Genomic DNA, 56784 nt, shown 5'->3' with positions numbered 1-56784 from the left:
TGCCGTCCGATGTGGATGGTGTCCTGGACGCCGCCGTGCTCGGCGCCCAGGTGATGCCCGCGGTAAGAGACGGGGGCCGGTTCGTGGCGCTCGTGTACGGCGGGGCGCCGCAACCAGCGCGGGGTATCGCCGTCACTCTGATGTGGACCCGCGCGGACGGGGCTCGACTCGCGTCGCTGGTCGACGCCGTCGACGCGGCCGCGCTGACGCCGCGTGTCGCCGGCATCTACACCTTCGACGCGGTGGCCCGGGCCCACGAGCGGTTTGCCCAAGGAAGGCTTCGTGGTCACCTCGTCCTGGTGCCGTAGGCACCGCCCGGGATCAGGCATGCTTCGCGTCAGCCGGTCCGAGCAGTGTCAATTGATGAGGAGTGCCAGTTGTCCAGCAGCGCTACGAAAACTCAGCGTTGGCTCAGTGCGGCCGCCGCGGGTATCGTCCTCGCTTTCGGGCCCGCGACCAGCGTGCGGGCCGACGTGCGTCCGCCCGCGGGCGGCGAAGGCGCCGTTCCTCTCGCAACAGCGATCGTCTTCACCGGCGGATCCGGCGTGCCTATGGCTGGACGGATGGAAGTACTGCGCGAGGGCATATTCGCGGGTGCGGTGATCACTCAGACCTCTGGAGACAGCGACGGCGACCCTCTGTACTCGCTGAGGTGGGGTCGGTTGCCGCAAAGCTACACCGGTCCGAACGCTCACAGATATCACCAGTACCGCCACCTCTTTACCGGTGGATGCCTCGCCCACTCCGGCACGCTCCTGCTAGTCAAGAGCTGCCAATGGTATGACGACAGCCAGTGGTGGGCAGTTGTCCGCGAGCCGTCGGCTTTCCCTGCGTCCGCCAACCGGCACGTGCTGATTCCGTGGGATGCCCCGCTCATGGCCGCTACCGCGATGTATGGCGCGGTGCAGCTGACCGCCCACACCGGCCAGCAGGCCTCGCAATGGGTGTTCGTCGGTTCGACCCCGTAGCGTGCCGGTCGTCGCTGACTCCGGGGCGGTCCGGTGACTACCGGGGGTGTCTGGTTGCGCGGACCCGTAGTGAGTCCATGTCCAGGACGCTGGTGGACAGCCGGCCGGTGCGGATCCAGCCCTCGCGGCGCAACGCGGCCAGTGCTCGGGTGACGGCCTCTCGGGAGGAGCCGACCCAGTCGGCGAGGTCGTCCTGGGACAGTGGCAGGGTGATCCGGATGGCGCCGGCCTCGTCGTCGGTGCCGAACCGTTCGGCCAGCTCCACCAGCCGGGCCGCCACCCGGGCGGTGGAGTCGTATGCGGTGAACTCCAGCCGTTTGCGGTCGGCGTCGCGTAGCCGGTCGGCGAGGGTGCGCATCACCAATGCGCGCACGCGCGGGTGCTGTTCGAGGTAGGACTCGAAAACCGGTGAGGTCATGACCAGCGCATCGGTCTGCTCCAGGGCGTGCACGCTGGCAGATCGAGGGTTGTCGTTGACGACCGCCATCTCACCGAGCAGCGCGCCCGGTCCGCAGATGGCCAGCAGCGCATGCGCACCGGAGCGGTCCTGCGAAGAGATCTTCACACGTCCGCTGAGCAGTACCGCCACCCACAGCGACGCGTCCGCCTCGCGGATCAGTAACTCACCGCGCCGCCACCAGCGAAAGATGCTGCGTTCACGGAAGGCGGCACGTTCAGCCTCCGACAAGCAGGACCAAAACTCGCTCATAACGGCGTCCCAAGTTGTACCAGCGGCAGAGCACAATAAGCTCGTCGCGACTCCCGCGACCGCGTTCCATGCTCGTCGGCGGCGACCCACCGTCACATCGGTGAGATCACCCAACTCAGGGCAGCCGGATCGTCCCGTCCACCACGGAGATCGCCTTCGGCGGCAGTGGTTTTCTGGCCGGGCCGCTCGCGACGCTGCCGTCGGTCACGCGAAACGTGCTGCCGTGGCACGGGCAGTTGATCGTTCCACCGGACACGTTCTCGACGGCGCATCCGGCGTGCGTGCACACCGTGGAGAAGGCTTTGAACGTGCCGGCCGCCGGTTGCGTGACGACCACCTTCTCGTCGGCGAAGATCTTGCCGCCACCGACCGGGATGTCGGCCGCCTGGCCGATTTCCTTGCCGCCCTTGGCCTGCGGGGTGCTACCCGCGCCGGTCGGAGGTGTCTCGGCGGCGGGCTCCGGTGCGGATTCGGCCTCGCCGCCGTATACCGTGCATCCGGCGCTCAGCGTAAGCCCGGCTGCTCCGGCGCCGGCGAGGAAGGCTCTGCGGGTTCGGTCGGCGTGCATCGGAACTTCCCTCCTCAGAACTCGACGCCGGTCGTCGAGAAGAACCAGAACGACGATGTGAGCCACAGGCCGGTCAGGGCGGTGAAGACAAGGCCGCCGACGACCGGCAGTAGCCAGCCGGGCAGGTTGCGTTTGGGCAGGACGAGCATCTTGACGGTGAAGGCGCCGCAGAAGAAGCAGCCCAGGATCGAGTGCGTGGCCGTCCGCAGGTCGTAGGTGGAAAAGCCCACCGTGTAGAGGCAGTGCACGATGACGGGTAGGGCGAGCAGGAACGCCAGCCGGCCGGACCAGCGATGCACGGGCGCCGCCCACGACGGCGAACGTGTCCACATCAGGCGAGCGGTCACCAGCTGCACCACGGCGAACACGGCCGAAAGCGTGGCGGTCCACACCTTCGCGGTGAGCAGGCTGGAAAAGCCGGCGACGGCGACGGCGACTCCGGTGCCGGTGTGCAGCTTGCCGTACACGCCGAGCGCCACGCTCACGCCCGCGCCAATGGCGAGTGGGATGAGCCAGGCCGCGGGGCGGGAGGGTTTGGCCTGCGTGTCCTTGGCCGCCTGGCTCATCGCTGACCGCCTTGGAGGTAGTCGGCGGTCAGCGGCACGCCGTCGATGGTCACCGCGCCGGTCGCCGGGTCGATCGCCGCGGCGGGCTGCGGCACGCCGTCGCGGGTGACCAGGCCGACCTGGGAACCGTCCGGCAGCACGATCCAGCCGCCCACCACCTTCGCGTTGCGGACCGTGGCCGTGGCGCGGTAGAGCCCGGACGGCTTCTTCACCGCCGGTGCCGTGAACGTGTACGTGGTCTTGTCCTGGCTGACCGTTCCCTTGGCCTTGCCGCCGCCGAAGGTGCCGGTCAACGTGGTGCCATTCGCGCCGGACAGAGTGATCTTGCCGTCGATCGCGGTGCCCTCCAGCCACATCTCACGCTTGCCGTCGCAGACGTACGCGATCGCGACGCCTTCCTTGACGGAGATCGCGACGGACGCCGCGCCGCCGTCGGTGCGCCCGGCCCAGACCGCGGTTACCTTCTCGGCGGCGGCCGTCGGGGATGCGGCGACCACTGGCGGCGCGGTGTCGACCACCGGCGGCGCCGGCGCCGTCGTCGGCGACTGCACAGGCGGAGCCGCCTGCTGAGCCGGCGGCTCGGGCTGCGAATTGTTGGCGTAGGCGCTGGAGATGAACACGCCGGCGGCGACGGCAGCGCCGACGACCAACGTGATCAGCGGAGTATTCCGTTTCACACGGGCAGCACAGCATCGAGAGCATCGACTGTCTGTGTCTTTCTACCTACTGTCCGGGTGACGACCGTCTAATGTCATGAGCCAGGCCGGCGCGGCGGGCGGGTTGTGACCTCGCCTACCCGGCTTGTGGGTACAACGACATACATTCGTCGGGCTTCGTGCCTCACGGTCCTTGGCATGAAATTCCCTGTCAAGCGCACCCCGGCCACGGTCGTGCTACTGCTTGCGACATGGAGCGGACTGGCGCTGGGGTCAGCCCCCGCGTATGCCGATGTCGACGTGGCCAACCGGGTGGTGACCTCGTTCGCCGACGGCACCGTGTTGCAACCGCGAGCCAACGCCAATGGCGCGGAACTCGTTTTCGTGCCCCGCATCGGCAAAGACAACGCCACACCGGACACCCAAACGTTCACTCAACGCCGCGATCCGACCCGGACGGGCTTCAGCCTGGTGTTCACACCGAGCCTGCCCGGCCGCGACCTGTGTGTCGATGTCACCGGCGACTCCCAGCAGCCGCGGGCGCAGCTGATCCTGCGTTTCTGCGATGGCAGCCTGAGCCAGACCTGGTTTCCGGTCGGCGGGACCACCGGACCGCAGTTCTATCGCAACAGCAACAGTGGCCTCCAGTTTGGTCAGCTGAACGGCAAGGCCGTCCAGAACGCCTTCCCCGACCGCGCCGCGTTGCCGCGTGCCGAGTTCCGGGCGCAGACCAACGCTCTGCTCTCCGCTATTTCGCCGCGCTCATTTGGGCAAGGGAGCTGATGATGACGTCTCTTGCCCGTCGGCTGACCACAGCTGCCGTGATCGCCGCCGCGCTCGCGCTGGGCGCGTGCTCCTCACCGGACACGTCCACCAGCCAACCCACGCCCACCGACGCCGCGGACATCGACCTGCCACCGCCCGGCGTGGCGTCAACAGCCAAGGCAACCGTGCAACCCCAGCAGATCACCCTTGCCCTCGCTCAGACGAAGCTCGGGCTGACTCTCACCACCGGTGGCCTCACCGTCTACCGGTTGGAGGCAGACGGCCACGATCCGGCCAGGTCGATCTGCGAGAACGACTGCCCGGTCAACTGGCCGCCGCTGCTGACCGACGGCAGCGCGATCCAGCTCCCACCAGAAATCGACCCGAAGCTCGTCGGAACGGTGCAGCGCAACGACGGCACCACACAGGTGACCCTCGCCGGCTGGCCGTTGTACCGGTTCGTCGGCGACAAGAAGCCCGGCGATGTCACCGGCGAGAACATCGGCGGCAACTGGTCCGCCGTCGGCAAGGACGGCAAGCCGCTGGTGAAGAAGTAGCGCCGGCGAACTGAGCGAGCGCCTGCGCCGCGGTCAGATCGACTCCGGCGCAGGCGCTTGCGTGCTCAGTCGACGCGGCCGCGGCAGTAGTTGTTCCACTCTCTGATTTCATGGACGACGTTGCCGTAGTCGACTTTCATGGTGAAGTGCTGGACGTTGGGCTCCGTAATCCAGAACCTGAGGTCGGTGCTGTCGCCGGTCCGCATGGCCGCGACCAAGCGGTGTTCGACGCCCTGGTTGCTGGTGCCGGTGTAGGCGGGCCAGGCGGCGACGTCGAACTCGCCGCCGGTCGGGCCGCCGGTGCTCGCCACGGTGACGTCCAATTTCCACCATTGGATGCCGTCGCCGTAGTTGACGGGATCGGGCAGCAGGTCGCAGTGGGCCACAAGCTCTGGTGCCAAGCCCGGTATCTGAGGATCGGCGGACGCTGGCGCGGCCGCGAGCAGGAGTGCGGATGCCGCCGCAGCCGCGGCCAGTCGTGGGAAAAGGCTCATGTGGGCATCGTCGAGGGCACCATGCTCGTCCACTGTGTCGTTTGGCGCAGTACCGGTGCGAGATGCGGCATACGGCTTGTGGGAGTATGCGTGTTCGTGGTCTACGAATGCTGGTCATGACGGCATATCGCGAATCGTCGACGAGCTACGAAGCCGCCGACGGCGGTGAATTGCCCCTGCGGGTCTTCGAGCCAGCCGACGGCACCCGACTCGCGGCCGGCATCGTCTTGTTCCACGGCGGCGCTCTGCGCACCGGATCGGCCGACGATCTGGCCCCGCACTGCCGTCGACTGGCGTCGCGCGGGATCCTCGCGGTGTCTGCCGGGTATCGGCTGCTCGGTCGGGGTGCTGTGCGCATCGACGACTGCGTCGCCGACGTCCGGCGGGCGGTCGAGCACTTCACGGGGCTGGCCGCGTTACACGGGCTCCAGAGGTCCCGCCTGTTCTCGGGCGGCAGCTCGGCCGGTGCGCATCTCGCTCTGGTCGCCGCGATGATCGCCCCTGACAGGCCGGTTCCGGCGCCCACGCCCGGCGTCGCCGGCGTCGTGGCCTTCAACCCGGCGGGCCTGGATCTGCTCGCCTTTTCGCCGCGGCTTCAGCGCTCTACCGAGCAGCGGGCCGGCATCGCCGAGGGACGTGCGATCGAGTACTCGCTCATCGAGTTCGTGCGGCCCGGAAACCCTCCGATGCTGATTCACCACGGCACCGACGACGAGGTAGAGCCGATCGACCACGTGCGGCGGTTTCGGGACGCGATGGTGCGGGCCGGCAACGAGTGCATACTGCGCGAGTACGAAAACGCCGCGCACGCGTTCCACTACCCCGGCCGTAGCCGCCACTTCGACGACGTCATCGACGCCACGGCCTCGTTCCTCTTCGATCGGATCGCAGCGACCTGAGCGTTTATGCGTTAGCCCGGCGGAGGCGTTCGGCCGCCTGCGCCCGCAGCGCATCGCCGCCCGCCGGGCTGCCACCGCACAGTGCCATCTCCCGCGCGTTGTACGCGGCCATCCACAAGCTGGCCGCCCACGCGACCTCCAGCTCCACGGCCGTGAACACGCGTCCTCGAACATCTTGATAAGCCACCAGGAACGCCTCGGAGCTTTCGATCGGCGCCAGCGTGGGCGGCCCGGCGCTGGCGAACGACCCGCCCGCCGCTCCCACCAGCGCCGCCTCCGGCTGCCACGCCAGGCTGTCCCAGTCGTGCACCGCCCACACCTGCCGACCCCGCCACCGCAGGTTCTGCGCCTCGAAGTCGGCGTGGCCGAGCGCGCACGGCAGGCCGGCCGCAAGCAGCCGCCGCCGGGCACGCTCAGCCGTCTGGACAATGTGCTCGGACACGACACCCTGGTCCCGGCCCTCGAGAAAGTCGATCGCCGGCCACAACCCAGAATCGGTGTGGTCCCAACGCACCCAGGGCGGATTCGGCAGCGGCGGCGCCACAGTCACGCCGGTAAGTTCGGCCATCAGCCGGGCGAACGCCTCCGCGCAGCGCACGGCTATGTCCGGCGAGTCCCCGTGCAGCACCTCGCCACCGGGCCGGAACTCCTCGGCGTGCACGGCCAGCGCACCGACACCGACCACCGGCGTGAGCGGCCGGGGACACGCAAACCCGCGCTCGGCCAGCCAGGACTGCGCCGCGAGACACGACGCGGCCCGGCCGTCGTCGGCGCGTGCCTTGACCACGACGTTTCTGCCATCGGCCAACCGCAGACCGAACACCACCGAGACCTGTCGCGACTGGAACAGCACGCCCGCGGGCTCGCCGCCCAGATGGTCAAGACACCAAGCCGGCAACCAGTCCGGCATCTCGTCCAACGGCACCTCAAGACTGTGCCATAGACACCGAACGCACCGGCGGCGAGACGTCTGGCTGGATGGACCATTCCCGCCGGGCGGAAGCTCAGCAAGGATAAACGGTCACGTGGCGTGCTACGCCGCTGACTCAAGGGGAGGCCCAATATGCGTAACGTCAAGCGACTCGTCATCGTCGTAGCCGCCGCTACGGCTACGTTGCTGGCCTGGCAAGCGGCTGCCTCGGCCGCGTCGATGGTCGAGTACGCGCTGCTCTGATCCCGCCGGAGCGCGGCTCGCGGTTGCCACGCCAGGGCACGAAGCCAGGCGTTGGTGTGGCGTACGGGACCGCGGGACGGCCGGCGCGCCGGCATGATGCCAGCCATGACAAAGCGGGTGCCGGGGCGTAGGTGGTATGTGGTGGCGGGCGCCGTCGCCACGGTCGGTGTCGTGGTCGCGCTGGTGGTGCTGGCGACGGGTTTCCGGTCGTGGCTGGACGGATTCCCCGACCTGGGCAGCCGTTTCCGGGACGGTGAGTCGGTGCGGGTCGACCTGACGGCCGGGCAGCCGATGGTGCTCTACGTCAGCCCGGACAGCGCCACCACCGACTATCTGTGTACGGGCGAGGTCGCCGGAGTGCCGATCGTGGTCACCGAGGTGACCTACACGTTCACATTCTTCGTTCGCGGGTTTGAGACCTGGGCCGCCCGGTACGAGGTGGAGTCCGCGCGCACCGGGAGCGGGCAGCTCACCTGTTCGCCGGTCAGGGGGCGCGGGGCGGAGCTGCTGGCGATCGGGGAACAGCCCGACAACGGCCGGCTGCTGCGCATCATGGCGACCACGTTCGGACTCGCCGGTGTGGCGGCCGTCGCCGGTATCGGCGCCGGCGGGGTGATCACTCTCGTGACCTGGCGGCGGCGCAAGGCACACCGCGGCGGAGTCGGTGTCCGGAGTGAAGGCGGCCTGCCTCCGAATTCCTATTAGGACGCGGCCTCACCCTTCGCGGCTGGTCGCGGTTACCCCTTCGGGGGCCTCGGCGGCGGCTACCTCGAGCGCGGTGCGCACGAACGCCGCGACCGTGCGGGACCGGGTGCCGGCGCGCCACGCGACCATCACGGTGTACGGGCTGGCGTCGGCGACCGGCCGGTAGACGATGTCGACGCGGTCGTTGGCGGTGGCCAGCGAGCGGGGAATCAGCGCGACCGCCTTGCCGAGCGCGACGACTTCGAGCAGCTGCGCGGGTTCGGCGACCATCGGGGCGTCCGGGCGGCCGCGCAGGGCGGCGCCGGGGATCTGGTCGAGGCCGGCCCAGTAGGCCCGCTCCCGGTCGTTGGCCTCGGGCCACCGCGGCACCGGCCACGGCCACAGGTCGGCGCAGCGCAGCTCGGCACGCCGGGCCAGCTCGTGGCCGCTGGGGAGGGCGGCGACGCGCGGTTCGGTGGTGAGCGGTTCGAGCTCGAGCCCGTGCTCGGCGCAGGGTGAGCTGAGCAGCGCGACGTCGGCCCGGCCGTCGCGGACCATGTCGGCCTGCTCGCGGTAGCCGCTGACCACGATGTCCAGCGGCGGCAGGCCGGGCTGCCGGGCGTACGCCCCGGCGATCCGTTGGAGCAGCCCGGTAGCGAGCCCGGGTTTGGCGGTGGCGGCGAGTGTCGGCTCCGGCACCCCGGCTCGGCGGGTGCGTACGGTCAGCGCGTTCAAGGCGGTGAGCAGCGCGCCCGCCTCCTCACGCAGCGCCTCCGCGGCCAAGGTGGGCTCCACCCGGTGGGTGTCGCGGGCGAACAGCCGCACGCCGAGCTTGCGCTCCAGCCCGGCGATGGCACGGGACAGCGGCGGCTGGGCGATGCCGAGCCGCCGCGCGGCGCGGGAGAAGTTGAGCTCTTCGACGACAGCCATGAAGTAGCGAAGCTCGCGCACCTCGACGTCGCTCATACCCGCTGAGTATAACGAGCCACCCGATCGATCTTTCCGGCCGCGACGCCGGCGCGGATTAATCGAGGGACCACCGACAGCTCCGGACCCGGAAGCTCCTGGCACGCACCGACAGCCACACCGATGTGGAAGGAAACCCTTGTGAACCAAGAGAAAATCCAACGGCGCTCAGTGCTGGGCGGCGCCGCCGCGGTCGGCGCCACCGCCGGACTCGCCACCCTCCCCGGCGTGACGGCGGCGGCCCCGGCACCACCGGCCGCGTCCGGCGGCGGCAAGGTCGTGCTCATCACCGGCACCAGCAGCGGCTTCGGCAACCTGACCGCGCTCACCCTCGCCCGGGCCGGACATCGGGTGTACGCGTCCATGCGCGACACCGCCGGCGCGAACGCGGCGCCCGCCCGTGCGCTGCGCGAGGTCGCGCGCCGTGAGCGGCTCGCCCTCGACGTGGTCGAGATCGACGTGCGCGACGACAGGTCCGTCGAGGAGGGTGTGCGCCGGGTACGCCAGCGGGCCGGCCGCATCGACGTGCTGGTCAACAACGCCGGCTCCTTCCACCCAGCTGTGCTGGAGACCCAGACGATCGCCGACGTGCGGAACGTCTTCGACACCAACCTCTACGGACACCTGCGGATGAACCGCGCCGTCCTGCCCATCATGCGGGCCCAGCGGGACGGCCTGGTCGTCCAGGTCACCACCGCGCTGGGGCGGTTCGTGTTCCCCTTTCTCGGCGCGTACTGCGGCGCCAAATGGGCACTGGAGGCGATGACCGAGACCACCCGGTACGAGGTTTCCCAACTCGGTATCGACGTGGTCATCGTCGAACCAGGTGCTTACTCGACCGACTTCGTCGACCCGAACGGCATCGCGTACTACCGGCAGTACCTTCGGCATCTCAGCCGCGACGACACGCGCCGCCGTACCGGCTATGGCGCGCTCGCCGAGCGGGCCGAATCGCACCTGGTCGAGGACTCCACCGCCGACCCGCAGGAGATCGCCGACACCATCGCCACCGTCTTGCGAACCCCGCGTGGCCAGCGCCCCGTCCGGGTACTCGGACCCGGCGTGCACGACTTCATCGGCGAGCTACACGAGGCGGCCACCCGCGTCCAAGCCGGCATCATGGCCGCCTCCGGCTTCGGCGACCTGACCACCGTAAAGCCGGCTTAGGCGACGTGAGCAATTCCAAACACAAGCGGTAGTGGGTCGATAAGCGGAAGGTAATTGCGTCGACCGGTATTGCCCGGAATTGCACTCCAAGTGGGCGGGCTGCGCCGATGCGCCTTTCTTCGGATGTATTCGCCAGCGCTACCGATTCGGAAACATCAGCTGCTTTCCGCTTATTGACGGACAAGATAAAGAATCCTAAAGTCCTGCCTCACACGGCCGATGACCGTTCCCCTCACCGTTCATCGAGAGGCTCCTCCTGTGGTAAATCGCGTCAAAGCCACGGCGCTCGCATTGTTGGGTGGCGCCACGTTGGCTGGCGGGCTCGCTCTCGCCGCCCCCGCGTTCGCCGCCACCGACTACTACGTCAGCCCGACCGGACGGGACGGCAACACGGGCACCTCCGCGGCGGCCCCGTTCGCGACCATCCAGAAGGCGCTCGACACGGCGCCCTCCGGCGCGACCATCCACCTGGCTTCCGGCTCATACCGCCAGGACGCGGTGACGACCCGTACCGGCGTCACCGTGACCGGTCCGGCCACCGCCGTGGTGCTGGGCGCCGGTGGCTCTCGCGTGTTCCAGGTGCGGCACGACGCCGTCACGCTGTCCGGGTTCACAGTGGACGGCCGGCACGCGAGCGGCGACAGCGCGTCCAGCTACCGCGACAAGCTCGTCTACGTGATGAGCACGTCCGCGGGCGACGGCGTAGACAGGTTGCGCATCCTCGGCATGACGATCCGCAACGCCGGTGGCGAGTGCGTTCGGCTGCGATACCTGGTGACCAACGCCGAAGTGGCGAACAGCCGGATCGGTCCCTGCGGCGCCTACGACTTCCAGTTCGCCGGTGGCGGCAAGAACGGCGAGGGCGTCTACATCGGAACCGCGCCGGAGCAGCAGGGCCAGAACGGTGCCCCGGACGGCCGGGCGGACGTCAGCCGGGACAACCGGGTTCACCACAACACCTTCGACACGCGCGGCAACGAGTGCGTCGACATCAAGGAGAACTCGACCGCCAACGTGGTGGAGCAGAACACCTGCACCGGTCAGCTGGACCCGGAGTCGGCCGGCTTCGACGCGCGGGGCAGCGGCAACACGTTCCGGTACAACACATCCAGCGGCAACAAGGGTGCCGGCATCCGGTTCGGCGGCGACCGCGCCACGGATGGGCGCGCCAACAACGCCTACGGCAACGTGATCGAGGCGAACGCCGCCGGCGGCATCAAGTTCCAGGCCGCGCCGCAAGGCACGGTTTGCGGAAACACGATGTCCGGCAACACCAAGGGCGACTCGGTGGGCACCTACGGCGGCCAGTTCCGTCCCACCCAGACATGCCCGGCCGGCACCGTGCCAACGCCGTCCCCCACCCCGACCGCGACCGTGAGCCCCACGGTCCAGCCGACCACCAGCCCGACGGCGCCACCGACCGCGCCCGGCGACTGCGCGATCAGCGCCAGCGGCGACGACGGCAACGCGCCGGCCAACACCCGTGACGGCAGCCTCGCCACCCGCTGGTCGGACGAGGGCTACGGCGCCTGGATCCGCTTCGACCTGTGCGCCACGCGGTCCGTCGACGACATCGCGATCGCGTGGCACCGGGGCGACCAACGCACGGCCGAGTTCACCGTACAGGCATCGGTCGACGGCACATCCTGGCGCACCATCGTGCCGCGCCGTCACTCCTCCGGCGACACCGTCGCCCCGGAGACCTACGAGGCGGCCGACGGGCCGGCCCGCTGGATACGCGTCGTCGGCTATGGCAACGCCGAAAACAACTGGACCTCCATCACCGAGGTCTCCTGGCGTTCCTGATCAGCCTGTCGCCGGTTCAGGCGGGGCTGACGTGCGCCGCGACGAGCCGCCAGCCGTGGTCATCGGTGTGCACCCAGGTCCGCGTGTAGCGGACCCGGGCGGCGAACTGCTCGCCTTCGAAGACACCGGCCAGGGAGCCGAGAAACCAGGTGACCCCTGTCGTACCGAGCACCAGGACCCGAAGGTCTTCTTCGTCGACCTTGCTGAGCCGCTGCCGACCGGTGCGCTGGACGGCCAGATCGTCCTGTTTGGAGTACAGCCGCCCGTCGGGACCGGTGAAGATCAACTGGTCGTCCATCAGCTGGTCGAGCGCGTGCGCGTCCGCGGCCAGCTGGGCCGCCTGAAGCCGTCGTTCCGCGGCGATCAGGTCTTCGGTCAGGTTGGTCATCTCAGGATTCTCCCAGCGGTCAATAGCCGCCGTTGTAGCTCCAGCAGTGGTTGTCGCTCTCGAATCCGTACTCGTCGACCGAGTACCCGGAGTCGAGCATGACGCTGGCCAGTCCGTACGTCGCCACCTGTGGGGTGACCCAGAACTCCCGCGTGACGACCTGCCCCTTCACCATCCTGGGCTGCCAGTACTCGGTCGATGATTCCGGGCCACCAGTCGCCGTCCACACCCAATGAACGCCGACCTTGAACGCGCCCGGGGTAGCGACGAGGCCGTTGTTGGTGTAGGTGAAACGGAACTTCCACCAGTCGATGCCGTCGCCGTAGTCGACGGGATCGTCGAAGACGCCGCACGACAGCACCTTCAGGTTCGGCTTGGCGTACGGCGGATCGGCGGCCGCCGGCTGGGCCGACGCCATCGCCACCGTCGTCGTCACGGATAGCGCGAGCCCCGCCACGGCGACGCGGCGACCCTGGCCGCGGAAATTGGCAAGAATCTTCATGAGCGGATTGTGCGGCGATTTCAACTCGGCATCCTGGTCATCCGTCACACTGCGAGCGTCACCGGCCTCACAGTTCTCACCTACCGCGGCCGGCGGCGGGATGACCGGTGCCACATCCGCCGTACGTACTTTGACCTGGAGGACCGGGCTGAGCCGATCACACGATCTGGCATGCGATCTTTTCTGATACGCGCCGTCGCGATCGTCGCGACCCGTTCGGCGCGGCGTGCACATATGCGAAGGGCACACCGGGTGTGGGCGGCGGCGTTGGCCGTGGTGGTCTTGGTGGCCGGGATGGGACAGGCCGCGACCGCCGCACCGCCAGAGGGCGATATCCGCGACGCCGGGGGCCCGACTGCCATCGAGGGTCAGTACATCGTGGTGCTGAAAGACACCACGGCGGGCGCGAACGAGGTGGATGGCGCCGCACGCGCGCTGGCCGCACGCTATGAGGCCGGCGTGGACCGGATTTACACCAGGGCGCTGCGCGGGTTTTCGATGACCGCGACCGAGCGGCAGGCCCGCCGGCTGGCGGCGGACCCGGCCGTCGACTTCGTGTCACAAGACCAAGAGGTGCAGGCGAACGGGAACACCGTGACCCCGTCTTGGGGGTTGGATCGCATCGACGAGCGTAGCCGGACCTTCAACAGCAGGTATGAATACCACGAATCGACAAACCCGGTGACCGTGTACGTGATCGACAGCGGTATCCGCATCTCGCACTCACAGTTCTTCACCAATGGGGTCAGCCGCGCGGTCTACGGGCGGGACACGGTGAACAACGACGCCAACGCCGAAGACTGCAACGGCCACGGCACGCATGTCGCGGGCACCATCGGCGGCAACACCTACGGCGTGAACCCATCCGCCAGGCTGGTCGCGGTCCGCGTGTACCGTTGCGACGGAACAGGAAGCGTGAGCCAGGTCATCGACGGCGTCAACTGGGTGCTGGAGGACTCGCTGGTCCGACCCGAGCCTACGCTGGCAAACGCGAGCCTCGGCAACGCGGCGAGCAGTGCTATGGACCACGCGGTCCGCAATGCCATCCGGCTCGGCGTCACCTTCACCGTCTCCGCCGGCAACAACAACACGAACGCCTGCAACCAATCTCCAGCGCGGGTCGCTGAGGCGATCACGGTCGGTGCGAGCAACACCAGCGACGCACGTGCGTGGTTCTCCAACCACGGCTCGTGCGTGGACATCTTCGCCCCTGGGGAGGGCATCACGTCGGCGTGGCACACCAGCAGTACCGCCGCCGTCGCATTGACCGGCACGTCGATGGCCGCACCCCACGTCGCCGGCGCGGCATCGCTCTATCTGCAACGGTGGCCGAGCGCGTCACCGGCTCAGGTCCACGCGGCCATCGTCAACAACGGCACCGCGGGGGTCTTGAGCGACGTCGGCGCGGGTTCGCCCAACATGCTGCTCTACTCGATCTACACGCCCACGCCGCGCTCGACCCCGGCCGACTACGACGGTGACCGGGCCAGTGAGATCGCGGTGTGGCGGCCGTCGACCGGAGACTGGCACATCCGCGGGTTCGGCGTCGTCCAGTGGGGCGGGCACGGAGACGTCCCCGTGCCGGGAGACTACACCGGTGACGGCCGCGCGGAGATCGCGGTGTGGCGACCATCCACAGGGGACTGGCACATCCGAGGCGTCGGCGTCGTCCAATGGGGACACAAGACCGACCTGCCGGTCCCCGCGGACTACAACGGCGACGGCCGCGTAGACATCGCGGTGTGGCGACCGCCGACCGGAGAGTGGCACATCCGAAGCGTCGGCGTCGTCAAATGGGGTCTGCCGACTGACATTCCCGTGCCGATGTATAGGATTCCGGCCCCCGTCGTCCTTTGGCGTGCGGCGATCGCCGTGTGGCGACCATCCACCGGGCAATGGCATACCTGGTTCACCCACGGTGCCACCAGCTCCGTGACGTGGGGCCTACCCACCGACATTCCGGTCCCCGGCCGGTACCACAGCACGTCGCAGCGGCCGATCGACATCGCGGTGTACCGGCCAACCCATTTTCAATGGCACATCGAGTCCAAAGGCTCGTTCCAGTGGCCGTCCGGGCCGGACGGGGGCATCAACGACATCCCCGTCCCGGCCAACTTCCTCGACGACGGTGACAGCCACGAGTTTGCCGTGTGGCGGCCGACCACCGGGGAGTGGCGGATCGAGGGCCTCAGCTCGCCCATCCAGTGGGGCCACATCGCGGACATACCAATAACGGCTTAGCCCGTCACAAGGCCGGCGGCGGCCGTCCAACAAGGACGGCCGCCGTTGGGCCCCGATGCCTACGGCAATGGCCGCCTATTTGTGCAGGCGGTCGTTGATCTGCGCGACGGCGTCCGGGGGCAGCGCGCCGTCGATCAGTGTGAAGCCGAACCTGTCCGCGATGGTGCTCTGGTGAATGTCGACCATGGCTTCGACCAGGGCGATATAGCTCGTGACGGCGCGGCGAGCGGTGACGATGGCCAGCGCCCACGTGACCGTGGCGATCAGGGCGGCGGGCCACCACACGGGTATCAGCACGAGATATAGAGCGCCCCATCCCGTTTGGAGCGCGGCCTCCCAGACGCGTTCGCGTGCGGCGGCCACGGTGTTGCGCTCCTCGTCGCCGATCAGGAGCCACAGACGCGGCCATAGCAGGGTGATGCGCAGACCGTGGTATTGGGCTTGGACGCGCCGGTCGAGTGCTGCCGTGCGGCGGCTCAGCCAGGCCGTGCGCGAGGATGGGCGGGCGGTCCACGCCGCCTCGACGATACGGGCCACGCCGTGTGCGGCAAGACCGGCCAGCAGCGCTCCCGTGAGCGCGGCCACGGCCGTGACTATCAGGTCGGCCGTTGAGCGGGTGGCTCGGTCGGCAAGGTCGTGCCAGGCGGATGCGACGGCATCGAGATCGAACGGCCGCGCATGGCCCAGCCGGGTCACCGTCCAGGCGACCGCCACGAAAATCAGTCCGGGTAGCAATAGCACGGACAGCCACCGCTCGATGTGGCGGCGGCCGACCTCGGCCAGGATTCCGTCCACCGGCGCCCTACCGCTCACGGAAGCGCATGGGCGCCTGATGGAGGTGGCACCAGGGGGGCCGGCCCCGCACGTCACGGCCTGTCCGGCGCGGGCACCAATCGCGCGGGCATCCATAGTCGCCGTTCAGCTGGGTCGGGACGGACCCGAGCAACAGATGCGGGTCGGCGTCGTGACGGCCACGGCCTTCGCTGACGTCGTCCGGTGGCGCGCCGAGCAGTGCGGTGACTGTGTCCAGCGCCGAGCCGTCACCCTTGACGACGTCGACCAACGCGGCATCGAGCCGCGGCCGCCACCCGCCCGCGATCGCCGTCGACCGCAACGCCTCGGCGTTCTGGCACAGCCACCCGCGGGCCCGTTGTTCGTCCATTGTGTCCTGGCTCTCCGTGTCACTGATCCGGCGGATTCCGCTCGATTGGGCGACGCCTATTGTGGCCGATGAACGCTACGATCCGCGACGACACGGTGGACATAGCGTTGGGAGCCTGCGTGGAGACGCCGAGTGCACGCGAGCGCGCCATTGAGCTACTCGATGAGCATGATCGGACGCCGGGTGGAAACGCTTCCTTGCTGGACGAGGTCGTCGGTGTGCTCACCCAGGAGCTGGGGCGCGGTGATCTGACACCGGCCGACCGCGCATGTGTCCTGCATGACCTCGGTCGCGCGTTTCGCCGGCGGTTCATGGTGCGACAGTCGGGTGACGACCTCGACCAATCTATTTCCCATCACCTGGCGTCGGTGTCGGCCACGCCGGAGGGGCATGAGCACGTCGTGCCGCATACCACCGAGCTGGCGTACGCGTTGACCGCTCGGGCCGTGCGTGCCGCCGACCGTGCCGAGCTGCGGAAAGCTGGAGCGGTCGCGCGAGAGGCCGCCCAGATCGCCGACAGCACCGGGAGGTTCGTCGGGCTGGCGCGCACCGCCTTTGGCCACTGCCTCAACCAGGAAGTCGCGGCATTCGGCGACGAAAAGCTGGCTGCGGAGGCGATCAAGGCGTGCGATGCGGCACTTCAGGCACCCGATCTCGACCAGGGCGACCGCGCCACCATGCTCTCGGCGTTGGCCCACCTACACAGCCTGGGCGGCCGCCCGGAAAGCGCGGCTACGGCCGAAAGGTACCTGCGAGAGGCCCTTGCCATCACGGACGGCGACGCGTTACGCAGTGTGCGGGTCCAGCTGGCCGGGGCGCTCACGCACCAACCGTCGGGCGACCTCGACGAGGCCGCCGACCTCGCCCGTGGCGCGATGGCCGGCCTCCCGGCCGATCACTGGGTCTCCGTGATCGCGGCGCTTGCCCTCGCGGCAGCGTTGCAGAAGCGCTTTGAGCGCGACGGGCGCCTGTCTGATCTGGACGAGGCGGTGAGCGTGGCGCAGACGGCGTGGAAGGGACTGCCGGCCGATCAGCCGAAACGCGAGGTATTCGCCGAGCTGACCCGGCAACTGCTTTGGCAGCGGGCGCAGCACCGGCCGGACCGCACGCACTTCGACGAGGCGATCCACTTTCAGCGCTCGTACGAGCCGGACGCCACGGCGGAGGCCATCGGTCTCGGGCTGCGCGGCGTGCTTGCCGGCGACCACGCCAGCCGCGAGGAGGCCGAAGCCGCGCTCCGTGCGGTCCTTGCCCGCGGCGAGCTGGACGCCGACCAGGCGCACCACGTGCAAGCGTTGCTTGCCGCGATCATGACCATGGGTCCGTCCGCGGCCGACGTCGCCAACTCCGTGGCCACGCTCGAACGGCTCATGGAAAGCCTGCCCGAAGACAGCCCGGTACGGGCGCGGCTGCTACCGATGTACCTCGCCGCGTTGGGCGCTCACACGAGCCTGATCGGCGATCCCGCGATACTTGACCGCGCGGTGACGCTGGCCCGCGACGCGCTGGCGCGCGATGTGATGGACGACGACGTGCGGGACAGCGTGCAGGCGGTCCTGGCCGGCACCCTGCTGTCGCGATTTCAGCTGCTTGGCCGGACCGAGGACCTCGAAGCGGCCATCGTCGGCCTCCGTGCGGCGGAGGATCGAGCCGCGGAGGCTGACCCTCAGCGAGGCAACCGACTCGCCCTGCTGGCCAAGGCGTGGCTTCTGCGGTATCGGCGCACCGGCGAACGGGCGGCGCTGGCGGAAGCCGTCGAGGCGGCGGAGGCGGGCGCGCGGGTGGCCTACGACGGGCAGCGCGCGATGTGCCTGGCCCAGCTCGCTGAGGCGCTCTGGGCGCGCCACGAGGCGAGCGGCGACGAGGCCGACGCGCGGCGAGCAAGTGCACTGGAGGCACAGATCCGGGGCGCGTCGGCGATCGCGTCAATGTCCGGGATGGCCCCGGCCATGTTCCAGCAGACGGCCGCGCAGCAGCACCTGGCCCGCTACGAGCGCACGGGCGATGTCCGCGACGTCGAGCGGGCCGTCGGCCGGCTGCGCTCGCTGCTGGATTCGGGCCGGCTGCCGCAGTCGCAACGCCGCAACACCGTCGGCCAGCTCGCGGTGAGCCTGCGGATGCGACACGAGCGCAAACGGGTACTGGCTGATATCGAAGAATCAGTAGCATTGCTGCGCCAATGCGTTGCGGACGAGCCGTCGGAGATCGCGCGGGCCGGGTGGCTGTCCGCACTGGGCGAGTCGCTGCGGGCCCGATTTGCCACGACCGGCGATCGGTCCGATATCGACACGGCGGTGGAGCACCACCGCGAGTCGCTGGACATCCTCGACCGGCACCGCTTTCCGAGCCCGCTCGCGCGATGCGCCCTCGTCTCGGCTTTGCTGGACCGGGCCGAGCTGGCCGGCGATCCGGAGGACCTGCATGCGGCGGTCGACGTGGCCCAGGAGATCACCCGTCGGCAGGACATCGACGCGGCCGATCGGGCGGCCGCCGACATCGTTCTCGCCACGGCGCTGTGGAGCCGATACAAGTACCTCGGCGAGCGCGACGACCTCGACCGCTCGGTGGAGATGTGGCAACATGCCCGCGACGCCCTGCCCGCCGGGCACCGGCGGCAGGTCCTGGTGCTGCACAACCTCGCCGGCGTCCTGCGGCTGCGCTATGAGACGCTGGGGCACGCCGCCGATCTGGACGCCGCCATCGCCACCAACCGCGCCGCGCTCGCGGCGATCCCGGCCGACCACCCGGACCGGCCGGCGATCCAATCGGGCCTGGCGATCCTGCTTCAGAACCAGTTTGTCGACCGGCGCGACGCCGGCGCGCTCGACGAATCCGTTGCGCAAGGCATTAGCGGCACCCTCGGCAGCCGGATCGCCGACCGGGCTGGGCAATTGCACGTGTACGCCCAGAGCCTGTATCTGCGCTACCTGGAGCACGGCAGGGCAAGAGATCTGCGCCGCGCGACCCGGCTCCTGCGCGCCAGCGTGGCCGGCAGCGACGAGCACAACCCGAAGTTTGCCACCCGGCTAAGCTCCCTGGGCCTGGCCCTGCAAGGCCGTTACGAGCGTACGGGAAGGCGCCGCTACCGCGCCGAGGCGCTAGCCGCGCTGGACCGGGCGGCGGGTCTGGCGACCGCGCCCGCCGAGGCCCGCCTGCACGCCGCGCACCTGGCGGGTCAGCTACACGCCCATCACGGCGACGTAGACGCGGCGGCCGCGGCTTACCGGCTCGCCATCCAAGAGGTGCTGCCCCAAGTCGTCTGGCGGGGCCTCGGCGTCGTCTCCCACCAGAGCCGCCTGCGCGACTTCCCGCGTCTGGCTAGCGACGCGGCCGCGCTGGCCATCGAGGCCGGCGACCCGGTGGGCGCCCTGCGCCTGCTGGAACAGGGCCGCACACTGCTATGGGCACAGTCCCTGGACGCGAGGTCCGATCGCTCCCTGCTGCGTGCCGAGCATCCCGAGCTGCATGCCCGCCTCGACCACGTCATCACCCAGCTCGCCGGGGCGACCGCGTCAGGGCCGCGGCCCGATCGGCTCGACACCACGGATTACCGGGACGGCGTGGCCTATCGTTGGCGGCTGCATCAGGAGTACACCCGGCTGCTGGCCGAGATCCGGGCGCTGCCCGACCAGCGCTTCGCCGGTTTCCTCGCCCCGCCGGATGTGTCATCCCTTCGAGCCGCCGCCCAGGACGGTCCGATCGTCGTGGTGAACGTCAGCACATACCGGTGTGATGCCCTCGTGGTGGCTCCCGACCGACCCACCGTCGAGGTCGTGCGGCTGCCCCACCTGACCGCCGAGGACGTGGCGGCCCGGGCCCGCGTGTTCGCCGCCGCGATCCAGACATTGGCGCCCGGCACCGATTTGGCCGAACAGGTCAACGGCAACCAAAGCGCGCTGTCCACGTTGGAATGGCTATGGCGCGCGGTTACCCAGCCGGTGCTCGCACACCTGCGGCTCACCCCGCCGGCCGGTGGGGCCTCGCCGCCGCGGCTTTGGTGGTGTCCGACGGGTCAGCTGTCCCTACTGCCGCTGCACGCGGCCGGGTCAGCCGACGATTGGGTCGGCGCGTACGTCGTGTCGTCCTATACGCCAACGCTGCGTTCCCTGCTGCACCATCGCGGGCAAACCCCCGCGAGGCCTTCCGGCAACGGCGCTCTCATCGTCGCACTACCCAGCACGCCGCCGATCGACGGCATCGCGTTCACCGACCTGGCCGCCGTTCCCGCCGAGGTCGCCGCGGTCCGCGAGCGCCTGCCCGGCGACCACACCGTCATGTCGGACGGCAACGCCCGCAAGGCGGACATCCTCGCCGCGTTGGAGCACCACAGGGTCCTGCACTTCTCCTGCCACGGCGTGCAAGACCCGCGTGACCCCGCGGCGAGCTACCTTGCCGTCGCCGATGGACCTCTGCGCGTGCGCCACCTTGCCCGCCGTGTCACCCACGCGACCCTGGCATTCCTGTCCGCCTGCGAAACCGCCCGGGGCGACACGGAGCTGGCCGACGAGGCGCTGCACCTGGTCGCCGCGTTCAACTTCGCCGGCGCTAGGCACGTCATCGGCACCCTATGGTCCATTGGGGACACCACCGCGGCGGTGATCGCGGAGGACGTGTACACGCACATCGCTGCCGGCGGTCATGAGGACGCGGTCACCGCGACCGCACTGCACCGCGCGGTGACGCGGCTACGCGAGTCCTTGCGCGGCAACGCACCGTTGCGATGGGCCGCGTATGTCCACCACGGCCCATAGCCACGGCGCCGTGCTAGGGCTTCGGCGGTGTCAGTGCGGCGGCGACGGCGGCGGCCACCGTCGCGGCGACCGCCGCGAAGACGAAACCGTTGGTGAATCCGGAAAGTGTGTCACCGACCAGGCTCGCCGCCGCCACGCTGGAGACGACGGCGGCTCCGCTGGCGGCGCCGAACTCGTGGAAGGTGCTGACGATGCCGGAAGCGATGCCGGCCTCGTGCGGGGCCACCTGACCGAGCGCGGTCGCCGAGGCGACGACGAACAGGGCGCCGGTCCCGGCAGCGGCGACGGACACGCCGACAACGACCGTCGCCGGGTGGATCGTGAACGCGGGCACCGCCATCCCGGCCGCGGCGACCACCAGGCCAGCCACGGCGAGCGGGCGCGCGCCCAGCCGGCCGATGACCCGGCCGGTGAGGTTGGCGCCGGCCATCGTGGCCAACGCGACCGGCAGAAACAGCAGACCGGTCCGCAGCGCGCCGTAACCGCGCGCGTGCTGGAAGTAGAACGTGCCCAGGAAGAACACCGCGATCATCAGCGCCGTCGCCAGCAGGATCAGGAAGGTGCCGGTCGCCACCGGCCGCCGGGCCAGCAGCCGAACGTCCATCAGCGGTGACCGGGCTCGCCGCTGCCAGGCCACGAACGCCACGTAGCCGACCGCCGCCAGCAGCACCAGCAGACCGGTGCCGCCGGACAGCCAGCCGCGGTCGCCCGCGGTGATGAACGCGTAGATCAGGCTGCCCGACGACGCGGTGACGAGGAGCGCGCCGAGGACGTCGAGCCGGCCACCGGCCACCGCCGGGCTCTGGCGCGGCAGCATCCATGCCAGCGCGGCGGCGATGACAAGGCCGATCGGCACGTTGACGAAGAACACCCACGGCCAACCGGGGCCGGCGGTGAGGACCCCACCCAGCAGGACGCCGAGCGCCGCGCCACCACCGCCCAACGCCGACCAGATGCCGAGCGCCTTGTTTCGCTCGTCGCCGTCGAAGAGTGTCACGACCAGCGACAGCGCCGATGGCGACAGCAGCGCCGCGCCGACGCCCTGGGCGACCCGCCCGCCGATCAGCGTGCCGGAGGATCCGGCGAGCCCGGTCACCAGCGAGGCGACCGTGAACACCAACAGCCCGGCCAACACCACTCGCTTGGCCCCCACCAGATCGGCGAGCCGCCCGCCCAACAGCATCAGACCGCCGAACGCCAGCGCGTACGCGCTCACCGTCCAGGTCAGCGCCTCCCGGCTGGCGCCCAGGTCGGTCTCGATGTGCGGCAGCGCGATCGCCACCACCGTGACGTCGAGGATCAACATCAGCTGCGCCACACCGAGAAACCCGAGGATGCGCCAGCGCAGCGGATGCGGCGCCTGTTCGGCCACTGCTTCGTACGTCATGAGTCGGCCCTCCACCGTAACTCGTATGTTCGGATACGAGTTACAGCGAGCGGGCTAGCTCGTATATTCCCGTACGAGTTAGAGTGGTGGCATGCCCACGGCACCAGCAGGTCCACGCCGGCGCGCCGACGCTCAACGCAGCATCGACCGCATCGTCGCGGCCGCCCGGACCTGCCTCGGCCGCGACCCCGACGCGACCACCGACGACATCGCCAAAGCCGCCGGCGTCGGACGGATGACCCTCTACGGCCACTTCCCCAACCGCGCCGAGCTGATCGAGGCCGCACTCGCCGACGCCATGCGGGCCGGCGACCAGACCCTGTCCGCGGTCGACCTCGGCGGAGACGCACGAGACGCGCTGACCCGCCTGCTCGCATCCAGCTGGGCCCTGGTCGCCGAATCGGCCGCACTGCTCGAAGCGGCCGAAGGCGTCCTACCCGCCGGCCGGCTACGCGAACTGCACGCCGTCCCCGCCGAACGCGTCGAACGCCTCATCCGCCGCGGCCAACACGACGGTGTCTTCCGCACAGACCTGCCCACCACCTGGCTGGTCAACGCCGTGCACTACCTCCTCAAGGGCGCGGCACACGAGCAACGAGCCGGCCGCCTGAAGCCCGGCGAGGCCGCCCACATCGTGACGACGTCCGTCCAGTCGCTTCTGGCAGGCCCCGACCACGCCGGGCACGCCACATGAGCCAGCCGGTTACGAACAGCGCCGTCTGCATGAGGCCCAGGACGAAGACCAGCGGCGCCGCCGGCCGATCACGTGTGGCTCCTCGAACAGCTCGGCACTGCTCGGGCCGGTCACATCCAGTGCGCCCATGCCGCCAGCACGGTGACGACATGAACGGGTTTCATTGCGAAAGCCTCCACCCGGGAGGTATCCGTCGGCTCGCGCCGGTCCGTACGATGCTCGGATGGCCGACGTCGCAGCGCCGTTCGACTGGGGCGCTGTCGAGCGTGAACTGGCCGCGGCGCTTGTCCGCACTGTCGAGTCGGTCGTCGTCGACGCGCCGGGCGAACGGATCACCGCTGCCGTGCTCGACCGCGTCTACCGGGAGACCGACGCGGTCATCAGGCTGCCCAGCCTCGGTGTGCACGGCGACGATGAGCTGACCGGAGAGTCCGGCGGATACCTCGCCGACCTACGCTTCGGTGCCGACGAGTTCGAGCGCCAGTACTTCGACGACGAATGGCTGGGCGACGAGCGCGCCAAAGAGCTGGAACTGGCGCTGACCGCCGAGGCGTGCCGGGGCACCCAGCAGGATTGGGAAGCCGCGTTCGACCGGTACCTGTCGGTGCTCGTCGCCGTGTGCCGGACGGCGACGGCCGAACTGCGCGCCGCCGGTACCGTCGGCTCGGACTTCGTCGCCGTGCTGTTCGACGACGAGCGGTACGAGCCGCTGCTGCGCGCCTGCCTCACCGGCGAGGAGTTCGATCGGCTGTTCCCCGAATTGGCCGCACTCGCGGCGGAACGCGCCCGGGTCGCGGCGCTGCCCGTGGAAGAGCGGGTCACCTACTACGTGTCCAGGTTGGAAGGTCGGCCGGGCATCATCAGCAGCGAGGAAGCGGAGCGTGCGCTGCGCGACATCGGCGTGCCGGCCTTTCCCGCGCTGATCGAGCTGCTTGCCGCAAAGGGCAAGGCGTGGCAGGCGGCGAAGCTGCTCGCCGACATCGGCCAGTCCGACCCGGACGTGGTGGCGGCGCTGAGCGCGGCGCTGCACCGGCTGCGCGGGCCGGACCGGCTGTGGACCGCCCGCGCGTTGGCCCGGCTGGGTCGCCTCGACCTGGTCCTCGACGACATCGAGCGGCTGTCCGAGGAGGTCGTCGTGGCGGCCGTCACCGCGCCGTACAGCAGCTTCCGCTTGCGAGACGGCGGTGCCGCCGCCGTGCCGCTGGACTACCGCCCGTTCGAGGACTTCCTTGACCGGTACCCGGCGTACCTGCCGGCCGTCGCCGAGGAACTCGCGCCGGGCGGTGGATACTGCGTGATCAACGCCGACGAGGTGGACGAGGCCATCCGCGGGCTGTCCTCACCACACGCTCTCGTGCGCCGGCATGCGATCAACGTGCTCGGCGAGCGCCGCCTCGGCTCCGGCGTCGCCGCTCGGGTAGTGCCGCTGCTGGCAAACGCCATGACAAGCGACCCGGACGCGGGCAACCGACGGCTGGCGATCCTGTCACTGCGGTATTGGCGGAAGGACGCGCTCGGGTACGTCGACGCGGCGTGGGCCGCCCTCGCCGACCCGGACCCGGCGGTGCGCGGCGCGGCCGCCGACTGGTTCCAGGAGCAGGGCCTAGCCTGGCGGTGAACCCGGCCGCGTGGTGACGGCCTCGGTCATGATGATTGGCGTGAAGCCGCCGCCGCGCGATGAGCCCCCGGACGATGCCATCGTCTGGCAGGCCAACGGTGATGCACTGACCTGGCAGGCCAGTTGGGGCATCATCATCACCCTGTCGCTGCTCACCCTGGGCACAACGGCCTACCTCATCTGCGAAGGGCAGGTCGCCCCGTTCGTCGTGACCGCGACCCCGCTCGCCCTGCTCGTCGGCCACGCCTGGCGGTGCGAACTGCTGTCTGCCGCGGAGATCCGGCTCACTCCGGCCGACCGGCCGGTACAGGTCACCGTGCGCCAGCGCAACGGAACGACGACCACCTTCCCGATCAGCGACGTGTCCCGGCTCGTGTACACGTGGATTCACAGTGCGAACGAAACCGAACCAGTGGGAGCGGCCGTCCGGCTGAAGCTCGAGCGGCGGACCGTCGTTACCCGGGACGCCTACCCAGGCCCACCCGCCGGATGGCTGAAGGCGTTCGCCGCCGCGGGCGTGCCGATCACCCACCGACACAAGTACCTCCCCGAGGCGGATCAGGCCGTCGGCCCCTGATCCTGCTCGACGGCCTGCGCGCCTACTTTCGGCACGGGTCCGCCGCCGAGGCCGCGGCCGCTCTCGGGCTCCACCCGCAGACGATGCGCCACCGGCTGCAGCGGTGCGGCGAGCTGAGCGGACGCCACCTCGACGACTCCTCGGGACCGCCTGGTGCTGGACTTCACCCGCGGCTCACTGCTCACCCACCAGTGATTACGGAAACTCACCAGATCTGGTCATTCACACAGAGACACGCAGGTTATGCCCATTTTCCGTAACAGGAAGCACGCGAGCCGAAGTCAACCTCTGTGGAGGGCGCAAGACCGCGACCTATGGACACGAGAGCTGACTGGAACGCCATCTGACGAATCACCTAACTTCGTACCACGCCTTGGCCACGTGGCACGCATGGGAGTCACCGTAGGCTATGGACATCGGGTGTGGATATGTCGACGACTCGCGATAGACCCATGGCCCGTAGATCGTTTTGGTGTATGGCCAATGCCCGGAATTGCATTCGGCCCGTACCCGGTAAGATCCGACTCCCGCAGTACAGTAAGCGACACCGTTGTTCGGGTGACCGAAATTGACCTCGGCATAGCAGTTCCACACGTCGGCAAGAGCGGGAGTGGCGCTTAGACCAAGAGCGGCCGACGACGTCATAATGGCCGCTGTCGCGCCTACTGCCAGTCTCTGTACCAGTTTCATCTGTATCCTCTCTCAGGCTACTTCTGCGGGCTTTGCGGATCGGCGCTCACGCGGGTCGCGGGTGGCCCATATCAACGCGCTTGGTCACACCGCACAATAGGGCAGGTAGGGTGAGGGGACTCCCGGCAGTACACACTCCTGGATCGTGTACCCATTTTTCCACGTGATACTTCCATCCCCACCATGAGGGATGCCGAAGGCGATGAGTGCTCCGGTCTCCCGCACGTCCTCGGCGTAGTACGACTCGCCCATCCAGGTCGCCCGGAAGTCGGAAGGCACCGACCCCCTGGCCGGGACGAGCTTTTCGCAGGTATTGACACTGCTGGAGGCTGAGACTGGTCCCACCCCGATGGAGAGGCCGACGGTTCCGCAGGGGTTGAGCTGAGCGGTGGATTTCGGGCTCCAATCATTCCAGACCCATGTGCTACCGGAACCGTAGGGCTCGGTCGAAACGTAACACTCGGAGATCTGTTGAAAAATGGAGCTACCCGCGCGCGCCCCGCACGACGCGTAGGTGCGGACGGCTAGGTTTCGTCGCGTCGCCCCCTGGTAGTCCATATTGCCCCACTGAAGGCAGGTTTGCATAAACCCGGCACCTTCCGGGTCAGTCAATTCCCTGCACTGCGGTTCCTGCCATTTTGTGTCCTGCTGAATGGTTACGCCCCCATCCACCGACTTCGCAGGAGGCACGGCAATGGTCGTGGTCGTGGTCGTGGTCATCGAAGTGCCAGCGGACCGGGCACCCGCCTGAGTTGTTACGGAAGAAGCGTCCTTGGGCTGGATGACGCATCCAGCGTCGCCCGACCGCACCTCGTAGTCATGAGCCTTGATGCCAAGCTTCCATTTGCTGTTGACACGCTCGACGAAATTGCGGATGGCGTTGCCCATGTCGCCGACGATGTCGCACGCCGATGGCGACGCGCGGTAGCTCGTAGCCGATTCAGCAGGGGTTGGTAGTGCGACAAAAGTCGCGGCAGTAGCGGCAACCGCTACTAAAATGGAGAGCGATCTCCTCATTTGGGATCCATTCGATATTGCGGACGTCTGGCGCGCCGACACGAACGACGACGATTCGTGCATGATCAAGCCCGTGAGCCTCGACTCAGATGCGGACGGGGTTATTCACGCAGTACAACGACAGCCGTCGGACCGCCGATTCTCCGGCGACGGTGGCAACGCGTCACTCAAACCTTCGAGGTACAGACCGACCACTCCCCTTCCTCGTTCTGCTGATGCTCATCTGTCAATGCCGCCGGACACCCGGGTGGTCGATAGCACACACATCCTGACACCACCCCCTCACGCCATGCTTTCGCCTGACTGACGCGGGCAGCTGGCTGTTCCCCGGCGCCCGACAGGTGTTCCGGCTGCGCCGTGACACCGGCGGCCTCGACGGCGTACACACCAACAAGGAAATCGTCTACGGCATCACCAGCAGGCCCGCCAACCTGGCCGGCCCCCAATCCACCTCAACCGCCACACCCGACAGCATTGCTGCGTGGAAAGCCGTCGCCATTTGGGTGAGGGACGTGACGTTCCGCGAAGACTCATCGCAACTCAGGACCGGCACCGCGCCCCGCTCCATGGCCACCTTCCGCAACCTGGCAGTCAGCACAATCTGGGCCGGCCCTTCGGTGCGGGCGACGTACGCGACGCTTACGCCGGCGCACCGGCCGTCGTCCGCGCCTCGGCCGCCGCCGACCTCGGCGCGATCAGCCCACAAGCGGCCGCCGAGGCCGCGGTGCCGCTGACCGAGGACCTCGACAGCGGCACGCTGAAGACCCAGATCGCTGCCGCCCGCAGCCTGAGCCGCCTTGACGAAGCATCGCGCGCCCGTGCGATCGACCACCTCGACAGCCTGACGACCTCACGGCCGACCACTCCGACACGTAGCCTCAGGTGGATCCACCACGTCCGCTGGGGCATCAACCGCCTCACCGAACCCGAGCCCGACTGAGAGAAACCACCTTCGCGAGACGAGGACGGGGCAGGACATGGAGCGAGGCACCCGCGAGGAGTTGGTCGGCCGCCTGGCCGCGGCGGTCGGGTCCGTCACGGTCGCACATCCGACGCGGGTTGCCATCGACGGGCCGCCCGCCGCGGGCAAGACCACCCTCGCCGACGAGCTGGCCGGCGTCCTGCGCGAAGAGGGCCGCGATGTCGTCCGGGCGACGATCGACGACTTTCTGTTTCCCCGGGCACGGCGCTATCCGCGCGGCGAGTACTCGGCCGAAGGCTGCTACTTCGACACCCACGACTACGACGCGCTGATCCGGGTTCTGCTCGATCCGCTCGGTCCAGGTGGAGATCGGCGCTTCCAGCCCGCGGTCTACGACCGCACCGCGGATACCGTGTTGTCCCCGCCGGTCACGACTGCCCCAGCCGACGCCGTGCTGATCTTCGACGGTGTCTTTCTCCTGCGCCCGGAGCTGGTCGATCGGTGGGATCTGCGGGTCTTCGTGTCGACCGCGCTCGAAAAGACCGTCGACCGTGCCGTGGTCCGGGAGCGCCGGGTGTCCTCCCGGGAACAGGTCGAACGGCGCTGGCGCGAGCGTTACATCCCCTCCCAGCAGCTCTACTTCGCTACGGTCCGCCCGATCGATCAGGCCGACATCATCGTGCACAACGACGAGCCGCAGCAGCCGGCCTGGCAGACCCGGACACACTGACCACACTCGACGGATACGCGGGACGCCTGCGGCGTCGCCACGCCTCCCGGCTACTCGACCGAGGTATGCGCAACAAGCCATCGCCCATCCGCACGTCACCGCTGCTGTCCGAAGAGGACCGGCAGTTCCTCGCCGGGCATCTCACCGCGGACACCTTCCTCGAAAGCGCGCGGCGGCGGGCCGCCGTCCAGACGGTCCCGATCACCGTCAGCACCAGCCCCACAAAGGCGATCGCACCGATCGCCAGGCAGCGCCCGCGCACGCCCATCTCCCGACTCGCGCCCATCCACGAGTCCACCCACGACATGAAACCACGATAGTCAACGCGGCCAATGCGACCATCGAGCACGGCGACGCCGGGGGCATGGGTCAGCGCCTCCGATGCGCCCTTGTCGGTCGGCCGACCAAATGCTAGCGTGGCTTAGTCGGTCGATCGATCAATCACCCTGGCGCCATCGGGACACCGGAGGTAGACAAATTGATGATGCGACGTGGATACCGCTTGCTGGCGTGTGTTGCCGGGGCGGTGTTCTCACTTCTGACGGTCGCCGCGGCTCCGGCCGCGGCCACGAACGACAGGTGGCCCCCGACGGCGCCGTCGGGTCTGCGGGTGACCGAGTTCTCCTTCACCTGGGCGCGGTTCGCGTGGAACCCGTCGACCGATAACACCGGCGTGCACCACTACCTGTTCGAGATTTCGGATACCACCTGGAAGCAGGCGGTGACCGAAACCTCGACCAGCCGGCTCGGCGGCCTGGAGCCGGGCCGCGGCTACAAGGCGACCGTCCGGGCTGTCGACCGGGCGGGCAACCAGTCACCGCGGACGACGATCGAATTCACCACGCTCCGCCGCACCGGGCCCGCTCCCACGACACCGACGAACCTGCGCGCGGTGTTCGTCGACGGCAAAGCCGCCAGCATCGCCTGGGACCCGTCCCGGCACGACGGTTTCGTCTACTACGAGGTCTACTCCGGCGGTGTCTCCGTCGCCACGACGGCGTCGACCAGCATCTCGATCGACGAAATGCTGGTGACCATGGGCACCATCGAGATCGGTCCCAACTTCTTCACCGTCCGGGCGTGGGGCGAGCACGAGTACGGCTCGGAACTCAGTAACGGGCTAATGGTGACGGTGCAGTAGCCGTCGAATCGTGGTGGCTCCGGCTCTTCCGCCGGAGCCATTGCCCTTTCCATAGTGCCGCGCCCTCAGGCGATGCCGTACGCACCGCGTCGAAAAGGCCTTCGGACGTGCGGCCCCATTCATGTCTCATGCCGCCGGAAGTGGGCGGATCAACGGTTCCAGGAGCTTCTTGGCCTCGGCGAAGGTGATCACATCGGACTCGTCCACCGGCAGGATCGTGGTTATGTCGGGGTGGTCGTAGACCCGTTCGCCGATCATCCGGCAGCCTTCGTCGTACGGCCAACGCATCGTGACCCACTGCCGTTTCACGTACCAGGCGGAGCCGTCGAGGCCGATCGCCGCAGCCGGCAGGTAGAAGTTGAACCAGGATTCGAACCAGTAGCCCGTGTCGGTCACGGCGTGCGTCGTGTCCTCGCAGGCGAAGACGACGCCCTCCAGCTCGCCGTAGAAGTCGCGTACCGCGGCCCGGCCGCGAAGGGTCCGGCTCGTGCCATCCAGATCGATGTAGTAGACCGGGTCCTCCACCGTCATGTCGGGAGCGAGGATCTCGTCCGGTCGTCCGGTCAACTCCAGCAGGTAGTGTCGCCGCACGTTCTCGAGAATCCGGCGATGTCGGCCGCTCTTCGACGAGCGGATCAGCTGGTCCAGCTCCCTCGGGACGTTCGTGATGTCCAACTTCGACATACGGGCCACCTTCCGTTCGCGGAAGATACAAACGTGTCGGTCGGTCGACCGATCGCCGCCTAAAGTAGCACCCGATCGCCAGGCCAGCCACCAGATGTCGGATGCAAGACGGTCACCCTTGTCGGGAATCTCGGGGCTTGTTACGCTCCCGGTCGGTCGGCTGACCGACGCTCCTACAGCGGAGCGCCGGCATCCGACATCGAGACGAAGGAGCTGCGAATGAAGACCCGACGTGGTTGGTCAGTGTGGTCGGCGGTGGTCGCTCTGGCGGTGTTCGCGGTCGCCGCCGTCTCCTCCGCACCGGGCCCCGCCGCGGCCGCGCCGTCCGTGCCCCGGCTGCTGGTCATACAGGTGACCTGGGAGGCGGGAAACAACTCTCCGGCGGCCCCAGTGGATCGATCGATCACCGAAGTAGCCAGTGCGGTGCACCGCCACCGGGACTGGTACACGGCGGTGTCGCATGGCAAGCACACGGGCTGGCAGACCAGCAGCACCGGGCCGATCAGCATCACGCCGCCGCGCATGACGGTGCCTGGAAAATGCGACGGCCCGTTCCTCGATGACGTTGCCGACAACGCCGATCAGGCCGTACAGGAGCAGGCGCCGGTGCCGGACCTGAGTGTGTACAGCATGGTGGTCTACTACTTCGCGCGCATGCCGTCATGCGCGGCCGGATGGGGAGGCGGCGGGCGGGCCTGGCTCAACGGTGGATTCGGCCTGAGCCTGCTCGTCGTGGTCCAGGAGTTGGCCCACGCCTCGTTCGGCCTCTCGCACGCGAACGGGTTGGAGTGCATGGACCCCAATGGCCAACGGGTGACGCTGAGCACCTCGTGTGCCTCCCTCGAGTACGCCGATCCATTCAGTGCCATGGGCAACAACGCGGCGGGCAGCTTCACCGCACCGCATCAGTTCCAGCTCGGCTGGCTGTCCGGGCGGATGCTGGACGTGCCAGCGGGCGGTGGGGCGTATGCGCTCCAGCCGCTGGAGAACAACGGAGCGGGCCTCCAGGTGGTGCGTTTTAAGGACGGCGGCGTCACCCTGTGGATTGAGTACCGGCAGCCGATCGGCGTCGACGCGACGTTTCCTCCCAACTCGCTGGGAGTGTTTGTCCACGCGGAGTTGCCGGGCTTTCCGAGCAGGTCGCAGTTGCTCGACATGGCGCCGCAGAACGGCTTCTTCGACTCGAAGCTGTCGGTCGGTGTTCCCTGGGCCAACCCGCTCGGAAACATGAAGATAACCGTCAAACAGCAAACCGCGGCCAGCGCGAACGTCTACGTCGAGTGGAAGCATCCGAGGGTGCCCAATGTCGTCGGAAGCACGCTGGCGCAGGCGGATGCGGCACTCGCCGCGGCCGGCTTCGTTCGGGGGACGGTGTCGTTTCCCGTCGACGACACGTGCAACAACATCGGGCGGGTGATGAACCAAAACCCGGCCGCGGGCGCGATGGTCCTGCCAGGCACGGCCGTACATCTCTCCATCGGCAACCGGCCGTCCCACCCGTGCCCCTGAAGACGGAGAGCGCGTCGGCTCAGCGGCTGACCAGCACCCGCACGTCCCACGCCCCCAAGTCGAGGTCGCCGCCGACCTGGTCGCCGGTGAGCAGGTCGACGGCCTCGAACGGGACGGGCGCCCTTACCCCGGTCGCGGACCAGTTGTGGACGAACCAGGCGCGGCGCCCGTCAGCCAGTCGTGCGCTGGTGGTGTGGACGGGCTTGGCGGCGGGAAGCCCGGACACCGGCGCCGGGGTGGCCCATCGGGCGAGCGCCTCGGCGAGGCTCGGCGACGGCACCGTGCCGACGCAGGTGATCCGGCCGGCGCCGTACGCCGCGGTCGTCACCGCCGGCCAGCGCCCGTAGTGCGGGTCGTCGTAGACGGCCAGCGGGGTAGCGCCGGCGCTGCGTAGCCCGTCGACCCAGGCTGTACCGCGGGCGTCCGGCGGGAGCGCGAGCGGCGACCCGGCGGTCGCGCGCACGGGCAGTGCGGAGACGTTGGCGTACTCGGTGTAGCTCACGCCCGCCGCGGAGGCGAAGCCCGGTGGTGCCAGCGCGCTCCGGACCCGGCCGTCGGCGTCGGCGTACCCGGTGCGCGGGCCGAGCACGAGGTGGCCGCCCGCCTCGGCGTACGCGCGCAGCAGCTCCAGCGTGGCGTCGTCGGCGACGTAGAGGCCGGCGGCCACCACCACCGGATACCGGCTGAGCTCTCCACCGTGTACGAAGCGGACCTGTGCACCAGCCGTCCACCACCCCCGGTAGAACGCCGAGGTGATCCGCTCGTACGCGGCATGATCCGGTCCTCCGTGCGCCTGGGACAGTGGAGGCGCGAACTCGAAGGCCCATTTGGACGGTAGCGAGTGGACGAACGCCACGTCCGCGTCCGGCCGCAGGCCGTCGAGCGCGTCGCCGGCGGCACGCAGATCGCCGCCGAGCGCGGCCACCTGCTCGTACACCCGGTCCGGCACGAGGCTGTGCGGCAGGATCCCGCCCCAGTAGGCCTCCGGACCGTGGTGCAGGGTGTGCCAGTGCCAGTACTGCACGGAGCGGGCGCCCCGGGAGACCAGCGCCCAGCCGACCTGGCGCCACTGTCCGTCGTACCCGGGCTGGTTGAGCCAGGCCGGCCCGACCGAGGTCGCGTTGGTCTCGGTCACCAGGTACGGCGCCTGCTTTGTCGACCACGCGCGGTCGGCGTTGTAGTACAACGACCAGGCGCCCGAGGGTGGCCAGTCGAGACTCCCCTCGGTGCTCGCGGCGAGCCCGTCCCGGGCCGCGTAGTAGATGTTGGCCGAGGCGAGGTCCAGACCGGCGGCGACCGCCACGTCGTCGACCGCTGGTCGGGCGTAGTCGACGCACGTGGTAAGAAACTGGTCCGGCCGTGCGTACTCCCGCACGATCCCCGCCTGCCAGTCGACGAACTCGGTGGTCAGCTCCGCCTGGAAGCGCCGCCAGGCCAGATCGTACTGGGGAACGAGGTTGCCGTCTGGCGGCCACAGTTCGTCCCACTCCGCCAACCGGTGGGACCAGTGGGTCAGGCCCCAGCGGTCGTTGAGCGTGTCCACGTCGCCGTACGCCGCGCGCAGCCGGGCGACGAAGCGGGCGAAGACCTGTGCGTTGTGCAGCACATGCAGCCCCGGCTCGTTGTCCAGCTGGTACCCGATGACAGCCGGATGTGGCGCGTAGCGGGCGAGGACGCGGCGGATGACCCGCTCGGCGTGGAAAAGGTACGCCGGGTGGGTGATGTCGATCTCCTGGCGGGCGCCCCATGCCACCCGGCGTCCGGTGCCGATCTCGGCGGCGATCTCCGGCACCTTGTGTTGCAGCCAAGGCGGCACGGCGTATGTGGGTGTGCCGAGCACCACGCCGATGCCGCGCGTGTGCGCTCCGTCGAGCACCGGTGCGAGCCAGTCCACATCGAACTGTCCGTCCCGGGGCTCCCAGGTCGACCAGACCGACTCGCCGACCCGGATCACCGTGAAACCCGCGTCACGCATGAGGTCCAGGTCGATCTGGAGCCGATCGACCGGCATGTACTCGGTGTAGTACGCGGCACCGAAGTGGAGCATCGTGGGTCTTATCCCTTCAGCGCGCCGGACAGCAGGGCCTGCTCCATGCGGCGGCGCAGCAGCAGGTACGCGGCGTACACCGGCAGCAGGGTGATGACCGTGCCGGCGGTGAGCAAGCCGTACTGGGCCGAGACGTTGGTGACGAGCGTGGGCAGCGCCACCTGCGCGGTCCGGATGTCGGCGGACGGGCCGGCGACGACCAGCGCGATGAGGTATTCGTTCCACACGTTGATGAAGTTGAGCAGCAGCACGGTGGAGACGGCGGGCATGGCCAGCGGCAGGTAGATGCGGGCCAACGCCTGTAGCGGGCCGGCGCCGTCCAGCCGCGCGCTGTCGTCGAGCTCGCGCGGGATCGCCCGCATGTACTGGGTCAGCAGCACCACCGCGAGCGGGATCGACGTGCCGACGTAGTACAGGATCAGGAATGTGCGGGTCTGGTAGAGGCCGAGCGAGATGGCCAGCAGCACGGTCGGCACGAGCGCGGCGAAGCCGGGGATGAGAAAGCCCAACGCCATCGACCGCTCGATCAGCCGGCCGGCCCAGCCCTCGTCGCGGGCCAGCGCGTACGCGGCGGGTACGACGACCGCGACCATGAGGACCTCGGCGGCGCCGGTGACGAGCGCGGAGTTGAGCAGTGCCGGCCCCAGCGAGACGAACTCCCACGCGTCCCGGTAGTTTTGCCAGAGCCACTGCTTCGGGAGGCTGAACGCGCTGGAGAAGATCTCCGTGTTGTCCTTCAGCGACGAGACCAGCAGGTAGTAGAGGGGCAGTGCGAGTACCGCCGCGTAGGCCCATACGAGAACGTGGCTCACGACCATGCCCGGTCCGGTCTTGCGGCGGCGTACGCTCATGTCCTGCTCCGGAGGCCGATTCTGATGAGGACGGCGCCGGCCAGGCCGAGGGCGAACAGCAGCACCCCGACCGCCTGGCTGTACCCGATGTCGGATTGCTGGAACGCCTTGCTCCACACCAGAAACGACAGGGTGAACGAGCTGGTGCCCGGGCCGCCGCGGGTCAGCAGCAGCACGGTCGTGGCGGATAGGAAGAGGGTCCACAGGTACTGGAGCATCGCGACCACGCCGACGAACCCTTGCACCATCCCGAACGCGACGTGCCACATGGTGCGCCAGTGACCGCAACCGTCCAGCTTGGACGCGTCGATGACCTCGGCGGGTAGCGCGGTCAGTTGGGCGCTGAAGAGCACGGCGAGGAAGCCGACGCCGGCCCACAGGTCGGTGGCCATGATGACCGGTAGCACGGTGTCCGGGTTGGCGAGCCAGTTGTTGCGCAGCCCGTCCAGGCCGAGCCCGCTCAGGCCCTGGTTGACGAGTCCGTCCGGGGCGAGTACCGCGTAGAAGATCATCGCCTTGGTGGCGACCGACAGCAGCGCCGAGGTGAAGAACAGAATGCGCAGCAGCCCGGCGAGCGGTGGGCGGAGGAACAGGTAGTAGCCGAGCATGAACCCGAGCACCACCATCACCGGCACGACGACGCCGACCTGGATCGCGGTGTTCTTCGCCGACGTCCAGAACACGTCGTCGGTCAGCACGGCGCGGAAGTTGTCCAGCCCGACCACGTGCCACGGCGCGATCAATGTGGACGCGTCGGTGAGGCTGAAGAAGAAGACGCTGACCAGCGGACCGACGAGAAAGACCAGATACCAGACGAAGGCCGGGACGGCGAGCAGGGAGGTCGCCCCGCGCCGCCGTGCCCGCCGCGGCGGTGCCGGCGGGAGCGGCCCGGTCGCCCGGCCGCCCCGCCGCACCAGCTGCGCTATTCCGGTCACCGGTTAGCCCTTGTACGTCTTGTCGAACGTGCCGCAGATGTCGGTCGGAGACTTGCCGCTGGTGAACGCGACCGCCGCGTCCCGGATGACGCTCTGGCTGAGGTTGCCTGGCACGTACCGGTCGGGCAGCACGGCATAGTCCACTGTGGTCGGCAGATCACCTTGTGCCGCCTTCAGCAGTGGCTGGTCGGCTGGAAGGCTGGCCGCGTCGGCCTTCAGCGCCATGATCATGGAGGCGTCCTTGACGAACGTGGCGACGGTCTGCGGCCGGTACATGTACTCGATGAACTTGCGCACGGCGTCGAGCTTCTTGGCGCCGTTCTGGCTGACCCAAAACCCGTTGGAGGTGCCCTCGTACGCGGTCGGCTTGGTGAACGTGGCGCCGGTTGGCAGCGGCATGCCGCCGAGCACGATGTCGCCGACCATCTCCTTGGGCACCTGGGCGAACTCCCACGTGCCGGCCGGCATCATCGCCGCCTTCTTGCCGTAGAAGTCGGCCACCATGCTCTGCGCGGTGAAGCCCTCGGCGTTGTCGCCGAAGACCTTGGCGTCGCGTAGCGAGGTGAACAGCTCGATGCCCTTCATCAGCGTCGGGTTTGCGCACCAGCCGCCCTTGGCGAACGCCTCCTTGGCCGCGTCGGCGCTCAGGTACGACTGGATGATCTGGAAGAAGAGCTTTTGCCCGGTCCAGTCGTTGCCACCGACGGCCATCGGCTGGATCCCGGCCGCGCGGAGCTTGGTGGCGGCGCCGAAAAGCTGGTCCACTGTGGTGGGTACCTCGGTGACGCCGGCCTTGGTGAGCAGTGCCTTGTTGTACCAGATGGGCCACTGGTAGCCCTCGAACGGGAAGCCCTGCATCTTGCCGTCGGGCCTGGTCCACTCGTCGACGGCGCCGCCGGTGAGGCGGTCGCGCAGGCCCCACTCGTCCATATAGGACTGCACAGGGACGACGACACCGTTGTCGATCCAGGTGAGCGGTTTGTCGACCGGGTTGATGTGCACGAGGTCGGCCTGCCGCCCGGCGGCGACGGAGGTCTCGAAAACGGTCGGCAGATCCTCGCCCGCGGTGTCGATCCGCACCTGGATGCCGGTCTCCTTGGTGAAGCCGTCGATGACCGACCGCAGCACCTGGCCGCCGGCGGACCCGGCCGCGGCCGGGGTGAGCAGGGACAGCGAGTTCGTGTCGCCGCTTTCGTCGTCGCCGCCGCAGGCGGTCGCGGTGGTGGCCAGCAACAACGGTATGAGGAGGGCGCCGAGGCGCCGCGACGCGAGCTTCATGGGTCAACTCCGATGTTCTTCGGTGGTGGTCGCGTCGCCGTGGCGGACGATCGCGCCCTGTTCGCGTAGCTGGTCGCGCAGGCGGGCGACATCCACCTTGCGGACGTCGCCGTGCGCGACCGCGGACGCCGCGGCCAGTCCGGCCGCGTGCCCCATCGCCATGCACTGCGCCATGGAGCGCACTGAGGCGTGCGCGTCGTGGGTCGCGGAGAAACAGCGCCCTGCCACCAGCACGTTGGTGGCGTCCCTCGGCACGAGCGTGCGGTACGGGATGCCGACGACCCCACCGTCCGGGATGTACTCCCAGGCGGTGTCGGTGCCCTCCCGGTGGTCCTCGATGGGCGCCCCGCACAGCCCGATCTGGTCCTCGAACGCCGCCGCCCCGAGCACGTCCTGCCGGTCCAGCCGGTAGTCCCCGTGCACGCGGCGGGTCTCCCGCACCCCGATCTGGCTGCTGAACGAGGCCAGGCTCGCCGATTCGTAGCCGGGCACCCGGTCACGCAGGAAGCGCACGTACTCCAGGGCCTGCTCACGTCCCTCGACCTCGCGGGCGCTGAGCAGGAGCGGGTCGGTGGCGTTGACCACAGTGGACCCACGGGTCTCGTAAGACGGCAGCCGGGTCATGATCGTCGCGGTCATGCCGTCCACCGGGGTGATGTGGTCGCTGCCCTCCAGCCGCGGCAGCCGGTACGCACCGGAGGCGGCGGCCTCGCGCATCAGCCGCTTGATCTCGGCGCGGGGCGTCGCGAGTCGGCGGGCCAGGTCGACGTTGACCATCTTGAACGTGGTGGTGAGCGTCTGCGCCGGCGCCTGGGCACCGGCGAGCTCGTATCCGATGCCGGCGTGGTGGCACAGGTCGGCGTCGCCGGAGGCGTCCACGAAGACCGGTGCGCGCAGCTCGTACGCACCGTGTTTGGTGGCGACCGTCGCCGATCGCACCTCGCCGTCGACCGGGTGGGCCGCGAAGAGCTTGGCGTGCAGCAGGACCCGCACGCCGGCCCCCGTGGCCAGCCGCTCCCAGACCACCTTGAGGTGGTCCGGGTGGTAGGTGATCCCGGTGCCGGCGCCGAAGGTGTTGGGCCGGGCGACCACCGGGCCCAGTCCACGCAGGCCGGCCAGCACGTCGTCGCCGATGCCGCCGACCACCTTGCGGGCCGGCGTGCCGGGCGTGAAGAACCCGTAGAACGTGTCCAGGACGGCCGTGCTGGTGCCGCCGAGGAACCCGTTGTTTTCCACGAGGAGGACGTCGGCGCCGGCCCGGCCCGCGGCGATCGCGGCCGACGTGCCGGCGGAACCGGCTCCGACGACCACGACGTCCGCCGTGATGACGTGGGTCGAACCGGACATCGACAGACTCCTTGATTGGTATGGTGATTGGCATGATTGGTCTCGCCCGGAACCATACGGCAGGCTACGACCTTGGTCAACAACTTGTTTCAGGCCTGTTGCGCTGCCGCATAGCAGCTGGTCTTGACGCGTTCGAAGGCAGCGGCGTAGCGTGCTCCACCGACACATGAAGATTCGAATTGGTTTGCCGCCGGAGGGGGTGCGGGTGCTCACACGCTTGGCTCAGCAGCTCGCCGCGACGCTGGAGGCACAGATCCTCGACGGGCGGTGGCGGGTCGGTGAGCGGCTCCCGCCGGAGCGTGACCTGGCCCAGCAGCACGAGGTCAGCCGGTCCACGATGCGAGAGGCTCTCGACGAGCTTGAGCGCGCCGGGTTGATCCTGCGCCACCAGGGCCGCGGCACGTTCGTCGCGCCCCGCCGCCTGGAGCAGTCGCTGCTTGGCCACTTCTCGATCGTCGAGTCGCTGCGCGCATCCGGACGCGCGGTTTCCACCCGGGTGCTCGCCGAGCGGGTCGGTCCGCCGTCCCCCTCCATCGCTCGCGAGCTGGGCTGCGGCGACGGGGACGAGGTGTTGCAGATCGAGCGGCTTCGCCTCGCCGACCGGGTGCCGTTCATGCTGGAGCGCACCTGGCTGCCGCTCGCCCACGCGCCTGGTCTGGACACTGTGGACCTGACCGACCGCAGCCTCTACGAGGTCCTGCGTACGGAGTACGGGATCGTGCTGGAGCGCGCGGTCGAGTCGTTCGAGCCGGTGCTCCTCACCCCCGAGGAGGCCAAGCTGCTGGACTATCCGCCCGGCTCGCCGTCGCTGCTGCTGCTGCGCACCACGTATGACGCCCGTGACGTGGCGATCGAGTGCGCGCGGGCGCTGCTGCGCGCCGACCTGGTGCGGCCCCTGGTGGAGCGCAAGGTGCACGAGCCGGTGCGGTTCTAGCGATGCCCGCGATCGTCACCGTGCTGGGCGAGATCGACCCGGCCGACCTGGGCCCCACCGACTGCCACGAGCACCTTCTGATCCGCGGCGGCCTGCCCGTCGTGCTCGAGCCCGACTTCACATTGGACTCGATCGACGCGGCGGTGGCCGAGGTCGGCGACTTCCGAGACGCCGGCGGTGCCGCGCTGGTCGACTGCATGCCGCTTGGCGTGGGCCGCGACGCGCGTGGCCTCGTCGAGATCGCCGAGCGCACCGGCGCGACCGTCATCGCCACCACCGGCTTCCACCGCGACCGCTTCTACGCCGCCGACCACTGGATCCGTGCCTACAGCCCGGAGCGGATCGCCGATCTCATGGTGGCCGAGCACACCGACGGGATGGAGACCTCCGGTTACGGCGGCCCGTTCGTGGAGCGGATCGCCGCCCGCCCGGGCGCCATCAAGCTGGCCTTCAGCGGGCCGGAGCCCACGCCGACCGAGCGCAAGGTGGCCGCCGCCGTGGCGATGGCGCAGCGCCGCACCGGCCTGCCCGTGGTCACCCACACCGACGACGAGCGCTCCGTCGCGCTCCAGCTGTCCATTCTGGAACGGCACGGTGTGCCGCCTTCGTCCGTCGTGTTCGGACACATGGACCGGCACACCGGCGTGGCCGGGCTGGTCGAGGTCTGCCGCACGGGTGCCACCGTCTGCCTGGACTGGCTGGGCCGGCACGACCGCCGCCCGGACGCGTACGTGGCGGGCCTGGTCGCCGGCCTCGCGTCCGAAGGGTGCCTGGACCGGGTCGTGCTCGGCCAGGACCTGGCCCGCCGCGGCTACTGGCGGGCGTACGGCGGCGGGCCCGGCTTGGCCAACCTCGTCGCCGCCTTCCCGGCCGTGCTGCGCGAGGCCGGGCTGACCGACGACCACATCAGACAGTTGCTCGTGGACAATCCGCGCCGCGTGCTCACCAGGTTGGAGCCTTCGTGACTCTTCGCTACCCGCGGATCGCCCGCGAGATCATCGAAAAGATCGAGCGGACCCAGGAGGAGCCGATCCGGGCCGCCGCCGACCTCTTCGCGGACCGCATCGCCAAGGGCGGTCTCGTGCATCTCTTCGGCGCCGGCCACTCCCGGATGGGAGTGGAGGAGATCTTCCCGCGGATCGGGTCGATCGTCGGCTACCACCCCATCGTGGAGATGTCGCTGAGCTACTACACCAACGTGGTCGGCACGATGGGACTGGCGCAGTCGCTGTTCCTCGAGCGGGTCGACGGGTTGGGCGAGGTGCTGCTGGACAACTACGTCTTCGACGCCGAGCGCGACGCGGCCCTGGTCATCTCCTCCACCGGCATCAACAACGTGCCGGTGGAGGTGGCGCTCGGGCTGAAGAAGCGGGGCCTGACCGTAGCCGCGATCACCAGCGTGGCGCACTCCTCCTCGGTGGACTCGCGGCACCCGAGCGGCAAGCACCTCTACGAGGTCGCCGACATCGTCATCGACAACTGCACGCCGCCCGGCGATGCCGCCATCCACGTGGAGGGCGCCGACTTTCCGGTCTCGCCGACGTCCACATTGGCCACCGTCACGATCGTCCACAGCGTCAACCACCTGCTCGCCGAAGGACTCGTCGCGCGTGGCGTCAAGCCGCTGGTGCTCGGCAGCCCGCATTTCGCCGACCAGGAGAGCGCCCGCCGCAACCTCGCCGAGTACTACGGCGAGTTCCGCCGCCGCACCGCCCGGCCGGGGGCCTGAGCGTGCGCGCCGGCCCGGTGCTCGGCATCGACGTGGGCACCAGCTCCACCAAGGCCGTCGTCTTCGACCCCGACGCCGGTGTGCTGGGCTCCGGGGCGGGCGCCCATCCGGTCGACACGCCCTCCCCTGGCCGCGCCGAGCAGGATCCCGAGGACTGGTACCGCTCGGTGTGCCTCGCCGCCCGCTCCGCGCTCGCCGTAGCCGGGGTCTCCGGCGACGCGGTCACCGCGCTCGCCGTGAGCGGGCAGGGCGCCGCCCTCGTCGCGCTCGACGAGGCCGGCAAGCCGCTGCGGCCAGCCATGATCCACCTCGACCAGCGGGCACACGCGGAAGCGGCCGCGCTCCTCGACAGCGACGCGGGGCGAGAGCTCGCGCGGGCGCACGGCGCGGCGGTCGGCGCCTGGAACACCGCGGCGAAGATCTCCTGGCTGCGCCGGCACGAGCCGTCGACGGCGGCCGCGGCGACGTACACGTCGACGAGTGGCTTCGTCCTGCGTCGACTGACCGGTCAGTCCTGGCAGAGCCACAGCGACGCCGGCATCTCCGACCTCTACGACGTGCCAGGTCGCCGCTGGTCCGCGCCGGTGCTCGACGCGCTCGGCGTCGCGGCGCGGCGGCTGCCCGCGCTCGCCGCCGCGATCGGCGCGCTGGGCCCACTCACGCCCGCGGCGGCGGAAGACCTCGGCCTTTCCTCGCGATGCGTCGTTGTCGCCGGCGGCGAGGACACCTCGAGCGCCGCGCTCGCCGCCGGGGTCACCGGGCCCGCGCGGGGCTTTCTCAGCATGGGTAGCGCCGCCGTGCTCGGCGTCGCCCTGCGCCGCGGATCGGGCGGGTCCACCGCGCTGCTCCGCTTCCCGCACGTGCTCGACGACCTCGATCTGCTGTCCGGCTCGACCGCCACGGTCGGCGCGGCGCTCGCCTGGCTCGGCGAGCTGCTCGACCGGACCCCGCAGGAGTTGCTCGACCTTGCCGGTGCGGCGCCGGCGGGCGCGGGTGGCGTCGACTTCGTGCCGCATCTGGCCGGCTCGCTGCATCCGGTGGACGACCCGGCCGCCCGCGGCGCGTTCACCGGGCTGTCGCTTGCCACCTCGCCGGGCGCGCTGGCCCGCGCGGTGGTCGAGGGCACGGCCGCGGCCATCGGCGACAACCTCGCGGCGGCCCGGGACGCCGGCGCCGACCCCGGCGAACTGGCCGCCGTCGGCGGGCCGACCCGATCCCCGCTGTGGTGCCAGGCGGTCGCCGACGCCACCGGGCTGCCGGTCGCGGTCTGCGGGCCGGACGGCGCCCCGCTGGGCGACGCTTTGCTCGCCGTGGCCGAGTCGGACGCGGAGGTGGCCGAGCTGGCGGCCCGCCACGTCCACACCCGGCGCCGCTACGAGCCGTCGCCGGGCGCCCACGCCCTCTCACAGCAACGCCGCGCCCGGCTCCACCGGGTATACACGGCGACGCGGGAGGGCAGGTGACACCGCACGCGGTCGTCACCGGAGGCGCCTCCGGCATCGGCGCGGCCACCTGCGCCGCGCTCCTCGACGCGGGCTGGGCCGTCACCAGCCTCGACCTGCGGCCCTGCGCCGACTCCCGGGTGCGCTCGGCGGTCGCCGACGTGACCGACGCCGCCGGGCTCACCGCCGCGATCGCGGACGCGGCGGCCGGCGGTCGGGGCATACGTGCGCTCGTCTGCGCGGCGGGCGTGTCCGGTAGCGCGCTCGGCGACGGCCCGGTCGACACCGTCCGCCCGGAGGTGTTCGACACGGTCGTCGGGGTCAACCTGCGCGGGGCGTTCATCACCGTCGGCGCGGCCTGGCCACACCTGGTCGCCGCGGCCGGCGCCGCCGTCGTCACGGTCACCAGCGTGCTCGGACTGACCGGTGGCGGCGGGCCGTTCCGGAGCCACGCCTACATCACCGCCAAGGGTGGGCTCGTGTCGTTCACCAAGGCGGTCGCCGCCTATGGGCAAACCGCCGGGGTGCGGGCCAACTGCGTCGCTCCCGGCGTCGTGCGCACCCCGTTCGCCCGGCGGATCGACGACGACCCGGCCCTGCTGGCTTACGTCGCCGCCAAGCAGCCGCTCACCGGCGGCCCGCTCGACCCCGCCGACGTCGGCGCGCTCATCGCGTTTCTCGTCGGTCCACACAGCGGGGCCGTCACCGGACAGACCATCGCCGCCGACGGGGGCTGGCGGCTCGATGCCGAAGGATGGCGCGAATGACGCTGTCGCTGAGCCTGGACATCCACAATGGACATGCCTCCTTGACCTCCGACGACGCATCACCGCCCGTGTGGGAAGGCACGCTCTACCCGGCCTTCTGGGTCGTCTCCGGCGGCGAGCCGCACCTGGTCACGGTGACCGGCACCCGGTCGGCCGGTGACGCGGTCGAGCTCGACTTCGGCGGGCTCGGCAGCGGACGCGCCGTGTGGCGGTCCACCCCGAACGGGCTCGACCTCGCTGAGCTCGAGGTCAGCTTCGACGACGCGCGGACCTCCATCGTGGACATGTTCTTCGGCGTGCGCCCGCTGACGGACCAGCAGCGGGACGCCGCGCCGGATCTGTCGCTGCCGTTCTGGCCGGACTGGCGGGCCGCCGGATTCTGCGTGCCGAGCGGCCGCCCCGCACCCGCGCAAAGCTTCTTCCGCCGCTGGGACCTCGGACATGCCAGGCTGCCGCTCGGCATGTTCGGCCCGGCGATGGGCTCGCCGTACGCGGCCGCGTTTCCCCGCCCGCTCTGGGCGGCCGCGCTCGGCGACGACCGCGGCTGGCTCGTCGCCGGAGCCGGGCAGGTACCCGACGCGGCGATGACCTTCGAGGTGCGGTCGACGTCGGCGGCCCTGCGCTGGCGATACCGGGAAGACCTGTGGGGTGCGCCGGGGCCACGCCGCCGCTGGACCAACCCGCTGCGGCTCACCTGGGCGGCCACCGCCTGGGACGCGTACGCCGCCTACTTCGGCTCCTTCGAGGTACGGCCGTCCACGGCCGACCGGGCGGCGGCGAGTGTCTGGAACACCTGGGGCGACTTCCGAAACGGGCACTTCCAGCTGCGCGAGATCGCCGACGCGGCCGCCGACCTGGCCGCCGACGTACTGGTGCTGGACGACCACTGGGAGAGCATGGTCTCCAGCGCGAAGCCGCACCCGCAGCGGTTTCCGGACTTCGACGGCGACCTCGCGTACGCCCGGGAACGCGGGCTCCGGCTGGGCTTCTGGCAGTCGGTCGGCTGGATCGACGACCCGACCGCTGTCGGCCTCACGGACGAAGACCTGCTCCGCGGCGCCGACGGCCGCCCCCGCCGGGCCAACTGGGCACTCGACCCGCGTGACCCGGCCCAGCACTGGTGCCTCGACCCCAGTTCGCCCCGCACCCGCGCGTTTCTGGTCGAGCGCACCCAGGACCTCGTGCGCACATACGACCCGGCGATCCTCAAGCTCGACTTCGGTTACGGATTGCCCGGACCAGACGTGGCCGCCCCCGCCGATCCCGCGCTGCGCGGCGAGCGGCTCGGCCACGAGCTCTACCGCATCGTCAGCGAGGCGGCCCGCGCCACCAAGCCGGACATCGCGATCCTGCTCTACGGCATCCACCCGCTACACCTCGCCCACGCCGACATCCTCGCCCTGGACGACATGGGCGACCACGGCAAGGCCGAGGCCGACGGACACCGCCACTGGAGCGTGTGGGCCGCGCTGGCCGCCAGCACCGGGCGGGCCATCAACGGCTCCAGCGGCTACTCCTGGTCCGACGACGCCGAGATCCTGCTCGACTCGGCGGTCCTCGGCCAGGCCGGCGCCGTGCTGCCCCTGCTGTCCACGCCGGGCGAGGCGTCGCCCCGGCAGCTGGCCGTACGCCGGGCCCTCGACCGCTGGTGCCGCCGCACCAGCCAATGGCGTCCACTGTGGCTCAACTCCGACCTCGGCTCACTCGACACTCCACCGGCAGTGCGCTCCTGGGGCCGCCTGGAAGGCGAACGCCTGACCGCGCTGTGCCTGCGCGACGGAGCCGACGGCTACGACCACGATGGACGGTGGGCGGTCATCGCCCAGGGCGACGCGGACGTACGCGCGGGCGCCGTCGCCGCGATCCCGATGGACGCCGGACGCCTCGCCCTGCCCCGCACCGAGCCACCCACGCGGGTCACACCAGACACCGGCTGGCACTGGGACGGGCAGCGATGCGTGCTCACCGCGACGGACGCCGACCTGGACGGCGGCCTGGAAGGATGGCTGATCCACGATGACCGTTGACGCGACCGTCGCCCGCCCGGCGCCCCGCCTCGACGGCGAGGTGTGGCTGGGCGCCAACTACTGGTCCCGCACCGGCGGCCCGTTCATGTGGCGCTCCTACGACGGCACCGTCGTCCGCGAGGAGCTGCGGATCCTGCGCGACCACGGGGTGACACTGACTCGTTCGTTCTTCTTCTGGCCCGACTTCCAGCCCGCGCCGGACACGATCGACGAGACGTTCGTCGCGCGATGGCGTGACTTTCTCGCCGCCAGCGCGGAAATCGGCGTGGCGACCGTACCGACGTTTCTGGTCGGGCACATGTCCGGCGAAGACTGGGACGTGCCCTGGCGCGGCGGGCGAGACCTCTACCGCGACGGGTTCATGCTCGGGCAGCAGGCATGGTTTATCCGTGAAATGGTGCGGCGCACCGCCGACTCCCCCGCCGTCGCCGGGTGGCTCATCTCCAACGAGTTCACCAACTACGCCGGAGCCACCGATCCGGACTACGGCCGGGCCTGGGCGCTGGTGTGCGTCAACGCCGTACGTGCCGGCGGCTCCAACCTGCCCGTCTCGCTCGGCGACGGCGCCTGGACGATGGAACTGACCGCCCGGGACAACGGCTTCCGGCTCCGCCGCCAACACGACATCGTCGACTTCGTCGGCCCGCACAGCTACCCGATGGGCGACGACCAGGTCCGCGTCCACTTCGCCGCCGCCGTCGCCTGTGAGCTCGCGCATTTCGACAAGCCGGTGCTGCTGGAGGAGTTCGGCGTACCGAACGTGCTCTCCTCCGACCCCAACGCCGGCCACCTCTACCGCCAGAGCCTGCACAACTCGCTGCTCGCCGGCGCCACCGGCTGGATCGCCTGGAACAACACCGACTTCGATCTGCCCACCGTCGACCCGTACCGCCACCACCCGTTCGAGCTGGGCTTCGGCCTGACCCGCCCGGACGGCACGGCGAAGGCGGCACTGCGGGAGCTGGCCGAGTTTCGCCGCGTCCTCGACGCCGTCGACCTCCCCCGGTGTACCCGGCCGCCCACATCCACCGCGATCCTGCTGCCGTCCTACATGGATCAGCATCCGCGGGTACCCGCCGGTGACCGCGAGGCGATCCCGGCGATAACAACGCACGCCTACATCAGCGCGAAGGTGGCCGACCTCGCCCCCGCGATCCTCCGCGAACTGGACGACCCACCGCGAGCCGCTCTGGTCCTTGTGCCGTCCAACAAACTGCTCACCGCCCCCAGTTTCCACCGTCTCCTCGACTGGGCGGCTGCCGGCAGCCACGTCTACCTGTCCTGGTTCGCCGGCGCCAGCGGCGCCCACCGGGGCGCCTGGTGGCCGGACGTGGAAGCGGTCACGGGCATGCCGCACACCCTCCGGTACGGCCTGCTCGAACCGGTCGACGACGTGGTGACGTGGTATCTCGAGCAGCCGCTGGGCGACCTGCCGGCCGGCACACGGCTGGAGTTTCCGTTCGCCGGCACCGCTCAGGCCCGCGGCATGCTCCCGCTGGACGACACCGCCGCGACCGGCGGCGAGGTGCTGGCCCGCGACGGCCGAGGCCGCCCCGCCCTGGTTCGCCGCCGCGTCGGCGGCGGGACCGTGTACCTGTCGACGTACGCGGTCGAGTACTTCGGCTCCGCCCGCCCACACGCACACCGCGACGACCAGGTCCACCGCCTCTACCGCGCCCTGGCGGCCGAAGCCGGCGTGTCCCCGAACGCCACTGTGGACGATCCCCGCGTGTACGTGGACGGGCTGGAACACGCCTCCGGCCGCCGCTACCTGTGGCTCGTCAACCTCAGCCCCGACCACGTGGCGGCCCAGTGCGCCATCCCGGCCGGGTGGCGGTTGAAGGGCGTGCTCACGGGCGCGGACCACACCGACGTCGTGCCACTCGAGCCCTTCGGCGTGGCCGCGCTGGAGGCTCTGCTCCCGGCCTAGCTGCCTTCGAGGGAGGCCACCGGTAAGAACTGGGCGGATGCGCGCATTACCTGCCGCCGATCGAGTCGGCGAAGCCGCGCGGCGGCAAGTAGCCAGCCCTCTTCTTCAGGTCAGGGCGCCCCGACGCACGGGGCGCCCTGATCATTGGACGCCCAGCAGAGGGTAGAGCGACTCGGGCGCGGGCACCGCGCCCTGCGGCGCTGAGACGGCGACCGGCGTGCCGAACTCGCTGTAGCGGACACTGCCGCTCGGCACACCTTCACCGTGGATGGCGAAGCTCGTCAGCCGGCCTTGATCGTCCAATGTGGCCTGAAACTGGCCTTGGACCTCGCCCGGACGGACGCCCGGAAAAGACATCCCGTTTCCGACGCCGATCTTGCCGATGTCGATGGTGCCGGAGATGTCGGAGCCGGTGGCGCGGGCCGAGGTGACGGCGTTGACCAGACGGGCCGAGCCGCCGGGGTCGACACTTCCCTGGGCGAAGCTGAGCCCGAAGGCTGCCGGGACCTTCGCCGGGTCGACGACCATCCAGCCCTTGGGCATGTCGGGCAGGACGCCGGCGGCCATCATGTAGAGATCGTCGCCAACCGCGCGGATCTCGAGCTTCTTACCCCCTGGCGCCGAAAGGGTGGCGGTAGCGCGTTTGTTCGCGTTGTCGGTGCGGGAGGTCGCGGCGATGGACTCGCCGATCGCCATGTCGGCGCGGAAGCTGACCTGATCGATGAACGTGAGGCCGGACTTGAGCAGGTCGACCGCCGTGGCGGGCGTGGCGGTCGGGCTGGTGGCCGGCGAAGAGGGCGGTCGGCCGTCCGTGGACTGGCCGCTGGAACACCCGGCGGCAAGCACGGCCGAGACCAACACTGTCGCCGTCACCTTGTGGATCACGACGCCTATGCTCGCACAACCCAGCAAGCGCGAATGGTCCCGGTGCGGCACTGTCGATAGAGAGACGCCGATCACAGCACGGGTGGAAATTCCCGTCGTCAACTAATGTTCGTGGCATGGCTTCGTTCAACGACACCGTGATCGAGACCTTCCGGACCAACGATGGCGTGCTCGGCGGCCACTGGGAGGGCAAGACAACCCTCCTGTTGCACGTCCGCGGTCGAAAGTCCGGCAAGCAGTTCGTCCATCCGCTCGTCGCCGCGCCCTATGGCGACTCGTACGTCGTCTGCGGCAGCGCGGGCGGCACGCCGCACGACCCGCAGTGGATCGCCAACCTGGAGGCCGTCGACGGCCCGGTCACCGTCGAGCTGGGCACCGACACGGTGCAGGCGGACAGCCGGGTGGTCCGCCCCGGCCGCGACGACGACTGGGACCGGTTGTACGGCGTGTGGCGCGCGTACTGGCCGGACGCCGCCGAGTACGAGAAGAAGACGGACCGGAGGTTCCCGGTCGCCGTGATCAGCGTGCGTTGACCGCCTCCTCGCCCGGCAAATCCAATTGCTGATAGGTCATGCCCGCCGGACGATGCGGGCATGACCATCGCACGGCTTGATCCGCTCGACTCTGTGGCGATGGGCCGGTGGTACGACCTGGTGGTCGCGGTCACCCGCCACGACCTGCCCGACTTTCCCACACCCAGCGGGCCGGAACACACGGCCCGGTTCGCGCACCCGTGGCCTGCGTCGACCGAAGAGGTGCTGCTGGCCTGGGACGGCGACCGGGTGGTGGGTGCCGCGTCATACCTGCTCCCCCAGGCGCAGAACCTGAGCGTGGTCCACCTGGACCTGGTCGTGCACCCGCGGCACCGGCGGCGCGGCATCGGCACCGGCCTGCTGGAACACGTCTACGCGGCCGCCCGACGGCACTGCCGGAGCCTGATCGAGGTCGAGACGGTGCAGGCACTGCCCGGCGGCGGCGCCCGGGACGAGGCCGGCTACCGCTACCTCACCAACCGCGCTCACCAGCCTGGCGTGACAAGCATCAGATCCCGGTACCAGATCGCCGACCACTGACGCCGCCGCCGGCCATCGAGCGTGTGGCTCTGGCGGAGGCGATCCGCCAGAGCCACATCTGGTTCATTGCCGACCTACCACCATTGAGTGCAGCCGCCGTGCCCGTCCACGAGACCGCAGGCGCGGAACAGCCACTGCGGTGACGGGTCGGTGCGCTGTGCGGCGCTCGTATTCGGGGAACCGTTCGCCTGTACGTACCACGGGCCGCACTGCAACCAGCCGTTTCCACCAGTGGTCGTCCAGTCCATCCATACCTGGTCGCCTCGGCGGGTATTTCCACTGATCTTGGCGAAGCCACGGGTCCGGCCCTGGATGGAAGCCGACTCCAGCGTCACCGTGGCACGGCTGCCAAGGAAGATGGAACCTCGAACGGTCCCCGACTGGGTGTAGGGGATGCTGACGAATCCGTTGGCGCCGTTCGTGCACTCGGCGACGGTTGCCCGTGCCGGCGCGGTCATCGCCACAGCGCCGACGGTCGTCCCAAGCGCACACATTGCCACGGCCCCGCCGATCTTGCGAAGTACTGACTTCACCATTCCTCCCCGATTCCCGAACTAATCCACTGGCGTCATGACGTGTCTCGATTGTCGACACAAGGGGTCGTGGTGCGGGGGTGCCATTCGGCCTGGGCCGAATGGCGCTGGTCCAAGCCGACTCGGATGCGCTCGGGCGGTCAGAGGTGAGGGCGGCCGCCGTTCAGCAGCGCCGCGCCGACGGGGGTGAGACTGTGGACGACCGCGTTGCCGGCTCGGCGAGGGACGATGAGGCCGGCGCCGCGCAGGACCGTGGCGTGCTCGCTGGCTGATGGCATGGAAATGTGCAGGCGTTTGGCAATATCCGTCGTCGTGGCCGGGGTCCGTCCGACGGTGTCCAGCACGGCGGCTCTGGTCGATCCGAGCAAGACAGCGATGGCCCGATCGTCCCGGCCGTTGACCTGCTGGTCCAGCCAGTGAAGGTCGCGATCGACCGGATAGACGAGTACCGGCGGTAGGTCCGCGTTGATGAGAGTGACGGGTGTACGCCAGCAGAAGAACGAGGGCAGCAACAGCAGCCCTCGGCCGTCGAGGTACAGGTCGCGCTCTTTGGGGTACGGGCTGACAAGTACCGGTGGTTGCCAGCTCAACGGCGGTGGCAGGCCGGCGAGGACTCGTTCCACTCCGCCCAGGCGAGCGTCGCGCGTGCGGACCGCCCGGTCGGCGTCGAGGTACGGGGTCATCTGGTCCTTGTAAGGGAGAACGGCGGCGTCATGCCAGGCTCTTAGCGCGTCGGCGATGCGGCTGAGTGTTTGAGCGTCGCCGTCGGCCAGTCGACTGGTCCACGCCGGGAGCCGCTGACGCGCTGTGAGGTTTTCCAGGTCGCGGCGGGTCAGGCGTCGTGCGGTGGAACGCACCGCTTCCAGGCCCGCGTTCAGACCAAGTGTTCCGGTGACGGGGGTGAGCAGGTCGGCGAAGTCACCATGCGGTGGAGACAAGGGCAGCAAGATCTCCTGTGCCACGCGGAGAGGCTCGGCACGCACCCGGCGGCGCCAGTGTTGGAAAACCAGGCGGCCGTCGTTCTTATGTAGCAGCTGAAGGCTCAACACCGTTTCCCATAGCGCATCCGGGTTGGTCGCCACATGAGTTCGCGCCAGGTCTTCCGGCAGGAAGTGAATCCTTAGCACCGGCGCCACCCGCCACCCGCCGCACCACGAAGCCCCCGCTCCCGTGTGTCCATGAGGCACAGTGTTGGGCAGGTGCGGCCTCCACCGCCAGAGGTGGCGCCGCAGAGGACCGTGAGCAGCACCGACCGAGGCGGCGGCGCTAGCCGGCGGCCGCGGAGGGTCGCGCGCCGGCGTTGCCCGCCAGCCCTACCGCTTGTTTCCGGCGCGGAGCCAGGCGATGTAGTCGGCGACGCCGGCGGCGGTGTCGTATCGGGGCTCGAACCCGGTGTCCTCGCGCAGGCGGGTGATGTCGAGCCAGGTCCGCGGGCGGGGCCCGGCCGAGGGGAGTTCGAACTGGAAACCGGGCTCGACGGACCGGATCGCGGCGATGACCTCGGCGTTGCTGGTGGCTCGGCCGGAGGCGACGTTGTACGTCGAGTGGTGCAGTTCATCGGTGAGCTGGAGGAGGGCGAGCGCGCGACCGGCGTCCTTGGCGTAGAGCAGGTCGAGGGCGTCCTCGGCGTGCGGGGGCGCCATGAATCCGGACAGATCGGGTCGGCTGTGGTGCGCGGCGGCGTGCACGAGCGTCGAGGTGACGAAGAACGGGTCGGGCAGGTGCCCTCCGGGTCCCCAGATGCCGGAGATCCGCGCGTTGACGATCTTGACGTCGGTGACGGCCGACAGGTGCCCGGCAAGCAGCTCGAAGATCTTCTTGAACGTCGGGATGGCGTGGGTGTAGCCCAGGGAGAGCGGCGCGTCTTCGGTGAGTGCGCCCACGTGGCCGAAGCCGTAGACACCGATGGTGCTCGCGTTCACGATGCGGCTCAGGCCCCACGCCTGCGCGGCGTGAACGACGTTGAGGTATCCCTCGAGTGTCCGCGTGGAGGCCTCGATCGGGTCGGTGCCGTTGTCCGAGCCCGGCAGGGTGACGGCGAGGTGCACGATCCCGGTGATCGGGTACTGCTTGCCGACCGCGAGCAGGGCGTCGAGGTCGGCGATGTCGGCCCGCACGGCGTGCACGGGCAGGCCGGCCAGGTTTGCCGGAACGCTGGGCGCCCGGCGCTGGAGCAGGACGCATTCCTGATCCGCCTCGGCCAGTGCGCGGACGGTGTGGGAACCGATGAAACCGGCTCCTCCGGTAACGAGGATCATGACATGACTCCTGTCGCGGCGCTGATCGTCAGTACTCCTGACGATCAGGTTACCCATAGCATGGAGCCATGTCCACCGAGCGCAGCGCCACCGCGGATCCCCACGACCTCCTGGGGTACCTCCTCAAGCACGCCAACCTCCAGCTCACGGCGCTGACAGACGCGGCGTTGGAACGTCTCGGGATCGACAGCAAGGACTTCGGGGCGCTCAGGGTCCTGGCCCACCGCGAGCCGGCCTCACAGCTGCAAGTAGCGCAACGACTCGGCATCGACCGCACCACGATGGTCGCGGTACTCGACGTCCTCGAACGCAAAGGCATCGTCAGGCGACGACCGGATCCGGCGGACCGGCGCCGCAACATCGTCGAGCTCACCGATCACGGCCTGGAGACCGTCGACGCCGCCGAGGCGGCGTACCGGGAGGCCGAAAACGCGTTCCTCGCGCCAATCGACCCGAAGGCGGCGGATCAGCTCCGCCGCACGCTTCGGACCCTGCTGTCTAGCTAGGTACCCGGTATGTCTGTACTTTCATAGCTGCACCTACCGGCTGAGGGGGGCCAGTGGCGGCTGACGTGCGGTTCCGCATGCTCGGGGACCTGGAGGTACAGCGGGATAGCGAGCTCGTCGTGATCTCCGCGACGAAGCTCCGGATCATCTTGGCGTCGCTGTTGCTGCGCGCCGGCCGCGTCGTGCCGGTAAGCGTCCTGGTTGACCGGTTGTGGGACGGCGCGCCACCGACCGACGCGCGCGCGGCCCTACAGACGTACGTCGCGCGACTGCGCAGGCTGCTCGGTGCCGACGTCGCCATCCACAATCGCAGCGGCGGGTACGTGATCGAGCCGCCGGCTCGCTCTTGCGACCTGCACGAGTTCGACGAGCTGCTGGAGGTGGCGCGGACCGCCTTGGGGCGCGGCGACCGGGCGGCCGCGCTCGAGTCGTTGCGGGCGGCGACCGCGCTGTGGCGCGGTCCGATCCTGCTCGACGTGGATTCGGCGGCCCTGCATCGCGACGAGGTGCCGCAGGTGCAGGAGCGGTGCCTCGAGGCGGCCGAGCGCCGGTTCGCCTTGGAGTTGGCGCTCGGGCACCACCAGGCGGTCGTCGAGGAGTTGCGAGCGCTCGCCGGGGCGTACCCGTACCAGGAAGGGCTGCGGACACACCTGATGCGCGCGCTCTACCGATCGGGGCGGCAGGCCGAGGCGCTGGAGGTCTACCGCGACGTCGCGGCACTGCTGCGAACTGAGCTGGGCCTGGACCCCGGGCCCGAGCTCCGAGACCTGCACCAGGCGATCCTGCTCGGTGAAACGGTGGACGGCACCCGCGAAGGCGCGTCACCGGGCCCGCCGGCGCTGTGCCAGCTACCACCGGCGATCGGCGACTTCGTCGGCCGGGCAGAGCAGGTGGCGGGCATCGCGCACTCGTTGGTCGCCAAGGGCGAAACGGCCAGCCCGCGCATCGTCGTGGTGAGCGGGGTAGCCGGCGTGGGCAAGTCCGCACTCGCCATACACACCGCGCACCGGGTACGGGACCGCTTCCCGGACGGCCAGCTCTACGTCAACCTGGGCGGCGGCGGCTCGGCGCCGCGCGACGTCGCCGAGGTGCTCGGCGAGCTGCTGTACGCGCTCGGGGTACTCCCGGACGCCCAGCCGCGCTCCACGCAAGCCCGGGCGGCGACGTTCCGCGCGCGGGTGGCCGACCGCCGGATCCTGATCGTGCTCGACGACGCCGCCGACGCCAGGCAGGTGACACCGCTGCTGCCTGGTACGGCTGGCTCCGCCGTGCTCATCACCAGCAGGCGCTCGCTGGACGAGCTTCCCGCCGCCGATCACCACCGGCTGCAACCGTTCTCGGTCGCGGAGGGTGTCTCGCTGCTCAACCGGATCCTCGACCCGGACCGCGTCGCGGGCGAGCAGCCGGCCGCCGAGGCGCTGGTAGACCTGTGCGGCCGCCTCCCACTCGCCGTGCGCATCATCGGGGCGCGGCTCCAACCCCGGCCGACCCTCCAGCTGCGCGTGCTGGCGGATCGGCTACACGACGAGCACCGCCGCCTCGACGAGTTGGCGGTGGGCGACCTGGCGGTCCGCTCGGAGCTGGCGATCGGCTACGCCGGACTGGCCGGCTCCATCCAGCTGGCGCTGCGCCGGATGGGTCTGCTGCCCGCCGCGTCCTTCGCCGCCTGGACGATCGGCGCCCTCACCGATGGCGGCGACGGCGAACGCGCCGTCGAGCAGCTCATGGCCGCTGGGCTGCTGGAGCCGGTCGGCCTCGACCTGACCGGCCAGCTCCGGTACCGGCCGCACGACCTTGTCGCGCTGTTCGCCCGCGAACTGGCCGGCGGCGAGGACGAGCAGGTAGCCCGTGCCGCTTACCAGCCGCTGCTGGACACGTTCCTCGTCCTGGCGCACCACGTGCACCTGCGCGTCGACCGCAAGGAAGGACTACCGCCCGACCCACTACCGGACGGCATCACCGCCGCACCGCCGGACATCGCCGGCCTCACCGCCGACCCGGTCGCCTGGCTGCACACCGAGCGGAGCCAGCTGCTGTTCGCCATCGAGCAGGCGTGCCGGCTGGGCTACTACGACAAGGCCGCACTCCTGGCGGACATGATCATCCCGCCGCTGTCCATCCGTGGCGGCTACGAGCAGATCGCCCAGGCCCGCGCGAGCGTCCGGGACGCCGCTCGTGCGGCTGGGGACGAACGTGTCGCCAGCCGTCAGGCGAGCAGCCGAGCGGATGTCCTGCTTTCCCTCTGTCTCGACGAGGCCGCCAACGAGTTCGAGGGATCGGTGGCCGTGTTCCGCGGCTTCGGGCTCAACCACGAACTCGTGCACAGCCTCACCGGGCTGGCGTTCGCCCGGATGTTCCAGGGCCGGCCGGCACTCATGCACGCAGAAGAGGCGACCGCGATCGCCTACGCGACCGGCAATCCCGACGACATCGTGCTGGCCCTGCGCACACACGCCGATACGCTGGTCCTCCAGGACCGACCGGCTGAGGCACTGCCGCTGCTGGATCAGGCGCTCGGTCACGTGCAGGCGCTGCGAAACACCGACAACCACCGCGCCCTCCTGGTCCGCAAGTTGGACTGCGCGATCTCGCTGGGCAAGCTGGACATGGCCGAGTCGACATACGCGTTGGCCCTGGAAGTGACCGACGCGGTCAACAACGCACACGGCCTCGGCTGGCTACTGGTCCACCACAGCCGACTCCGACTTGCCCACGGCGACATACCAGCCGCCATGACGGAGGCCCGCGAGGCGCTCCGGCTCATGGTCCAGGCGGGCGACCCCCGCGGCGTGTTCATCGCCAACCTGCGCCTTGCCGAGGCGCTCACCGCCGGCGGTGACGCACCCGGCGCCGTCACCCTCCTCCGCACACTTCTATCCACATCGGACGCCGCGTCTGTGCCGCTACTCAAGACAAGAGCCGAAGCCCTCCTCGCACAAGCCACCCCCACACAAACAGAGTGAACCGCCCCGGATCTTGTCAAGGCTCGTGGTGTTCCCGGCCAGCAGGGCTGGAGCGGGTCGAGGATAACCGGGTCGCAGAGAGTCACGGCCGCATGAACGCCGTATCAACGATGACGAAGGCCTGACCGGGCTGATGACTGTCGATGTTGCCGATCGGGGCGAAGCGTGCTGGAATGGCTCACATCGCCGCAGCGCGGGGGCAACCGCGCTGAGAACGGCCAGCACGGGAGCACCACTGTGCCGGGCACCGCGCCGCTTTGACGGACGCTCGCGGGCCGTCCCCCGTGACGTGCGCGCGTTCGAGTAGAGGCACCGCCGCCCGCCGTTCGCTCCCCCCGGCACGTGTCCCCCAGCGACTGCCGACGCCTGACACGCGGAAAGGCGTCCGACGCGGTCCCAACGCACCAGAACCGGTGATGAGGTGAGAAGCAATCATGATCTCGCGGGAGAGTTTCGCGGGGTGGTACCGAAACCGCTACGTGTGGGTGGCGGTGATCCTACTGGCGGTGTCGGCCGGCGTGGTCGCGCTGAACAGCCCGGCCGGGTCCAAGGCGGAGCCGGCGGACCTACAGGCGCAGATCGTGGCCCGGATGCGTACCACGCTCGAACAGGCGGATCCGGGGCAGCACAACCACGCCGGCCACAATGTCCAGCAGGTGGGCAAGGACGGGGCGAAGCCGCCGGTGATCTGCGGGATCCGCGTCTACGGCTACGAGCCGGCCGAGGCCACCGCGTTGGCCGACGTGCAGACGGTCTACGGCTTCCACCTCTGCGGGGTCGCCGAGCGCAACCGCCCCTGGGACGTGGCGGTCAAGCTGGCCGGTCCAGTGATCATGGGAATGTCCACAGAGCCTCCGGACATCCAGGTGGTCGAGGCGACCGAGGACGTCAGGTACGTCGACCGGCTGCGGCAGATGTTTCCGGACAAGTACGCGCAGGTGGCGCTCAAGGAGGCGCTGGCCGACTCGGAGATGGCCGACCTGCGCCGCCGGTACGACGCCGCGGCCGGGCTCTGACCCACCTCCCATTTCGGGATAGATAAGCCTTGATATTCAAGTTCATAGATGTAACAGTTTCCTTGAAGCTTTCCAAGCTGGCCTTGGTGCCGATGAACGGAGGACGAACAGTGCGTTCACAAAAGTCCGATCAACCCGGCGGACGATCCCGGTCAGCCGTCCGAGTGCTCGTCCTACTATTCGCGCTGATGGTTGGCATGCTGCCGTGGACCGGTGCGGCCCAGGCGCACGGCACGATCATCAACCCGATGACGCGCGCCTACCAGTGCTG

General features: G+C 69.7%; 54 protein-coding genes (1 of these 54 only partly in view). 31 read left to right on the top strand and 23 right to left on the bottom strand.

From position 1 onward, the window contains the following. Window positions 1–308 carry the final stretch of an NADP-dependent oxidoreductase gene (locus tag ACTMTJ_RS42635; RefSeq protein WP_441224478.1) on the top strand. The gene continues 655 nt to the left of window position 1, outside the view, so 308 of the gene's 963 nt are visible here — the last part of the coding sequence; its start codon lies off the left edge, out of view; the stop codon is at window positions 306–308. 69 nt (window positions 309–377) lie between these two features. Then, window positions 378–968, top strand: a complete 591-nt coding sequence (locus tag ACTMTJ_RS42630) for a hypothetical protein (protein ID WP_441224477.1) — start codon at window positions 378–380, stop codon at window positions 966–968. Window positions 969–1005: 37 nt separating this feature from the next. Here ACTMTJ_RS42630 and ACTMTJ_RS42625 read toward each other — a convergent pair whose 3' ends face one another. The 4 genes from ACTMTJ_RS42625 to ACTMTJ_RS42610 all read right to left on the bottom strand — a co-directional run bounded on the left by ACTMTJ_RS42625 (window position 1006) and on the right by ACTMTJ_RS42610 (window position 3488). Further along, window positions 1006–1677 (bottom strand): Crp/Fnr family transcriptional regulator, encoded by a 672-nt coding sequence (locus ACTMTJ_RS42625; protein ID WP_441224476.1) that lies wholly within the window; start codon window positions 1675–1677, stop codon window positions 1006–1008. Between the two features lie 115 nt (window positions 1678–1792). Further along, a complete protein-coding gene (locus ACTMTJ_RS42620) occupies window positions 1793–2245 on the bottom strand; it encodes a Rieske (2Fe-2S) protein (RefSeq protein WP_441224475.1) in 453 nt (150 codons plus the stop codon). A gap of 14 nt (window positions 2246–2259) precedes the next feature. Continuing rightward, window positions 2260–2811 (bottom strand): DUF6529 family protein, encoded by a 552-nt coding sequence (locus ACTMTJ_RS42615; protein WP_441224474.1) that lies wholly within the window; start codon window positions 2809–2811, stop codon window positions 2260–2262. Beyond that, a complete protein-coding gene (locus ACTMTJ_RS42610; protein ID WP_441224473.1) occupies window positions 2808–3488 on the bottom strand; it encodes a hypothetical protein in 681 nt (226 codons plus the stop codon). Before ACTMTJ_RS42610 ends, ACTMTJ_RS42615 begins: the two co-directional genes overlap by 4 nt. A gap of 177 nt (window positions 3489–3665) precedes the next feature. Between ACTMTJ_RS42610 and ACTMTJ_RS42605 the strand changes: the two genes are divergently transcribed. Beyond that, window positions 3666–4250, top strand: coding sequence for an RICIN domain-containing protein (locus ACTMTJ_RS42605; RefSeq protein ID WP_441224472.1), 585 nt, complete (start codon window positions 3666–3668; stop codon window positions 4248–4250). A 2-nt stretch (window positions 4251–4252) separates the two neighbouring features. Beyond that, window positions 4253–4789, top strand: coding sequence for a COG4315 family predicted lipoprotein (locus ACTMTJ_RS42600; RefSeq protein WP_441224471.1), 537 nt, complete (start codon window positions 4253–4255; stop codon window positions 4787–4789). Between the two features lie 65 nt (window positions 4790–4854). On the opposite strand, the gene ACTMTJ_RS42595 is transcribed toward ACTMTJ_RS42600, so the two are convergent. Next, window positions 4855–5316, bottom strand: a complete 462-nt coding sequence (locus tag ACTMTJ_RS42595) for a hypothetical protein (protein WP_441224470.1) — start codon at window positions 5314–5316, stop codon at window positions 4855–4857. Between the two features lie 83 nt (window positions 5317–5399). On the opposite strand from ACTMTJ_RS42595, the gene ACTMTJ_RS42590 reads away from it, so the two are divergent. Next, window positions 5400–6182, top strand: a complete 783-nt coding sequence (locus ACTMTJ_RS42590) for an alpha/beta hydrolase (RefSeq protein WP_441224469.1) — start codon at window positions 5400–5402, stop codon at window positions 6180–6182. A 4-nt stretch (window positions 6183–6186) separates the two neighbouring features. Here the strand turns inward: ACTMTJ_RS42590 and ACTMTJ_RS42585 are convergent, their stop codons facing one another. Then, window positions 6187–7107 carry a hypothetical protein gene (locus ACTMTJ_RS42585; protein ID WP_441224468.1) on the bottom strand — a complete coding sequence of 307 codons (921 nt, stop codon included), beginning with the start codon at window positions 7105–7107 and terminating at the stop codon, window positions 6187–6189. A 354-nt stretch (window positions 7108–7461) separates the two neighbouring features. On the opposite strand from ACTMTJ_RS42585, the gene ACTMTJ_RS42580 reads away from it, so the two are divergent. Then, window positions 7462–8061, top strand: a complete 600-nt coding sequence (locus ACTMTJ_RS42580; RefSeq protein WP_441224467.1) for a hypothetical protein — start codon at window positions 7462–7464, stop codon at window positions 8059–8061. A gap of 9 nt (window positions 8062–8070) precedes the next feature. Here the strand turns inward: ACTMTJ_RS42580 and ACTMTJ_RS42575 are convergent, their stop codons facing one another. Continuing rightward, window positions 8071–9006, bottom strand: a complete 936-nt coding sequence (locus ACTMTJ_RS42575; RefSeq protein ID WP_441224466.1) for a LysR family transcriptional regulator — start codon at window positions 9004–9006, stop codon at window positions 8071–8073. 141 nt (window positions 9007–9147) lie between these two features. On the opposite strand from ACTMTJ_RS42575, the gene ACTMTJ_RS42570 reads away from it, so the two are divergent. Together ACTMTJ_RS42570 and ACTMTJ_RS42565 are read left to right on the top strand one after the other, a co-directional pair. Beyond that, window positions 9148–10173 carry an SDR family oxidoreductase gene (locus tag ACTMTJ_RS42570; protein ID WP_441224465.1) on the top strand — a complete coding sequence of 342 codons (1026 nt, stop codon included), beginning with the start codon at window positions 9148–9150 and terminating at the stop codon, window positions 10171–10173. A gap of 258 nt (window positions 10174–10431) precedes the next feature. Beyond that, complete coding sequence (locus ACTMTJ_RS42565; protein ID WP_441224464.1) at window positions 10432–11979, top strand: discoidin domain-containing protein; 1548 nt, start codon at window positions 10432–10434, stop codon at window positions 11977–11979. Between the two features lie 16 nt (window positions 11980–11995). On the opposite strand, the gene ACTMTJ_RS42560 is transcribed toward ACTMTJ_RS42565, so the two are convergent. Both ACTMTJ_RS42560 and ACTMTJ_RS42555 read right to left on the bottom strand, forming a co-directional pair. Then, window positions 11996–12367, bottom strand: a complete 372-nt coding sequence (locus ACTMTJ_RS42560; protein WP_441224463.1) for a nuclear transport factor 2 family protein — start codon at window positions 12365–12367, stop codon at window positions 11996–11998. Window positions 12368–12386: 19 nt separating this feature from the next. Further along, window positions 12387–12917 (bottom strand): hypothetical protein, encoded by a 531-nt coding sequence (locus tag ACTMTJ_RS42555; protein ID WP_441224462.1) that lies wholly within the window; start codon window positions 12915–12917, stop codon window positions 12387–12389. 186 nt (window positions 12918–13103) lie between these two features. Between ACTMTJ_RS42555 and ACTMTJ_RS42550 the strand changes: the two genes are divergently transcribed. Then, window positions 13104–15110: a S8 family serine peptidase gene (locus tag ACTMTJ_RS42550; protein ID WP_441224461.1), complete on the top strand. Its 2007-nt coding sequence runs from the start codon at window positions 13104–13106 to the stop codon at window positions 15108–15110. A 75-nt stretch (window positions 15111–15185) separates the two neighbouring features. Here ACTMTJ_RS42550 and ACTMTJ_RS42545 read toward each other — a convergent pair whose 3' ends face one another. Together ACTMTJ_RS42545 and ACTMTJ_RS42540 are read right to left on the bottom strand one after the other, a co-directional pair. Further along, on the bottom strand, window positions 15186–15905 hold the full coding sequence (locus tag ACTMTJ_RS42545; RefSeq protein ID WP_441224460.1) for a hypothetical protein: 720 nt from the start codon (window positions 15903–15905) through the stop codon (window positions 15186–15188). Between the two features lie 7 nt (window positions 15906–15912). Beyond that, window positions 15913–16272 carry a hypothetical protein gene (locus tag ACTMTJ_RS42540; RefSeq protein ID WP_441224459.1) on the bottom strand — a complete coding sequence of 120 codons (360 nt, stop codon included), beginning with the start codon at window positions 16270–16272 and terminating at the stop codon, window positions 15913–15915. 119 nt (window positions 16273–16391) lie between these two features. Here ACTMTJ_RS42540 and ACTMTJ_RS42535 point away from each other — a divergent pair, with 119 nt between their 5' ends. Then, a complete protein-coding gene (locus ACTMTJ_RS42535; protein ID WP_441224458.1) occupies window positions 16392–21023 on the top strand; it encodes a CHAT domain-containing protein in 4632 nt (1543 codons plus the stop codon). A 13-nt stretch (window positions 21024–21036) separates the two neighbouring features. Here the strand turns inward: ACTMTJ_RS42535 and ACTMTJ_RS42530 are convergent, their stop codons facing one another. Beyond that, window positions 21037–22410: an MFS transporter gene (locus ACTMTJ_RS42530; RefSeq protein ID WP_441224457.1), complete on the bottom strand. Its 1374-nt coding sequence runs from the start codon at window positions 22408–22410 to the stop codon at window positions 21037–21039. 91 nt (window positions 22411–22501) lie between these two features. Between ACTMTJ_RS42530 and ACTMTJ_RS42525 the strand changes: the two genes are divergently transcribed. The 4 genes from ACTMTJ_RS42525 (at window position 22502) to ACTMTJ_RS42510 (ending at window position 25559) form a co-directional block, all read left to right on the top strand. Continuing rightward, window positions 22502–23104, top strand: coding sequence for a TetR/AcrR family transcriptional regulator (locus ACTMTJ_RS42525; RefSeq protein WP_441224456.1), 603 nt, complete (start codon window positions 22502–22504; stop codon window positions 23102–23104). 223 nt (window positions 23105–23327) lie between these two features. Then, entirely contained in the window at window positions 23328–24722 is a 1395-nt protein-coding gene (locus ACTMTJ_RS42520) for a DUF4303 domain-containing protein (RefSeq protein WP_441224455.1), read from the top strand. Window positions 24723–24732: 10 nt separating this feature from the next. Further along, window positions 24733–25299, top strand: coding sequence for a hypothetical protein (locus ACTMTJ_RS42515; protein WP_441224454.1), 567 nt, complete (start codon window positions 24733–24735; stop codon window positions 25297–25299). Then, window positions 25212–25559 carry a helix-turn-helix domain-containing protein gene (locus ACTMTJ_RS42510; RefSeq protein WP_441224453.1) on the top strand — a complete coding sequence of 116 codons (348 nt, stop codon included), beginning with the start codon at window positions 25212–25214 and terminating at the stop codon, window positions 25557–25559. The genes ACTMTJ_RS42515 and ACTMTJ_RS42510 overlap by 88 nt, the downstream gene beginning before the upstream one ends. Before the next feature lie 514 nt (window positions 25560–26073). On the opposite strand, the gene ACTMTJ_RS42505 is transcribed toward ACTMTJ_RS42510, so the two are convergent. Continuing rightward, on the bottom strand, window positions 26074–26877 hold the full coding sequence (locus ACTMTJ_RS42505) for a hypothetical protein (protein WP_441224452.1): 804 nt from the start codon (window positions 26875–26877) through the stop codon (window positions 26074–26076). 610 nt (window positions 26878–27487) lie between these two features. Here ACTMTJ_RS42505 and ACTMTJ_RS42500 point away from each other — a divergent pair. The 4 genes from ACTMTJ_RS42500 (at window position 27488) to ACTMTJ_RS42485 (ending at window position 29799) form a co-directional block, all read left to right on the top strand. After that, window positions 27488–27946, top strand: coding sequence for a hypothetical protein (locus ACTMTJ_RS42500; RefSeq protein ID WP_441224451.1), 459 nt, complete (start codon window positions 27488–27490; stop codon window positions 27944–27946). Between the two features lie 37 nt (window positions 27947–27983). Further along, window positions 27984–28658 (top strand): uridylate kinase, encoded by a 675-nt coding sequence (locus ACTMTJ_RS42495; RefSeq protein WP_441224450.1) that lies wholly within the window; start codon window positions 27984–27986, stop codon window positions 28656–28658. A 65-nt stretch (window positions 28659–28723) separates the two neighbouring features. Further along, entirely contained in the window at window positions 28724–28978 is a 255-nt protein-coding gene (locus ACTMTJ_RS42490) for a hypothetical protein (RefSeq protein ID WP_441224449.1), read from the top strand. Between the two features lie 161 nt (window positions 28979–29139). After that, on the top strand, window positions 29140–29799 hold the full coding sequence (locus ACTMTJ_RS42485) for a fibronectin type III domain-containing protein (RefSeq protein WP_441224448.1): 660 nt from the start codon (window positions 29140–29142) through the stop codon (window positions 29797–29799). A 126-nt stretch (window positions 29800–29925) separates the two neighbouring features. On the opposite strand, the gene ACTMTJ_RS42480 is transcribed toward ACTMTJ_RS42485, so the two are convergent. Then, on the bottom strand, window positions 29926–30483 hold the full coding sequence (locus ACTMTJ_RS42480; RefSeq protein WP_441224447.1) for a hypothetical protein: 558 nt from the start codon (window positions 30481–30483) through the stop codon (window positions 29926–29928). A gap of 255 nt (window positions 30484–30738) precedes the next feature. Between ACTMTJ_RS42480 and ACTMTJ_RS42475 the strand changes: the two genes are divergently transcribed. Beyond that, window positions 30739–31992, top strand: a complete 1254-nt coding sequence (locus ACTMTJ_RS42475) for a PASTA domain-containing protein (RefSeq protein ID WP_441224446.1) — start codon at window positions 30739–30741, stop codon at window positions 31990–31992. 19 nt (window positions 31993–32011) lie between these two features. On the opposite strand, the gene ACTMTJ_RS42470 is transcribed toward ACTMTJ_RS42475, so the two are convergent. Genes ACTMTJ_RS42470 through ACTMTJ_RS42450 form a run of 5 tightly spaced genes read right to left on the bottom strand, consistent with a single transcriptional unit; the run spans window position 32012 to window position 38618 of the window. Beyond that, window positions 32012–34039 (bottom strand): beta-galactosidase, encoded by a 2028-nt coding sequence (locus tag ACTMTJ_RS42470; RefSeq protein ID WP_441224445.1) that lies wholly within the window; start codon window positions 34037–34039, stop codon window positions 32012–32014. A gap of 8 nt (window positions 34040–34047) precedes the next feature. Continuing rightward, window positions 34048–34890 carry a carbohydrate ABC transporter permease gene (locus ACTMTJ_RS42465; RefSeq protein ID WP_441224444.1) on the bottom strand — a complete coding sequence of 281 codons (843 nt, stop codon included), beginning with the start codon at window positions 34888–34890 and terminating at the stop codon, window positions 34048–34050. Continuing rightward, on the bottom strand, window positions 34887–35825 hold the full coding sequence (locus tag ACTMTJ_RS42460) for a carbohydrate ABC transporter permease (RefSeq protein ID WP_441224443.1): 939 nt from the start codon (window positions 35823–35825) through the stop codon (window positions 34887–34889). Before ACTMTJ_RS42460 ends, ACTMTJ_RS42465 begins: the two co-directional genes overlap by 4 nt. 3 nt (window positions 35826–35828) lie before the next feature. After that, window positions 35829–37103: an ABC transporter substrate-binding protein gene (locus tag ACTMTJ_RS42455; RefSeq protein ID WP_441224442.1), complete on the bottom strand. Its 1275-nt coding sequence runs from the start codon at window positions 37101–37103 to the stop codon at window positions 35829–35831. 3 nt (window positions 37104–37106) lie between these two features. Continuing rightward, on the bottom strand, window positions 37107–38618 hold the full coding sequence (locus tag ACTMTJ_RS42450; protein WP_441224441.1) for an FAD-dependent oxidoreductase: 1512 nt from the start codon (window positions 38616–38618) through the stop codon (window positions 37107–37109). Here ACTMTJ_RS42450 and ACTMTJ_RS42445 point away from each other — a divergent pair. The 7 genes from ACTMTJ_RS42445 to ACTMTJ_RS42415 are packed head-to-tail and all read left to right on the top strand — an operon-like array spanning window position 38617 to window position 47279. Next, window positions 38617–39384: a GntR family transcriptional regulator gene (locus tag ACTMTJ_RS42445; RefSeq protein WP_441224440.1), complete on the top strand. Its 768-nt coding sequence runs from the start codon at window positions 38617–38619 to the stop codon at window positions 39382–39384. The genes ACTMTJ_RS42450 and ACTMTJ_RS42445 overlap by 2 nt on opposite strands. Before the next feature lie 2 nt (window positions 39385–39386). Beyond that, window positions 39387–40349 (top strand): phosphotriesterase family protein, encoded by a 963-nt coding sequence (locus ACTMTJ_RS42440; RefSeq protein ID WP_441224439.1) that lies wholly within the window; start codon window positions 39387–39389, stop codon window positions 40347–40349. Beyond that, window positions 40346–41113, top strand: coding sequence for a sugar isomerase domain-containing protein (locus tag ACTMTJ_RS42435; protein ID WP_441224438.1), 768 nt, complete (start codon window positions 40346–40348; stop codon window positions 41111–41113). Before ACTMTJ_RS42440 ends, ACTMTJ_RS42435 begins: the two co-directional genes overlap by 4 nt. Before the next feature lie 2 nt (window positions 41114–41115). After that, window positions 41116–42576 (top strand): xylulokinase, encoded by a 1461-nt coding sequence (locus tag ACTMTJ_RS42430; protein ID WP_441224437.1) that lies wholly within the window; start codon window positions 41116–41118, stop codon window positions 42574–42576. Next, window positions 42573–43322: an SDR family NAD(P)-dependent oxidoreductase gene (locus tag ACTMTJ_RS42425; RefSeq protein ID WP_441224436.1), complete on the top strand. Its 750-nt coding sequence runs from the start codon at window positions 42573–42575 to the stop codon at window positions 43320–43322. The genes ACTMTJ_RS42430 and ACTMTJ_RS42425 overlap by 4 nt, the downstream gene beginning before the upstream one ends. Further along, window positions 43319–45349 carry a hypothetical protein gene (locus ACTMTJ_RS42420; RefSeq protein WP_441224435.1) on the top strand — a complete coding sequence of 677 codons (2031 nt, stop codon included), beginning with the start codon at window positions 43319–43321 and terminating at the stop codon, window positions 45347–45349. Before ACTMTJ_RS42425 ends, ACTMTJ_RS42420 begins: the two co-directional genes overlap by 4 nt. Next, window positions 45339–47279 (top strand): beta-mannosidase, encoded by a 1941-nt coding sequence (locus ACTMTJ_RS42415; RefSeq protein WP_441224434.1) that lies wholly within the window; start codon window positions 45339–45341, stop codon window positions 47277–47279. Before ACTMTJ_RS42420 ends, ACTMTJ_RS42415 begins: the two co-directional genes overlap by 11 nt. Before the next feature lie 141 nt (window positions 47280–47420). Here the strand turns inward: ACTMTJ_RS42415 and ACTMTJ_RS42410 are convergent, their stop codons facing one another. Continuing rightward, window positions 47421–48266 carry a hypothetical protein gene (locus ACTMTJ_RS42410; protein ID WP_441224433.1) on the bottom strand — a complete coding sequence of 282 codons (846 nt, stop codon included), beginning with the start codon at window positions 48264–48266 and terminating at the stop codon, window positions 47421–47423. A gap of 14 nt (window positions 48267–48280) precedes the next feature. On the opposite strand from ACTMTJ_RS42410, the gene ACTMTJ_RS42405 reads away from it, so the two are divergent. Beyond that, a complete protein-coding gene (locus ACTMTJ_RS42405; RefSeq protein ID WP_441224432.1) occupies window positions 48281–48697 on the top strand; it encodes a nitroreductase/quinone reductase family protein in 417 nt (138 codons plus the stop codon). Between the two features lie 60 nt (window positions 48698–48757). After that, entirely contained in the window at window positions 48758–49237 is a 480-nt protein-coding gene (locus ACTMTJ_RS42400; RefSeq protein ID WP_441224431.1) for a GNAT family N-acetyltransferase, read from the top strand. A gap of 74 nt (window positions 49238–49311) precedes the next feature. On the opposite strand, the gene ACTMTJ_RS42395 is transcribed toward ACTMTJ_RS42400, so the two are convergent. The 3 genes from ACTMTJ_RS42395 to ACTMTJ_RS42385 form a co-directional block, all read right to left on the bottom strand. After that, complete coding sequence (locus tag ACTMTJ_RS42395; RefSeq protein WP_441224430.1) at window positions 49312–49701, bottom strand: hypothetical protein; 390 nt, start codon at window positions 49699–49701, stop codon at window positions 49312–49314. A gap of 209 nt (window positions 49702–49910) precedes the next feature. Then, window positions 49911–50906 carry an ArsR/SmtB family transcription factor gene (locus ACTMTJ_RS42390; protein ID WP_441224429.1) on the bottom strand — a complete coding sequence of 332 codons (996 nt, stop codon included), beginning with the start codon at window positions 50904–50906 and terminating at the stop codon, window positions 49911–49913. 177 nt (window positions 50907–51083) lie between these two features. Next, window positions 51084–52028, bottom strand: coding sequence for an NAD-dependent epimerase/dehydratase family protein (locus ACTMTJ_RS42385; RefSeq protein WP_441224428.1), 945 nt, complete (start codon window positions 52026–52028; stop codon window positions 51084–51086). 68 nt (window positions 52029–52096) lie between these two features. On the opposite strand from ACTMTJ_RS42385, the gene ACTMTJ_RS42380 reads away from it, so the two are divergent. The 3 genes from ACTMTJ_RS42380 (at window position 52097) to ACTMTJ_RS42370 (ending at window position 56513) form a co-directional block, all read left to right on the top strand. Continuing rightward, window positions 52097–52534, top strand: coding sequence for a MarR family winged helix-turn-helix transcriptional regulator (locus tag ACTMTJ_RS42380; RefSeq protein WP_441224427.1), 438 nt, complete (start codon window positions 52097–52099; stop codon window positions 52532–52534). Between the two features lie 53 nt (window positions 52535–52587). Next, a complete protein-coding gene (locus ACTMTJ_RS42375; RefSeq protein ID WP_441224426.1) occupies window positions 52588–55497 on the top strand; it encodes a BTAD domain-containing putative transcriptional regulator in 2910 nt (969 codons plus the stop codon). Window positions 55498–55931: 434 nt separating this feature from the next. Then, window positions 55932–56513, top strand: coding sequence for a hypothetical protein (locus ACTMTJ_RS42370; RefSeq protein ID WP_441224425.1), 582 nt, complete (start codon window positions 55932–55934; stop codon window positions 56511–56513). Window positions 56514–56784 lie beyond the last annotated feature (271 nt).

This window comes from Phytohabitans sp. LJ34, from assembly GCF_052068095.1.
Taxonomy (GTDB): domain Bacteria; phylum Actinomycetota; class Actinomycetes; order Mycobacteriales; family Micromonosporaceae; genus Phytohabitans.
The sequence above is the reverse complement of the archived record's forward strand: the minus strand, read 5'-3'. Positions and strand labels throughout refer to the sequence as shown.

Excerpts from the sequence above, each read along its gene's own strand:
- ACTMTJ_RS42415 (WP_441224434.1), top strand. The coding sequence starts at position 45,339 with ATGACCGTTGACGCGACCGTCGCCCGCCCGGCGCCCCGCCTCGACGGC.
- ACTMTJ_RS42605 (WP_441224472.1), top strand. The coding sequence starts at position 3,666 with ATGAAATTCCCTGTCAAGCGCACCCCGGCCACGGTCGTGCTACTGCTT.
- ACTMTJ_RS42470 (WP_441224445.1), bottom strand. The coding sequence starts at position 34,039 with ATGCTCCACTTCGGTGCCGCGTACTACACCGAGTACATGCCGGTCGAT.
- ACTMTJ_RS42455 (WP_441224442.1), bottom strand. The coding sequence starts at position 37,103 with ATGAAGCTCGCGTCGCGGCGCCTCGGCGCCCTCCTCATACCGTTGTTG.
- ACTMTJ_RS42590 (WP_441224469.1), top strand. The coding sequence starts at position 5,400 with ATGACGGCATATCGCGAATCGTCGACGAGCTACGAAGCCGCCGACGGC.
- ACTMTJ_RS42400 (WP_441224431.1), top strand. The coding sequence starts at position 48,758 with ATGACCATCGCACGGCTTGATCCGCTCGACTCTGTGGCGATGGGCCGG.
- ACTMTJ_RS42420 (WP_441224435.1), top strand. The coding sequence starts at position 43,319 with ATGACGCTGTCGCTGAGCCTGGACATCCACAATGGACATGCCTCCTTG.
- ACTMTJ_RS42445 (WP_441224440.1), top strand. The coding sequence starts at position 38,617 with ATGAAGATTCGAATTGGTTTGCCGCCGGAGGGGGTGCGGGTGCTCACA.
- ACTMTJ_RS42560 (WP_441224463.1), bottom strand. The coding sequence starts at position 12,367 with ATGACCAACCTGACCGAAGACCTGATCGCCGCGGAACGACGGCTTCAG.
- ACTMTJ_RS42480 (WP_441224447.1), bottom strand. The coding sequence starts at position 30,483 with ATGTCGAAGTTGGACATCACGAACGTCCCGAGGGAGCTGGACCAGCTG.
- ACTMTJ_RS42600 (WP_441224471.1), top strand. The coding sequence starts at position 4,253 with ATGACGTCTCTTGCCCGTCGGCTGACCACAGCTGCCGTGATCGCCGCC.
- ACTMTJ_RS42405 (WP_441224432.1), top strand. The coding sequence starts at position 48,281 with ATGGCTTCGTTCAACGACACCGTGATCGAGACCTTCCGGACCAACGAT.
- ACTMTJ_RS42440 (WP_441224439.1), top strand. The coding sequence starts at position 39,387 with ATGCCCGCGATCGTCACCGTGCTGGGCGAGATCGACCCGGCCGACCTG.
- ACTMTJ_RS42550 (WP_441224461.1), top strand. The coding sequence starts at position 13,104 with ATGCGAAGGGCACACCGGGTGTGGGCGGCGGCGTTGGCCGTGGTGGTC.
- ACTMTJ_RS42525 (WP_441224456.1), top strand. The coding sequence starts at position 22,502 with ATGCCCACGGCACCAGCAGGTCCACGCCGGCGCGCCGACGCTCAACGC.
- ACTMTJ_RS42615 (WP_441224474.1), bottom strand. The coding sequence starts at position 2,811 with ATGAGCCAGGCGGCCAAGGACACGCAGGCCAAACCCTCCCGCCCCGCG.
- ACTMTJ_RS42625 (WP_441224476.1), bottom strand. The coding sequence starts at position 1,677 with ATGAGCGAGTTTTGGTCCTGCTTGTCGGAGGCTGAACGTGCCGCCTTC.
- ACTMTJ_RS42505 (WP_441224452.1), bottom strand. The coding sequence starts at position 26,877 with ATGGGCAACGCCATCCGCAATTTCGTCGAGCGTGTCAACAGCAAATGG.
- ACTMTJ_RS42450 (WP_441224441.1), bottom strand. The coding sequence starts at position 38,618 with ATGTGTCGGTGGAGCACGCTACGCCGCTGCCTTCGAACGCGTCAAGAC.
- ACTMTJ_RS42485 (WP_441224448.1), top strand. The coding sequence starts at position 29,140 with ATGATGCGACGTGGATACCGCTTGCTGGCGTGTGTTGCCGGGGCGGTG.
- ACTMTJ_RS42580 (WP_441224467.1), top strand. The coding sequence starts at position 7,462 with ATGACAAAGCGGGTGCCGGGGCGTAGGTGGTATGTGGTGGCGGGCGCC.
- ACTMTJ_RS42520 (WP_441224455.1), top strand. The coding sequence starts at position 23,328 with ATGGCCGACGTCGCAGCGCCGTTCGACTGGGGCGCTGTCGAGCGTGAA.
- ACTMTJ_RS42530 (WP_441224457.1), bottom strand. The coding sequence starts at position 22,410 with ATGACGTACGAAGCAGTGGCCGAACAGGCGCCGCATCCGCTGCGCTGG.
- ACTMTJ_RS42575 (WP_441224466.1), bottom strand. The coding sequence starts at position 9,006 with ATGAGCGACGTCGAGGTGCGCGAGCTTCGCTACTTCATGGCTGTCGTC.
- ACTMTJ_RS42620 (WP_441224475.1), bottom strand. The coding sequence starts at position 2,245 with ATGCACGCCGACCGAACCCGCAGAGCCTTCCTCGCCGGCGCCGGAGCA.
- ACTMTJ_RS42380 (WP_441224427.1), top strand. The coding sequence starts at position 52,097 with ATGTCCACCGAGCGCAGCGCCACCGCGGATCCCCACGACCTCCTGGGG.
- ACTMTJ_RS42540 (WP_441224459.1), bottom strand. The coding sequence starts at position 16,272 with ATGGACGAACAACGGGCCCGCGGGTGGCTGTGCCAGAACGCCGAGGCG.
- ACTMTJ_RS42495 (WP_441224450.1), top strand. The coding sequence starts at position 27,984 with ATGGAGCGAGGCACCCGCGAGGAGTTGGTCGGCCGCCTGGCCGCGGCG.
- ACTMTJ_RS42510 (WP_441224453.1), top strand. The coding sequence starts at position 25,212 with ATGGCTGAAGGCGTTCGCCGCCGCGGGCGTGCCGATCACCCACCGACA.
- ACTMTJ_RS42465 (WP_441224444.1), bottom strand. The coding sequence starts at position 34,890 with ATGAGCGTACGCCGCCGCAAGACCGGACCGGGCATGGTCGTGAGCCAC.
- ACTMTJ_RS42490 (WP_441224449.1), top strand. The coding sequence starts at position 28,724 with ATGCGCAACAAGCCATCGCCCATCCGCACGTCACCGCTGCTGTCCGAA.
- ACTMTJ_RS42385 (WP_441224428.1), bottom strand. The coding sequence starts at position 52,028 with ATGATCCTCGTTACCGGAGGAGCCGGTTTCATCGGTTCCCACACCGTC.
- ACTMTJ_RS42370 (WP_441224425.1), top strand. The coding sequence starts at position 55,932 with ATGATCTCGCGGGAGAGTTTCGCGGGGTGGTACCGAAACCGCTACGTG.